Origin of the sequence: Streptomyces sp. LBL (assembly GCF_029893585.1) — a bacterium.
Taxonomy (GTDB): domain Bacteria; phylum Actinomycetota; class Actinomycetes; order Streptomycetales; family Streptomycetaceae; genus Streptomyces.
This window is the reverse complement of sequence record NZ_JARXYX010000002.1, coordinates 115344-171812: the sequence shown is the minus strand read 5'-3', so window position 1 is coordinate 171812 and position 56469 is coordinate 115344. Positions and strand designations below refer to the sequence as shown.

Genomic DNA, 56469 nt, shown 5'->3' with positions numbered 1-56469 from the left:
GATGTCGAACTGACCTATCGCAGCGGTCCGTTGGCCACGTTCCACGCGATGCGGGCCGCTCTGCCCCACCTCAGGGAGAGTCGTGGCTCCGTCGTCAACCTGGGTTCCTCGGCGGCGGTGCAGGGTGAGGCGACCTTCGCGGCGTACGCGATGGCCAAGGAGGCGATCCGCGGCCTGAGCCGGGTCGCCGCGCGGGAGTGGGGACCGTACGGGATCCGGGTGAACGTCGTCTGTCCGGCCGCGCTCAGCCCGGCCGCGGAGGACTATCTTGCCGCGCACCCGCAGAAGGCGGCGGAACTGGCCAGGGACATCCCGCTGGGCCGGCTCGGTGACCCGGAGGCCGACATCGGCCGGGCGGTGGCCGCCCTGGTCAGCGACGACATGGCCTATCTGACCGGTGCGACGCTGATGCTGGAGGGCGGCCGGACCCTGATCGGGTGATGCCCCTGCACCAGCCCCTACACCACCCCCCGGGCCCGCAGCCCCGCCAGCTGACCCTCCGTCACCCCCACGATGTCGGCGAGGACTTCGGCGGTGTGCTCACCCAGCGCGGGCGGCGGGGCGTACCCCTCGACGGGCGTCGCCGTGAAACGGATCGGGTTGGCGAGCATCGGCAGGTGTCCCGACACCGGGTCCTCGACCTCGACCAGCATCCCCCGGTGCCGTATCTGCGGGTCGGCGAAGACCTCGGGCATCTCGTTGAACGGGCCGGCGGGGACGTCGTGTTCGTCGAGTACGGCCAGCCACTCGTCCCGGGTCCGGGTGCGCAGGATCGCCTCCAGCACCGGCAGGATCTCCTCGCGGTGGGAGATCCGGGCGGACGTCGTGGCGAACCGGGGGTCCTGGAGGAGGTCGGCGCGGTCGGCCGCGACGCAGAACGCGGCGAACTGCTTGTCGTTGCCCGCGACCAGGAAGATCGGCTTGTCCTTGCACTCGAAGGCCTGCGACGGGATGCCGCCGTACCCGCCGTTGCCGCGCCGCTGCGGAACCTCGCCCGAGACCAGGTAGTTCATCGCGAAGTGCGACAGCGAGGCCAGTCCGCAGTCCAGCAGGGAGAGGTCGATGAACTGCCCCTCGCCGGTGGCGTCCCGGTGCCGCAGGGCGGCCAGCACCGCCGTGGAGGCGTACAGCCCCGTGAGGATGTCGACCATGCTGACGCCGACCTTCATCGGCTCCCCGGGGTGCCCTGAGACGCTCATCATCCCGGACATGGCCTGGAAGATGCCGTCGTAGCCGGGGCGCTCGGCGTACGGGCCCGTCTGGCCGAAACCGGTCACCGAGAGGTACACGAGGCGGGGGTTGATCGCGCGCAGGCTCTCGTGGTCGAGGCCGTACTTCGCCAATGTCCCCGCGCGGAAGTTCTCGACCAGCACGTCCGACCGGGAGGCGAGGGCGCGGATCAGCTCCTGCCCCTCGGCGGTGGCGTGGTTGACGGTGACCGACCGCTTGTTGCGGTTGCAGGCGAGATAGAAGGCGGCGGTGTCGGTCCGGTCGCCCTCGGGCCCGGACGCGAAGGGCGGGCCGTACGTCCGCGAGTCGTCCCCCGATCCGGGCCGCTCCACCTTGATCACCTCGGCGCCCAGGTCGGCCAGCATCTGGGTGGCCAGCGGCGCGGCGAGGATGCGGGACAGATCGAGCACACGGATCCCGGCCAGTGCGGTCGACGGCATCGAGGTCTCCCTCTGTTCACAGACAGCGAATCAGTTATATAAATAATACATCTAGACCGCTGGTTGTGTTCCGTGTGATTGCTTCAACTATCCAATTCATGTAACTATATGGACCGGCCGACCGGCCGAGACCGGAGGGCGTGCTGATGACCGTCGCGGCGAGGACCCTCACCGACCAGGAACAGCGCGAACGCCGGACCTGGTTCCGGGCCCGCTGGGAGCGCGGGGTCGCCTTCAACCGCCGCTGCGGTATCCGGGTGACGCGCTGGGACCCCGACGGAGTCGAACTCGTGCTGCCCTACGCCGACTGGCTCTCCGCCCACGAAGACGTCTTCCACGGCGGGGTGATCTCGTCGCTCATCGACACCGCCGGCTCCGGCGCCGTGATCGCCGGGCACGACTTCACCAAGGGAAGCCGGCTCAGCACCGTGTCGATGTCGGTCCAGTACCTCGCGCCCGCCCGCGGCCGCGAGGCCGTCGCGTACGCGCGTTGTGTGCGACGCGGCGGCCGGGTGCACTTCGCCGACGTGGACGTGATGACCGACGGACGCATCTGCGCCCGAGGGCAGGTGGTGGTGACCATCTCCGGGGAGCGGGCCGGTGTCGGCGACCCGATCGAACCGCTGGACGAGGAGTGACGTGATGCCCGAGGAACCTGTGGTGTCTCCCGAGGACCTGGATCCGGACCTGGACCTGGTGCTGTACGAGGTCGACGAGGACGGCGTCGCCACCGTCACCCTCAACCGGCCCGAGCGCAGGAACGCCTGGAGCCTCCCCATGGAGCGCCGCTTCTTCGCCCTCCTCGACGAGGCCGCCCACGATCCGGCCGTCCGTGTCGTGATCGTCACGGGCGCGGGCAAGGCCTTCTGCCCGGGGATGGACGTCCAGCGCCTTGAGCAGAACGCCCAGCCGGGCCAGTCCCTCGACCTCCAGGCCCGCGTCCCCATGTACAGCAGACGCGACCTGCCCAAGCCGATGATCGCCGCCGTCAACGGAGCCTGCGCGGGTATCGGCCTGATCCAGGCCCTCATCTGCGACATCCGCTTCGCCGCCCGCGGAGCCCGCTTCACCACCGCCTTCACCCGGCGTGGCCTGGCCGGCGAGTACAACCTGCCCTACGTGCTGCCGCGCGTCATCGGCCTGGAGAACGCACTCGACCTGCTGCTGTCCGGCCGGGTCTTCGACGCCGACGAGGCGAAGGACCTCGGCCTGGTCAGCCGGGTCGTCGAGCCGGAGGACCTGCTCGACGCCGCCCGCGCGTACGCCCGTGACATCGCCCGCAACTGCTCCCCGCGCGCCATGGCCGTCGTACGCCACCAGGTGTACGGGGACCTCGACCGCACCTTCACCGACGCCCTCGCCCGCTCCTACTCCGCCATGGAGTTCTTCGCGGGCTCACCGGACTTCCGCGAGGGCGTGGCGAGCTTCGTGGAGAAGCGGGAGCCGAAGTTCGAGGGCCTGCCGCCGGACTTCGACCCGGACGAGGCCACCCGGGACGCGTTCCTGCCGTACTGACCCGCCGCAGCGACCGCAGCGACCGCAGCGACCGCAGCGACCGCATCGACCGTATCGACCGTATCGATCGAGGAGCACGACGATGACAGGGCAGCCGTTCCCCGTCGAGGCCGGGCACATCATGATGTTCGCCCGTGCCATCGGCGACGAGAACCCGGCGTACGCGGGCGAGTCCGCGCTCGCGCCGCCCACCTTCACGATGGCGAGCGCCCACTACGACCCCGGCTACCACCTGCGTCCCACGCCGGACGAGGAGTGGTTCGGGTCGGGACGTGATGCCGGTGTCATGGCCGAGGGCGGCGGCGGGCTTCACGCCGAGCAGCACTTCGAGTACCACCGCCCGGTGCGCGCGGGCGAGACCCTCTACGCGCACCCCGCCACCGGACGCAGCTGGGAGAAGCAGGGGCGCACCGGACGGCTCCTCTTCAGCGAGCGCATCACCGAGTACCGGGACGCCGACGGCGAGCCGGTCGTCAGCGCCGTGACCGTGGCCGTCGTCCCTGAGGGCCCGGCAACCCCGAAGGACGCCCGATGAGCCTGAGCCCGGACGACATCAAGGCCGGCGAGACCCGCGAGAGCGTCCTCGTCGACGACCTCAAGCGCACCCGGATCGTGCAGTACGCCGGCGCCTCCGGTGACTTCAACCCGCTGCACACCGACGAGCGGTTCGCCGTCGAGGCCGCGGGATATCCCGGGGTCTTCGCCCACGGCATGCTGACGATGGGCATGACCGGCCGGGTCCTCACCGACTGGGTCGGCGTCGAGGCGCTGCTGCGCTACGGCGTGCGCTTCAAGGCGCAGGTCTGGCCCGGCGACACCCTGACGGCCACGGCCACCGTCGACTCGATCGAGGACACGCCGGCCGGCCCGGTCGCCCACTTCTCGCTGCGCACGGTCAATCAGGACGGCGTCGAGGTGGTCACCGGCACCGCGGCGGCCCGCTTGGACCCCTGAGCCGATGACCGCCGCGCAGGAAGGGCTGCAGGCGGCCACCTGGACCGCCCTGGTGAGCCGCGCCTACGACCATGCCCGTCCCGCCGTCCGCTTCGGCGACCTGACCTGGACCGGACGCGAACTCCTCGACCGGGCGGCCGGTGCGGCCGACTGGCTGGACACCCTCGGCCTCGATCCCGGTACGCCGGTGCCCGCGCTGGTCGCCACCTCCGCCGACGCCCTGGCCCTGGTGATCGGCGGCGCCGGGTCCCGTCATCCACTCGCACCGCTCGGCGTCCGCATGACCGCGCACGAGATCGCCGCCGTGGTCGACGAGACCCGAGCCCAAGTCCTCCTGGCCCAGCCCGAGTTCGCCGCCCTCGGCAGGCAGGTCGCCGAACTGTCCGGCCGGCAGATCGCCATCGTGCCCGAACTGTGCTCCAGTACAAGGCAGTTGACCGCAGAGCCCGACGAACTCGCTGCCGTCCTGCACACCTCCGGCACCACGGGCCTGCCCAAACCCGTCCTCATGACCCAGCGGCGTCTGGCCGCCCGTGCCCGCGTGAACGGACAGCTGTGCGGGCTCGACCCCGACAGCTTCTACGGCGGCAGCGCACCCTTCCACCACATCGCGGGCCTCGGTAACATCGCCGTCGCGCTCGCCGCCGGTGCGCTGATCACCGGGCTGCCCCGCTTCACCGTCGAGGGCTGGACCCTGCTGCGGGACCTCGGCACCACGCACACCAGCATGGTCCCGGCGATGCTGGAGACCCTGCTCGCGGCCGGACAGGCCCGCCACGAGACGCTGCGGACCCTCCAGTACGGCGGCGCGCCCGTCCGGCCCGGCACTCTGCGCCGGACGTACGAGGCGATGCCCGGCGTCCGCATGCTCAACATGTTCGGCCAGACCGAGGGCTCACCGATCAGCGTGCTCACCCCCGAGGACCACCGGGAAGCGGTGGCCGGACGCACCGAACTGCTGCGATCGGTGGGGCGACCCGCCCCCGGGGTCGAGGTCAGGGTCCACGCCCCCGGGCCGGACGGTATCGGCGAGATCCACGCCCGCGCCGACCATCTCTTCCGGATCGACGCCGAAGGCTGGTTGCACAGCGGCGACCTGGGGCGCGTGGCGCAGGACGGCTATCTCTACCTCCTCGGCCGGCGCACCGACATGATCATCCGTGGGGGCGAGAACGTCCACCCGCTGGAGGTGGAGACGGTCCTGTCCGCTCATCCCGGTGTGGCGGACGTGGCGGTCACCGGCGTCCCCGACGAGCGGCTCGGCCAGACCGTCGTCGCCTTCGTCGTCCCGGCCGATCCCGACGCCCCGCCGGAGCCGGCCGCGCTCAGGAGCCACACCCGCGCCCGGCTGTCCGGGTTCAAGGTCCCCGTTCGCTGGTGGTTCGTGGACGGCCTGCCGCGCAACGCGAACGGCAAGGTCGTACGACGACGTCTTCGGGAACCCACCGCGCTCGAAGGAGAGACACGTGACGCTTGACCACTCGGTCGTCGCCCCGGAAGCAGCCGGCGTCGACCCGCACCGTCTGGAGGTGCTCCTGCGCCGGATCCGCCTGGAGGTCGAGCACGGACCGCTGCCGTCCGCGCAGGTCGCCGTGGCGCGGGGCGGGCGGCTGGTCGCCTTCGAGACCTGGGGTGACGCCCGATCGGACACGCGATACGTCCTGCAGTCCGTCGGGCGCTCGATCGTCGCGGGCGCGGTGTGGAAGCTGATCGGCGACGGGCTGCTGGACGTGGGCGAGCACGTCGCCGCGATCATCCCGGAGTTCGCGCCGAACGGGAAGGAGGCGGTGACGGTCGAGCAGGTGCTCACGCACACCGCCGGCTTCCCCTTCGCACCGCTGGGCCACCCGAAGATGCTCGACCGCGAGCAGCGGCTCGCCGCCTTCGGACGCTGGCGGCTCGACCACCCGCCGGGCAGCCGCCTCCAGTTCCACCTCACCTCGGCCGCCTGGCTGATCGCCGAGATCGTCGAACGGCGTACGGGTCTGGCCTTCGCCGAGTACCTGCGCGACCGGATCGCCGGGCCGCTCGGCCTGGCCTCGATCGAGCTCGGCGTCCCGGTGGACCGGCAGCCCGGCACGGTCGCCCCGATGACCGCCACCGACCGCACGAGCGACGGACAGGAGCCCGACCCCTGGGGCCCCTGGTACCTGTCCGACCCGCGGGTGCTCGCGGCCGGGGAGCCCAGCCACGCGCTGGTCGCCACGGCCGCCGACGTCGCCCTGTACTTCCAGGCCCTGGAGCACTCGGGCCTGTGGAAGCCGGAGGCGGTGGCGGAGGGGACCCGGATCCGGCTGACGGAACACCCGTACGGGGAACAGATCTACGGGGGCGGCTCCCACCGCCGTACCAGCATGGGCCTGTTCGTCACCGTGGCCGGACCGGACGCGGGAAGCAACCTGCCGTCCACCGGCTCACCGGCCCTCTTCGGCAGCGCCGGAGCCGCCTACCAACTCGGCTTCATGGACCCGGAGACCGGCCTGTCCTTCGCCTGCCTGAGCAACGGCTATCCTCTCGCGGGCTACGACCACTCCCGGCGTGGCACGGCGCTGCTGACGAACATCGCGAACCTCGCCGCGGACCTCACGGATCAGTGACGCGGCATGGGACAGCCTTCGAGCCCGGTACCGGACGGAACGCGGTACCGGGCTCGAAGGCTGTCCCATGCGACGTTCAGCGGCTGATCAGCTGCTGGGCGTTGTTGAACATGATGTCGTCCTGGGCGGACTCGTCGAGTTCCGCGATGAGCTTGCGGAAGTCGGCCGGGTTGGCCAGGCCCTCCGCGTGCGGGAAGTCGGAGCCCATGACGATGGACTCGTGGTAGCCGAGGCGCCTGACGACGTTCACGATGTCGTCCTCGGGATAGGGCACCACGCGGACGTGCTTGCGGAAGACCTGGCTGGGACGCTCGTCCAGCTGACCGCCGAGCCAGGGGCCGTTGCGGCCCATGCCACGGCTCTTGTCCATGTGGCGCACGAAGTGCGGCACCCACTCGGAGCCGAACTCGGACACCAGGATGTTGATGTCGGGGAAACGGCCGAAGAGGTTGTCGAAGATCAGCGCGGACAGTGTCTCCTCGACGGGGCGCTGCCCGTAGGTGTTCTGCCACTGCCAGGCCGACATCCGGAAGTGGATGGGGTGGGGGTCGTAGCCCCAGGAAGGCGCCACCTGCGAGTTGTAGTAGAACTCGCTGATGTGGTAGCAGACGCTCGCCTTGGCCTCGTTCACCAGCTTCCAGAACGGGTCGAAGTACGGGTCGCCCGGCGAGCGGCCGTAGACCGGACCGGTGGGCAGCAGGATGAAGCGGGCGCCCTGTTCCAGGACGTACTCCAACTCCTTGACCGCGCTGGGCAGATCGCGCAGCGAGAGCAGCGCCGGGGCGTAGATGCGGCCCTGGTGATCGAAGCCCCACACCTCGTTCATGTACCGGTTGAAGGAGTGGTAGTTGGCGTAGAGCGGCTCGACGCCCTTGACGTACTCCTCGGCGACCAGCGCCCAGCCGCCCGGGTAGATGATCGTCTGGTCGAGTCCCTGCTCGTCCATGACCCGCAGCCGGGCCTCGCGGTTCTGGTACGACTCGTGCATCGGCTCGAACTGGTACGTCTCCTCAGGATTGCCCGAGGCCATCGCCTTGAGCATCTCCTTCAGCGAACCGGGACGGTAGACCTGCCCGAACTCCGGTTCCAGGCATACGACGATCCGGTCCCCGGCGAGGATCACCTCCCTCCCGTCCGGAAGGGTCACCGGTGCGACTGCCGCGCCGAGGAACTCCTTCGGGAGGTAGCGGGTGAAGGAGTCCCGCTCCTCGTACATGTGCTGGTCGCAGTCGAAGATGCGCTTGCGCTGTTCGGCCATGGCCGTCGCCTCCGGGCCCCAGGAACTATTCAGTACGCCTTCTATAATTATCTAACTGTTTATCGAGCGCAAGGGGGCGGTAAGGATCGGCTCACAAGGGGGCAGTGCGGGTCGGCTCGCCGAGGGGGGTGCCGGTCAGTCGAGGAGTTCGAGCACCGTCTTGGGTCCGGCCGCGTTCACGACGTCGTCGGCGCTGGAGATGTGCCGCTGCCACAGCTTCTCGGCCTCGTCCGCCTTGCCGGACTCGATCAGGCCGACCATCCGCACATGGGCCCGGTGCCCCTTGAGGGCCTGCGTCTTCTGGGCCTCGGCGCCGGCGGCGCCCGCCGTGTACGAGGCGTTGGCCCGGTCGATGATGTTGCGCAGCATGCCGCACAGCAGGATCAGGGTCTGGTTGCCGGTGAGCTCGATCAGGAGGGCGTGGAAGGCGTCCTGCGCGTCGACCAGGGAGAGCGGGTCGTCCAGGACGGCCTTCTCGGCCGCCACCGCGTCGCGCAGCCGCTTGATGTCGTCCGCCGTGTGCTTGGTGGCGAGCTGGCGGGCGCAGGGCGGCTCGATGAGGGCCGCCGCGCGGTAGATGTCGCCCAGGGTGGCGCCGCGGTACTCGAGGATCAGTCCGGCGAAGCGGGCGGCGACATCGGAGTCGGGCGCGCTCACCCGGGCGCCGCCGTGGGCGCCGCGGCGCACCGTGATCAGCGACTCCGACTCCAGTACCCGGAAGGCCTCCCGCAGGGTCGGCCGCGAGATGCCGAACTGCTCCATCAGGCCCGACTCCGGCGGCAGGGCGTCGTCCGGCTTCAGTTCGCCCCGTACGATCTGGCGGCGCAGGTGGGCGGCGACCAGCTCGGCGGTCTTCGGTACCCGTACCTGGCGTCCGACGCGACCGCGGAGGGGGGCGGGCACGATCGCCGTTTCTGCTGCGCGGGCTGCCTCGGCCACGGGGCTCTCCTCATATAGCAAAATGAATCGTCTTAGTGCATCGAGGGTACCAGGTCAAGGGATGGGTGACCTTCCCTTGACGGCGCCTGATCTGGTGTCCGGGCCGTCATTGATATATAGATGATTCATCTATCTATAAAGGGAAGTCATGAAGATGGTTGCCAAGCCGACGGGCCCGTGGGAGTGACCTCGATGACCGAGAATCCGACCCCGGTGATCCTCACCGAACTCACCGACGACGGGGTCATGCTCCTCACCCTCAACCGGCCCGAGCGGCACAACGCCTGGACGCTGGAGACGGAGCTGCTCTACAACGAGCTGTTCGACCGCGCGGAGACGGATCCACGGGTCCGAGCGGTGGTGCTCACCGGTGCCGGACGCAGCTTCTGTCCGGGGATGGACATGAGCGTGCTGGACGCGGCGTCGTCCGGCGCCCGGCCATGGCCGACCGACCAGCTGCCTCCGCGCACCCGCCCCATGTCCTTCCCGAAGCCTGTCGTGGCCGCCGTCAACGGCGCCTGCGCGGGCATCGGGTTCAACCAGGCGCTGATGTGCGACGTCCGGTTCGCGGTGCCGCACGCCAAGTTCGCCGCCGCCTTCAGCGCCCGTGGGCTGGTCGCCGAGGACGGCGTGTCCTGGCTCCTGCCCCGCCTGGTCGGTTACGGCAACGCCGCCGATCTGCTGCTGTCCTCGCGCCGGATCACCGGGACGGAGGCCCTGGCGATGGGGCTGGTCAACCGCCTGGTCGAGCCGGCCGAGTTGCTCCCGGTGGCGCTCGCGTACGCGACCGAGCTGGCCCGTTCGGCCAGCCCGTACGCGATGTCCCTCATCAAGCGGCAGCTCGCCGACGACCAGGCGAGGACCTTCACCGACGCCCGCGACCACGCGGCCGCCCTCCTGGCCACGGCGAAGCGCGCCCCCGACTACCGCGAGGGCGTGCTCAGCTTCATCGAGCGCCGGCAGCCGGAGTTCGACGGACTGGGGCAGTCCCCGGCCCCGGCGCTCCCGCAGGAGGCCTCGTCATGACGCGCTCCGAACTCCCGCTGCACCGCCGTACGATCACCGTCACCGCGTACGCGGAGGACGGCGACGAGATCTGGGTCGAGGCGGAACTGAGCGACGTACGTCCCTGGGCCGAGCCGTCGGCCGGCGTCATCCACCGGATGGCGCTCGCCGTCCGCGTACGTCTCGCCGACATGGTCGTCGTGCACGCCGACGCGGACATGCGGACCTTCCCGCACGCCGAGTGCCCGCTGATCACCCCGGTGTTCGACGGCCTCGTCGGGCTCAGTGTCGCCGCCGGGTACAACCGGGCGATCCAGGAGCGGTTCCGCGGGGTGTCCGGCTGCTCGCACCTGCACGAGCTGGCCCGCGCCCTGGGCCCCGCCGTCGTACAGGCGGCCATCTCGGCGAACGTGGGCCTCCGTTACGCCGGCGAGCGGCCCCACGACCCGCGCTCCACGGCGGGCGTGCTGAACAGCTGCCACATCTGGGCACCGAACGGCGTGGGCCTGCGCAAGCTCGACGCGGGCTGGGTCCCGGGGACCGGCCCACGCCCCGTCCCACCGCTCGAGACCTTCGAGCAACCGGGTCCGACCCGGTCCTGAGTGCCACGCAGGACCCGCGGTTGGCTACGCCTCCTGCGTCGTGTTCGTCCCGGGGGCGGCTTCCGGAGCCCGTCGGCCCCTGCGCGCCTCACACTTCGACCACCTCCACCTCCACCTCCACCCCGCCTCACACCTCGACCACCTCCACCCCCGCCTCACGCAGACGACTGCCGGTCTTCTCGTCCACCGGGGCGTTGGTCACCACGACATCGATTTCCTCCGGACCGCACACCCGGGCCATTCCGGTGCCGGGGAACTTGCCCGCGTCCGCCAGCAGGACCACCTGGGCGCTGGCGGCGATCATCGCCCGTTTGACGGGCACCTCGACGGCGGTGGTGTCCAGTACCTGACCGTCGGGGCGGACTCCGCTGGTGCCCAGGAACAACCGGTCGGCGTGGACCTGCCGCAGGTTGTCCTCGGTGAGGAAGCCCACCAGTGAGCGGTAGTCACGGCGGACCACGCCACCCAGCAGGATCAGCTGGACGCCCTTGTCGTCCTGGAGCTCCTCGTAGACGGCGAGGTTGCTGGTGATCACGGTCAGCGACCGGCCGTGCAGGTGGCGGGCCACCCGGTGGGCGGTGGTGCCGATGTCGAGCAGAACCGTCTCGCCGTCCTTGACGAGGTGTGCGCACCAGGCGGCCAGGACGTCCTTGGCCTCGACCCGGACCGCGGCCACGTCGGCGAACGGATCGTCCTCACCGACGAGGGGGGCTGCACCACCGTAGACGCGTTTGAGCAGTCCCTCCTCCTCCAGTTGCACGAGGTCGCGTCGGATCGTCGCCTGGCTCGCCCCGACCTTCTCGGCCAGGCAGGTCACGCTGGTGGGACCGTCGGCGCGCAGGGCCCGCAGGATCAGCTCATGTCTTCGGTCAGGGAGCATGGCGCCGACCATACTCGCGAACTCGCCAAACTCAAGCAAAGTTGTGCACGAATGTCTCGATTTATGCTTGACCCTTGTCAAAGTCGCGCACCGGGTGCAATCTCTTGCGTAATTCCAGCCAGGTCCGGACCCCACTCCGGTCGGCCGAAGCGGACGAACGGCACATTCCGCCGTCACGGACGCGTCGGCACCGTCTGAGAGGACCAGGTCACGCGCCCCGGGTGGCTGAAGAGTCCCACCCACGCCGATGCTCTTCAGCCACCCGGCTTCCTACCGCGCCCCTCCGCGGTTCACGACTCACAGGTCCTGTCAGGCATGCCGGGACACACCCGGACGGGCCACGCCGGGACACACCCGGACGTGCCGATCCCGCCGATCCCGCCGATTCCGGCCGACCTCGCCGATCCCGCCGAACAACCAGGAGAAGATCGTGGACCTTTCCCGCAGACGATTCCTTCAGGCCGCCGTACTGACGGCCGCCGCGGCCGGCGCCACCGCAGCGTGCGGCGGTGGCTCCGGGTCGAGCGGCAGCAAGGACAGCAAGAACCTGACCCTCTGGTACTGGGCCGGAGGTCTGAGCGACAAGGTCGTCGCGGACGCCAAGAAGCACTTCTCCGACATCACCCTCAAGACCTCCATGGTCGGCGGTGACTTCAAGACCAAGCTGCTCACCGGTCTGAGAGCCGCCCAGTCCGCCCCGGACATCACCGGAATCAAGGGCGAGGACATCGCTTCCTTCCTGCCCAACGCCAATCGCTTCGTCGACCTGAAGTCCGTCGGCGCGGACAAGCTGCTGCCGCAGTACCTGTCGTGGAAGCTGAAGCAGGCCACCACCCAGGACGGCAAGCTCATCGGCTTCCCGATCGACATCGGCCCGTGCGCCACGTTCTACCGCGAGGACCTCTTCGCGAAGGCGGGACTGCCCACCGACCCGGCCAAGGTCTCCGCCGAACTGTCCACCTGGGACGACTACTTCAAGGCCGGCGTCGAGCTGCACAAGGCGGTCCCCAAGACCTACCTGATCAACAACATCGGCTCGGTCTTCTCCATGATGATCGGCCAGGGCACCCAGCGGTTCATCGACGAGAACAACACGTTCATCGGCGACCAGGACCACATCCGCACCGCCTGGACCACTGCCGTCAAGCCCTACACCCTGGGCATCGACGCCAAGATCAACGACAACACGTGGAACGCCGCGATCAGCAACGGCGCCCTGGGCACCGAGATCGGCGCCGCCTGGCACGCCCTGGACATCAGCAACGCCGGCCCCGGCACCAAGGGCAAGTGGCGGGTGGCGAGCCTGCCGGGTGGGCCGTCCAACCTCGGCGGGTCCTTCCTGAGCATCCCCGCGACCAGCGGCAACCCCGAAGAGGCCTTCAAGGTCATCAGCTGGATCCTCGACCCGGAGAACCAGGCCCGCGGCTTCACCGACGCGGCCCTGTTCCCGACCGCCCCGGCCGCGTACAAGCTGCCCGCGCTGACCGGCGGCGACGCCTTCTTCGGCGGCCAGAAGACCATCGAGATCTTCGGTCCGGCGGCCGAGAAGATCCCCGCCGCCTACGAGGCCCCGGCCGACGCGGCGGTCGCCGCGCCCTTCTACAGCGAGCTGACCAGTATCGAGGCCAAGGGTAAGGACCCCGAGCAGGCATGGAAGGACGCGGTCAGCCAGGCCAAGCAGATCGCCAAGCGTCAGGGAGTGAAGTGACATGTCGTCAAGCCCGGTAGCCGGCCCGGCCCCCACCGGACCGTCCTCCGGATCCGGTGCCGCGCCCGTCGGCCGGCAGGCTGCGGACCGCCCGCGTGGCGGCCCGGGCCGGCACGGCCGCCGGGTCCGCCCGGTGTCGGCCGGGCCCCGGCCCGGGCCACGGCGGCGGGTCGCCCGGCACTGGCCGCAGTACCTGGCCATCTCGCCGTACTACCTGATCTTCTCGGTCTTCATGCTCTTCCCGGTGATCTACACCGTGTATCTGGCGTTCCAGAAGTGGGACGGCATCGGGGACATGCACTTCGTCGGGTTCCAGCAGTTCCGCTTCCTGTGGGACGACCCGGTGTTCTGGCTGTCCGTCCGCAACACCCTCGTCATCTGGGTGCTGTCCACCGTGCCGATGCTCTTCCTGGCCCTGGTGCTCGCGGTGCTGGTGAACTCGACCAAGCGGCTCACGGCCTTCTACCGGGTCGCCTTGTTCATCCCCAGCATCACCTCGCTGGTGGCCATCGCGATCTTCTTCGGGGCGATCTTCAGCAACAACTTCGGCCTGATCAACGCCATTCTCCGGTCGATGCACCTGGCCGCCGTGCCCTGGATGAGCAACGAGTGGACGATCAAGTTGGTGATCGCGGCGCTGATGACCTGGCAGTGGACCGGCTACAACGCGATCATCTACCTGGCCGGTCTCCAGGCCATCCCCTCGGAACTCTATGAGGCCGCCAAGATGGACGGGGCCGGCCCGGTGCGGATCTTCTTCTCCCTCACGATCCCGCTGCTGCGGCCCATCATCCTGTTCACCGTGGTGGTCTCCACCGTCACCGGCCTGCAGAGCTTCACCGAACCACAGGTGCTCTTCGGCAGCGACGCGTCCACCAACCCCAACTCCGGCGGACCGGGCCAGGCGGGCCTGACCACCTTGCTGTACTTCTACCACCAGGCCTTCGACAACAACGACTTCGGCTACGGGGCTGCCATCGTCTGGGCCTTCTTCCTGGTGATCCTGCTCATTGTCCTCATCAACTGGCGCTTGGTGCAGCGTAAGGAGCGACGGCCATGAACGGCATGAACGGCTTGAACCGCAAACGTGTCCGGGGACTGAGCGTCCACGCGGTCCTGATGCTCGGCGTGGTCATCTCGGTGTTCCCGTTCTACTGGATCGTCGTCATGGCGACGAACACGTCGCAGGCCATCTACAGCTACCCGCCGAAGCTGTGGTTCGGCGGCAACCTGGTGACCAACATCCAGCACCTGTTCGACCGGATGGATTTCTTCGGGTCGCTGTTCAACACGGTGATCGTGGCGGTCTGTACCACCCTGCTGGTGCTGTTCTTCGACTCCCTGGCGGCCTTCGCCTTCGCCAAGTACGACTTCCCGGCCAAGAAGTTCCTGTTCGGCGTGCTGCTGTCGATGTACATCCTGCCGACCCAGCTGGCGATCATCCCGCAGTACGAGATCATGGTGCAGCTGGGCTGGCTGGGCACGCTCAAGGCGCTCATCGTGCCCGCCGCCGCCAACGCCTTCGGCATCTTCTGGATGCGGCAGTACACCACCACGAGTGTCCCCGACGAACTGCTGGACGCCGCCCGCATCGAGGGCGCCGGGTTCTTCCGCCTGTACTGGCACGTGGTGCTGCCCTGCGTCCGGCCGGCCCTGGCGTTCCTCGGCATCTACACCTTCATCGCCGCCTGGAACGACTACATCCTCCCCTTGGTGATGCTGGTCAACCCGGACCGCCTCACCCTCCAGGTGGCGCTGGCCCAGCTGTACGCCGGCCACTCCACCGACTACAGCATGGTGATGTCGGGGGTGCTCCTGTCGGTCATCCCGCTGGTGCTGGTGTTCACGTTCTTCGCCCGTGGATTCATCGCCGACGCCACCAAGGGCGCGCTGCGCTGACGGGGCCGACCTGTCACAACGAGACACAGCTGCCTGTGCCACCGGCGTGGAGGTCAGTCGAGGTCCACCGAGCCGTTGTTGGTCTTGTTCTCCTTGCTCGCCTTGTTGTCCTTGTTCGCGTGCAACTGGAGGAGGCCGGTGCTCTCCTCGGGGCGGCGGGCGGCGGGGTCCTGGCCGTTCAGGTTCTGCCGGACCGAGTCGAGGATCGTCAGGCCCTGGGACACCAGGCCGGCGGCGATCTCACCAAGACCGTCCGCGCCGTTTAGGACATTGACGTTGGCGCCGGCGAGGCCGCCGGCGGCCTCCTTCACGATCTGCGGGAGCTGGTCGATCAGCAGCCGGTCGAGCGCCACCCGGTCGTACGAGGCCGCAGCCTCGGCCTGGATCTTCATGCGCTGCGCCTCGGCGGCGGCGAGCACCCTGATCCGCTCGGCCTCGGCCTCGGCGGGCTTCACTATCTCCGCCACCAGCTGCTGCTGGCGCAGTTTCGCCTGGCGCAGGGCCAGGTCCGTCTGGGCGTCGAGGACCTCCTGCTGGGCGTGGGCCTGCGCCAGCGGCCCGGCCTGCGCGGCCCTCGCCTCGGCGCGGTCCACCTCGGCCGAGTACTCCGCCCTGACCACGGCGGTCTGCCGGGCGTACTCGGCCTGGTTGCGGGCCGCCACCTGCTCCGCCTCGACCGAGGCCTGGGTGGCCTGGGCCTGGGCGATCTGGGCCTGCCGCCGGATGGCCGCCTTGTGCGGCGCGGACATGGCCTCGATGTAGCCGACGTCGCCGTCGTCGATCGACTGGATCTGCAGCGAGTCCACGATCAGACCGATCTTCGCCATCTCGATCTTCGAGGTGTCCAGGACCTCCGCGGCGAGCTTCTGCCGCTCGGTGACGATCTCCTCGACCGTCATCGAGCCGATGATGGCCCGCAGGTGACCGGCGAAGATCCGGCCGGTCAGCACCGACATCTGGTCCTGGTCGGAGAGGAACCGCTGGCCCGCGTTGATGATGCTCTCGTGGTCGTTGCCGACCTTGAAGGCGATGACCGCGCGGACGTGCAGCGCGATGCCCTGCCTGGTCACGCAGGTCTCGGTGACCTCGGACTCGCACATCGACAGGGTGAGGAACCGGGTCTTGCGGAAGATCGGGAGCACGAACTTGCCGTGCCCCGTCACCACCCGGAACGGCGCGCCCCCCAGTCCCCGTCGGCCTCCCGAGATCAGCATCGCCTCGTCGGGAGCGGGAACGCGGTATCCGAACATGCTTCACTCCTCAGTCGGCGCCGGCGGGATCGCCGCCAGCGCGTCCAATGGATCCGCCCACGCGATGACGCCGACCTCGCGGCATCCACGCGACTCGATCACGAGCACCGTCGCCCCGGTGGGCAGGGGATCCTCGGACCAGGCGAGGAAGGTCTCGGAGCCGCCTCTGACCCGCACCAGGATCTCACCGGGGCCCGCGGATCCGCGGGTTCCGATGAGTACCTTCCCCGTACAGCCGATCACGGCCTCGTCCTGCGGCATCACGGCCGCCTTCCGTCGTCATGGCCCCAGGATTCCGACGATAGTCCCACCGGGGCCGGGGGCCCAACGAGTATGGCGATCCGGCCCACCGCGCTTCGCCTGCCCCAGCCTCCGACGCGTTCCGCCGTCGCATGCGGCACCGCGCCCCCGGCCGGCGCCCAGGGCCCTAACCCGCCGCGGCCCTCGGCTCACGCGGCAGCCCCAGGACCTTCTCCGCGAGGATGTTCCGCTGCACCTGCGAGGTCCCCGCGTAGATCGTGCCGGAGCGGGCGATCAGGTAGGTCGTGGACCAGGACGCCGAGGAGTTCGCGGCACCGGGGTCGTCGGTGCGGTAGGTGCGCAGGGGCGGGCGGCCGACCGGTACCTGGGCGTGCAGGCCCATGATGTCCATCGCCAGGTCGGTGACCTTGGTGTGGTACTCGCTCCAGTACAGCTTGGCGATCGACGACTCGGGGCCCGGATCGGCGCCCTTGAGCCAGCCGGTGAGGATCCGGTAGCCGAGATAGCGCATGATCTCGACCTTGGACCAGCACCAGGCGATCCGCTGCCGGATGACCGGGTCCTGGTCCTTGCCGTACAGGCGCGCCAGCTCGACGAGACGTTCGACCTCCGCCTTGAACAGGATCGGGTTGGTCGCCGCCTCCTCCCCGCGCTCCACACCGAGCAGGCTCTGGGCGACCGTCCATCCGTTGTCGACGCCCCCTACGACCAGGTCGGCCCGGGTGCGGGCGCTGCTGAAGAAGACCTCGTTGAAGTGCAGTTGCCCGCTCATCATGCGGAACGGACGCACCTCGACGCCGGGCTGGTCGAGCGGGACGAGGAGAAAGGAGATGCCGCGGTGCGGGGAGGCGTCCCGGTTCGTGCGGGCCAGGACGAAGATCCAGTCGCTGTGGTGGGCGCCGGAGGTCCACACCTTCTGGCCGTCGATCACCCACGTGTCGCCCTCCGGCACCGCTCGGGTTTTCAACGACGCCAGGTCCGAACCCGCGTCCGGCTCCGAGTACCCCTGACACCAGGTGTCCTCGCCGCTGAGGATGCGGGGGAGGAAACGGCGCTTCTGTTCCTCCGTGCCCCAGCGCAGCAGCGTGTTCGCCAGCATCTTCACGCCGAAGGTGTCCTGCGGCAGCCCGAACGGCACTCCGGCCAGGGCGAGCTCCTCCATCAGGACGACCTGGTGGAGCTTCGTGAGGCCCCGGCCGCCGTACCGCTCGGGCCAGGTGAGGGAGAGGTACCGTCGCTCGGCGAGGAGTCCGCGCCAGTCCCGGGCGAAGGCCCAGGCCGCCTCCTCGTCGAGCGCGCCGATGCCCTTCCAGTCGGGCGGCAGGGTCCCGGCGAGGAACGCCCGGACCTCGGTGCGGAACGTCTCGGTCTCCGGGGGATAGCTGATGTCCACCTGGCTTCTCTCCTCGTCCGGCCCGCCGGCGCAGTCCATCGCCGTATTGATTGTTTCAGCATAATAGGTTATCTATTTGAGAGGAATAGCGTCGAGCCAGGGCGGGCTGACATGGGACTGCTGGACGGCCGGAACGCGGTGATCACCGGCGGTGCACAGGGCATCGGCTTCGAGATCGCCGGTGTCCTCGGCGGCGCGGGCGCATCGGTCGTCCTCGGCGACATCAACGAGCAGGCCGCGGCCGAGGCCGCGGACCAGCTGGCCAAGAACGGCGTGGCCGCCACCTCGCTCCGCTGTGACGTCACCGACGAGGACGAGGTCGCCGCCCTCGTCGCCCACTGCACCGACACCTTCGGACCGGTCGGCGTCATGGTCAACAACGCCGGGATCACCCGGGACGCGACTCTGCGCAAGATGGCCCTCGCCGACTTCCGCGCCGTCGTCGACGTCCATCTGACCGGCGCCTGGAACGGCACCCGGTACGCCGCCGAGGCGATGCGCGCGCACGGTCAGGGCGGCAGCATCGTCAACATCTCCTCCATCGCCGGCAAGGTCGGCAACTTCGGCCAGACGAACTACAGCGCCGCCAAGGCGGGACTCGTAGGCCTCACCAAGGCCTCCGCCAAGGAACTCGCGAAGGCGAGCGTGCGCGTCAACGCCGTGCAGCCCGGTCTGATCCGCACCGCCATGACCGAGGCGATGCCCAAGGCCGCCTGGGACGCGAAGCTCGCGGAGATCCCTCTGGGGCGGGCCGGCGAGCCCGCCGAGGTCGCCCAGGTCGTCCTGTTCCTCGCCTCCGACCTGGCGAGCTACGTCACCGGAGCCGTGGTCGAGGTGACCGGCGGCCGGTACATGTGAGCGCCCCTGACCGACCGCAGCCCCGCCCGCCCCTGACCGACCGCAGCCTGACCGACCGCAGCCTGACCGACCGCAGCCCCGCCCGCCCCTGACCGACCGCAGTCCCGCTCCTTCTCAGCCCTGCCCCTTCTGGCCCCGCACCCACGTCCGTCCCCCTCACGAAAGGCCCACCCGATGCCCGCCCTCCTGCGTGACGCGGTGATCTGCGAGCCCCTGCGTACCCCCGTCGGCGGCTACGGCGGCGTCTTCCGCGACGTGACGGCGGCCGAACTCGCCGCCACGGTCGTACGTGCCGTGCTGGAACGCACCGGCATACCACCCGCCGCCGTCGACGACCTCCTGCTGGGCCAGTGCTACCCCAACGGCGAGGCCCCGGCCATCGGCCGTGTGGCCGCCCTGGACGCCGGTCTGCCCGTGGAGGTCCCGGGACTGCAGATCGACCGCCGCTGCGGCTCCGGCCTGCAGGCGATCATCACGGCGGCGATGCAGGTGCAGACCGGCGCGAGCGACCTCGTCCTCGCGGGCGGTGTCGAGTCCATGAGCCAGGCCGAGTTCTACACCACCGACGTCCGCTGGGGCGTACGCGGTGCGGGCACCACCTTGCACGACCGGCTGGCGCGCGGGCGCGTCACCTCCGGAGGCGTCAACCACCCCGTCCCCGGGGGCATGTTGGAGACCGCCGAGAACCTGCGCCGCGAGTACGCCATCCCCCGCGAGGAACAGGACCGACTCGCCCTGCGCTCCCACGAGAAGGCCGTCGCCGCTCAACGGGAGGGCCGGTTCGCCGACGAGATCGTGCCCGTCACCGTACGCGCCAGGAAGGGCGATACGGTCGTCGACACCGACGAACACCCGCGCCCCGACTCCTCGTTGGAGAAGCTCGCGACGCTGCGTCCGGTGCTCGGCCGCCAGGACCCGGAGGCGACCGTCACCGCGGGCAACGCCAGCGGGCAGAACGACGGCGCCGCACTCTGCGTCGTGACCCACCCCGAGCGCGCCGCCGAGCTGGGGCTCAGGCCCCTCGGCCGCCTGGTCTCCTGGGCCGTCGTGGGCGTACCGCCGCAGACGATGGGCATCGGCCCGGTGCCCGCCACGGCCCGGGCCCTGGAACGGGCCGACCTGAAGCTCGCCGACATCGACCTGATCGAACTCAACGAGGCGTTCGCCGCCCAGGTGCTCGCCTGCACCCGCGCCTGGGACCTGACCGAGACCGACTTCGAACGGTTCAACGTCAACGGCTCCGGCATCTCGCTGGGCCACCCCGTCGGAGCCACCGGCGGCCGCATCCTCGCCACCCTGCTGCGTGAACTCGACCGCCGCCAGGCCCGCTACGGCCTGGAGACCATGTGCCTCGGGGGCGGCCAGGGCCTGGCCGCGGTCTTCGAACGGCCCACCGACGCCATCAACGCCAATGGAGGACGCTGATATGGCCGGACTCATCGCCTACGGCGCCTACGTGCCGTACCACCGCCTCGCCCGGGCCGACGTCGCCGCCGTACTGGGCACGCGGGGAGGCAAGGGAACCCGCGCGGTCGCGGGCTACGACGAGGACACCACGTCCATGGCCGTCGAGGCGGCCCGCGGTGCCCTGGAGCGCGACTGCCTGCGCCCGCGCATCGGCCAGCTCTTCCTGGCCACCGCCGCCCCGGCGTACCTCGACAAGACGAACGCGACCGCCGTGCACGCCGCGCTCGGCCTGGACGAGCACGTGCTCGCCGCCGACATGGCCGGCTCGGTCCGCTCCGGCCTCGGCGCGCTGCTGACCGCCGCCCGCTCGCCGATCCCGACCCTGACGGTCCTGTCCGACCTGCGCACCGGCCTGCCCGGCGGCAGCGACGAGGTCGCGGGCGGCGACGGCGCGGCGGCCTTCGTCTTCGGCGGCCACCGCGACGGGGCACCCGTCATCGCGGAACTGCTCGCCCACGACACGGTCAGCGACGAGATCCTCGAACGCTGGCGCCTGCCCGGTGCCGCCTCCTCCCGGGTCTGGGAGGAGCGCTTCGCGGAGGAGATCTACGTGTCCCTCGCGGACAAGGCGCTCACCGCGGCCCTCGACCACGCGGCCCTCGACGTCGCAGCGATCGACCACTTCGTCGTTTCGGGGCTGCACGCGCGCGCGTGCGCGGCGGTACGGCGTGCCGCGGGCGTACGGCCCGAGGCGGTGACCTTGGACCTCGCCGGGGCGATCGGCAACGCCGGTACCGCCCAGCCCGGCCTCCTCCTCGCCGACGTGCTCGACCGGGCCGGGCCCGGCGAGCTCATCGCGCTCCTCGTGCTCGGCGATGGCGCCGGAGTCCTCCTGCTGCGCACCACCGACGCGCTCCCCGCCCACCGCGCGGCCCGCCCGGTCGCCGCCCAGATCGCCGCGGGCAGCGCCCCGATGCCGTACGCCACCTACCTCTCCTGGCGCGGCCTCCTGGACCGCGAACCGCCCCGCCGGCCGGACCCCGAGCCGCCGTACGCCCCGCCCGCACACCGCCGCACCGGCTGGAAGTACGGGTTCGTGGCCTCCCGCTGCGAGAAGTGCGGCACCCGTCATCTGCCGCCGGACCGGGTGTGCACCTCCTGCCGGAGCGTCGACGCCATGACCGACGAGCCGATGCAGCAGGTACGCGGCACGGTCGCGACATTCACCGTCGACCGGCTGGCGCACACGCCGAGTCCGCCGATGCTCGTCGTGGTCGTCGACTACGACGGCGGCGGCCGGTTCCGCTGCCAGCTCACCGACGCCACCGAGGCCGACGCCGTCATCGGCGCCCGGGTGGAGATGACCTTCCGGCGCACGGTCACGGCGTCCGGCGTCCACAACTACTTCTGGAAGGCCCGGCCGGTGCGCACGGGCGAGACCGAGGGGACACGCTGATGGGCTCGCACGGAATACGGGACCGGGTCGCGATCGTCGGCATGGGCTGCACGCCCTTCGGCGAGCACTGGACCCGCTCGGCGGACGACCTGCTGATCGACGCCGTGGGCGAGGCGGTGACCTCGGCCGGCATCACCCTCGACGACATCGACGCGTACTGGTTCGGCACCCAGGCCTCCGGCGTGTCCGGCCTGACCCTGAGCCGGGCGCTCCATCTGCCGAACAAGCCGGTCACCCGTGTCGAGAACATGTGCGCGACCGGCTCCGAGGCCCTGCGCAACGCCTGCTACGCCGTCGCGTCCGGGGCGTACGACGTGGCGATGGCGGTCGGCGTGGAGAAGCTCAAGGACTCGGGCATGTCCGGGCTGTCGGGCACCGTCATCCCGGGCGCGGGCGACGACAGCCGGGGGGAGATCACCGCCCCGGCCAACTTCTCCCTCCTCGCCCCCGCCTACGCCGCCAAGTACGGCCTGGGGGACGAGGAGATGAAGGACGTCATCACCCGTATCGCCTGGAAGAACCACGCCAACGGCGCCCGAAACCCCCGCGCGCAGTTCCGCAAGGAGGTGTCCCCGGAGCGCATCCGGTCGGCCCCCATCGTCGCGGGCATGCTCGGCGTGTTCGACTGTTCGGGCGTCTCCGACGGCTCGGCGGCGGCGATCGTCGTACGCGCCGAGGACGCCTACCGGTACACCGACAAACCGATCTTCGTGAAGGCGCTGTCCTTCGTCGCCGGCCCGGCGGACGGGCTCCTCGACCCGGAGTACGACTTCACCACCTTCCCCGAGGTCGTCGCCTCCGCCCAGGAGGCCTACCGGCAGGCGGGCATCACCGACCCGCGCACCGAACTCGCGCTGGCGGAGGTCCACGACTGCTTCACGCCCACCGAACTGGTGCTGATGGAGGACCTGGGGTTCTCCGAGCGCGGTCAGGGATGGAAGGACGTGACCAGTGGGGCGTTCGACCTGGACGGTTCGCTGCCCGTCAACCCGGACGGCGGCCTGAAGGCCTTCGGCCACCCCATCGGCGCCTCCGGCCTGCGCATGATGTTCGAGGCGTGGCTGCAACTGCGGGGCGAGGCACCGGCCGAGCGGACCGTGCAGTCCGTGGCCGAAGGACGCTCGCTCGCCCTGACGCACAACCTCGGCGGCGGACCCGGCGAGTGCGTCTCGTTCGTGTCGGTCGTCGGCAGTCAACTCACCGAGTAGAAAGGGCGGTTCGGTCATGGGACGACTCGAAGACAAGATCGCCGTCGTCACCGGGGCCGCGTCCGGCATCGGCGCGGCCACCGCCCGTCGCCTGGCGGCCGAGGGCGCGCACACGGTGGTCGCCGACATCGACCTCGACGGCGCCGAGGCGGTGACGGAGGAGATCCGCGCCGCCGGGGGCTCCGCGACGGCGGTGGTCGTCGACCTCGGGGACGTGGAGAGCGTACGGGCCATGGTGGCCGCGGCGGTCGAGACGTACGGCGGGCTCGACGTCCTGCACAACAACGCGGCCGCCACCCACCTGGCCGCCCGCCAGGACCTCGCCGTCCTGGAGGCCGATCCGGCCGTGTGGGACGACACGATGCGGATCAACCTCCGCGGGACCATGGTCGCCGTCCAGGCCGCCGTCCCGCACATGGTCGCGCGCGGCGGCGGCTCGGTCATCAACACCTCGTCCGGCGCCGGTCTCGCCGGCGACCTGCGCAATCCCGCGTACGGCGCATCCAAGGCCGCCCTCATCAACCTCACGCAGTACGTCGCCACCCAGTACGGCAAGCAGGGTGTGCGCTGCAACGCCATCGCGCCCGGATTCATCGTCACGCCCGCCAGTTCCGGTTCGGCGCACGGGGCGATCCGGGAGGCGATGTTGCGGCATCACCTCACCCCGCGGCTGGGGCGCCCGGAGGACGTCGCCTCGGCGGTCGTCTTCCTCGCCTCCGACGAGTCGGCCTTCATCACCGGGCACACCCTGCGCGTGGACGGCGGGCTGCTGTCCCACCAGCCGTACGTCGCGGACCTGCGGGACGCATGACACGACTCCCGCCGTAGCCGTAGCCGTAGCCGTAGCCGTAGCCGTAGTCACCGCAGTCACCGCAGTCACCGCAGTCACCGGAGGCGCTTGAGGACAGCGCCTCCGGCTTTCCGCCGTCCCGGTGTGCGGCGGCCGGTCAGGCCAGCGCCTCCGGCTCCAGGTCGCCCAGGTAGGCCGCCCGGACCGCCGGGTCGCTCCGCACCTCTTCCGGTGTACCGGCGCAGATCCGCCGCCCGAAGTCCAGGACGACCACCTGGTCGCAGACGCTCATGACCATGTCGACGTCATGCTCGACGAGCAGCACCCCCATGCCCCAGTCCTCGGCGAGCCGCCGTACCAGATGGGCCAGTTCCCGCGTCTCCTCGTCCGACAGCCCCGCCGCCGGTTCGTCGAGGAGCAGCACGGACGGCGAGGCCGCCACCGCACGGGCGATGGCCAGCAGCCGCCGCTCGCCGTACGACAGGTCGCCCACCGCCCGGTACAGACTGTCCTGGAGACCGAACTCCCGTACCGCGACGAGTGCATGGGCGGGGAGCGGGCGGCTGCCGGGACGGACCAGGTCGGTGAGGCGGGCCCACCGGCCGGGCCGGTCGCAGGCCGCGTACAGGTTGTCCAGGACGGTCATGTCCTCGAACAGCTCCAGCGACTGGAAGGACCGGCTGAGACCGGCCGCCGCCCGTCGGTGCACCGGCATCCGGGTCGCGTCCCGGTCACCGAGGCGCACGCTGCCGGACGCGGCCCGGGTGAAGCCGGTGACCGCGTCGATGGCGGAGGTCTTGCCGGCGCCGTTGGGTCCGATCAGCCCCACGACCCGGCCCGGCTCCACGTCCAGCGAGAGTCCCTCGACGGCGACGACACCGCCGTAGCGGACGGCGAGGTCCCGCACGTGGAGGGAGAGGGGCGCGGCGCGGGTCACTTCCGGGACGGCTGCGGGCACGTCCTCGCCCTCGTCGGTGCGGACGGTCGGCGCCCGCTTCGGGGACAGCCTGCGCCGGACGCCCGCCGCCTGTCTGCCGAGTTCCTCGGCGATACCGTCCTGGTTGCCCACCAGCGTCAGCACCAGGATGATCCCGCCGATCAGCGGCATCCACTCGCTCAGCCCGGGCAGCACCAGGTCCCCGAAGCGGGCACCCACAGTGCCCGCGGCGAAGGTCGCGCCGAACAGCGGGCCGACGAGGAAGCCGACGCCGCCGATGACGGCGAGTCCGAGCGCGGTGATGGAGTCGAAGCTGGCGAAGTCGGAGAAGACCACCGAGGTCGAGCGGAAGCCGGTGAGCACGCCGGCGAGCGCGGCGATGGCCGCGGACAGGCCGAAGGCGTAGAGCTTGGCCGCGCGGACGTCGATACCGAGCGCGGCGGCGGCCCGCTCGTTCGCCCGGACGGCGATGAGGCGGCGGCCGGTTCGGCTGCGCCGGACGTTGGCGACCACGAGCGCGGCGGCGACGAACAGCACGAGCACGACGGAGGCGTACCGCTGCGGATGGTCGACTCCGGAGATGCCGATCCCGAAGAGGGTCTGCTTGCCCACGGCGATGCCGTCGCTGCCGGCGGTGGTGGACAGATCGGTGTTCTGGAAGACCATGGCCTCCAGCGTGGTGCCGAGGCCGAGCGTGATGATCGCGAGGTTGACGCCGCGGGTGCGGACTGCCGGCAGCGCGAACAGCAGGCCGATCGGTACCGTGCCCAGCACGCCTGCCACCAGGGCGAGTTCGAACGGCCAGCCCCAGTCGGCCGCCGCGTGCCCGGCGATGAAGGCGCCGGTCCCGGCGAGGGCGTAGGCCGCGAGGGAGACCTGCCCCGCATAGCCGGTGACCACGGTGATCGACAGGATGATCAGCGAGAGGACCAGGGTGGTGGTGATCGCGTCGGCCCACAGCGGGGTGGAGACGCTGACCAGTACCAGCCCGACCACGACCGCGACGGCCAGCGGTACGGGGCGCACCCGTCCGGTGCCCAGGGCGGGCAGCCGGTCCAGGAACGTGCCGCGCAGCGGGAGCGCCCGGCCGCGTGCGACCAGCACCAGGGCGATGAAGAGGAACGGGACCGACGAGGCGAGCCCGGTGACGCCGGTGCCGAAGCGGGTCAGCTCCGACTGCACGACCCCGATGACCAGGCCGCCCGCCAGGGTGATCGGGAACGACGAGAAGCTGCCGACCAGGGCGGCGGCCAGCGCGCTCAGCAGGAGGGTGGTCAGCCCGGTCACCGACAGACCGATGACCGGCACGATCAGGATGGCCGTCAGCCCCGCGAGTGCCGAACCCAGTGCCCAGTTGCCGGTGGCGATGAGGTCCGGGGACCAGCCGAGGGAGGCGGCGACGCCCTCGTTCTCGGCGACCGCGGTGGTGCCCAGGCCGAACAGGGTGCGCCGGTAGAGGAGATGGAGGACCGCGGTCACCCCGAGCGCGATGCCGAGCAGCCACACGCGGTCCTCGGAGACCGTCGCCCCGGCGATCGTCAGCAGCTTGGTGGGCAGCTTGCCCGGCACCAGCTGCAGGCTGTCGCCGTACCGTTTGACGGCGATCGCGGTGAGCACGATGAACACCGCCAGGGTGCCCACCAGACGGGCCAGCGAGGACGCCCGGCGCAGCGGACGGAGCACCAGCAGGTGGGTGAGGACGCCCAGCGCCGCCGAGGTGAGTACACCGCAGGCGGTGGCGGGCCAGTACGGCACGCCGTGCTGGACGGAGAGCTCCCACTGGACGTAGGCGCCGGCCATGCCGACCGCGCCGTGCGCGAAGTTCAGGACGCCGGAGCCCCGGTAGACCAGCACGATGCCGTGCGCGGTGAGCGCGTAGAGCGCTCCCAGCCCCAGGCCGAGCAGCGCGAACCGCAGGATGTCGTCCATCGGGGAACCTCCCAGAGCGAGGCGAGACAGCACATTCATTTAAATAATTGTGCCGAGAGTACTTCACTAACTCGAAAACGCACCCCATGCTGTTCGCCATCTCGATGACGAGCTCAGCGGAGGAACCATGAACGACTCACGACGGCGCAGAACCACCGCTGCGAGCTGTCTCGCGGTGACCGGAGTCCTGCTCGCGGCAGGGTGCGGGGGAGAGGCGTCCGGCAGTTCGGCCGAGACCTCCTCGCTGAAGGGCGCACCGGTCAAGGTGATGGTCTGGACGCCGGAGGACACCCAGGGCAGCGCCCAGCCCGGGGTCCGGCTCACCGCCCAGGCGTACGAGAAGTGGATCAACGCCAACGGCGGCATCAAGGGCGGCCCGCTGAAGGTCCTCACCTGCAACGAGAAGAACAACCCCGACGAGGCCGAGAAGTGCGCCCAGCAGGCGGTCGCCGAGAAGGTGGTCGCGGTGGTGGGTTCGTACAGCCTCGCAGGTGACCGCTACATGCCGATCCTGCAGAAGGCCGGCATCCCGTACCTCGGCGGCACCGGCGTCTCGGCGGCGGAGTTCTCCAACCCGCTGTCGTTCCCGGTCAACGGCGGTACCCCGGTGGTGTTCGCGGCCCATGGCCGGCAGCTGGTGCAGAGCGGCTGCAAGAAGATCTCCGGCGTGCGCTACGACGTGGCCGCCGCCGCCGTCGTCTCGCAGTTCCTCACCCTCGGCGCGGTCTCGGCCGGAGGAGCGGCGCCCAAGGACATCAAGGTGCCGCTCACCGCCACCGACCTCGCTCCGCAGGTCGCCGCCGCGACCAAGGGCAGCGACTGCGTGAGCGTCATCATGGGCACCGCCTCGGGCCTGTTCGTGAAGTCGTACGTGCAGTCCGGCGCCAAGACGAAGCTCGGCAGCGTCGTCGGGAACCTCACCCCGCAACTCGCCGAGAGCACCGGCGGCAGCGGCAGCCCCCTGGAGGGCGCCGCGATCACCGGCTACTACCCGCCGACGACGGACGCCGCCTGGAAGGACTTCCTCGCGGCAACCAAGGGCGACAAGGACATCGACCCCACCAACGGAGCCAACGCCACGACCTGGGTGGCCTTCAAGGTCTTCACCGAGGCCGCCAAGAAGCTCCCGACGATCACGGCGAAGGCGCTGGTGCAGGAGCTCGACACCACTGCGGGCATCGACACCGGCGGCCTGACCCCGCCGCTGAACTGGAAGGCGTCCACAGCCCTGCCGATCAAGGGCCTCGACCGTATCCACAACACCACCGCCACCGAGCTGACCATCCGCGACGGGAAGATCGACTGGCTGAAGCCCGGATCGACCTTCGTCGACGTCCGCAAGGTCCTGACGGCCACGTCGTCCGGCTGAGGAGCGGCCCCGTGCCCGACACCGACGCACCCCTGATCGAAGCACGCTCCCTGTCCGCCGGATACGGCAGCCAACCCGTCGTACGCGACCTCGACCTGGAGGTCCGTCCCGGCGAGGTCGTCGCCCTGCTCGGCCCCAACGGCGCGGGCAAGACCACCACCCTCCGGGCGCTCTCCGGCGGCCTGGCCCCGATGCGCGGCGAGGTCCGCTGGCTGGGCGAGCCCGGCCGCGCACCGCTGCACCGCCGTGCCCGCCAGGGCCTGGCGTACGTCGGTGAGCGGGCGGTCTTCACCCGGCTCGACACCGCCGACAACCTACGGGTGGGCCGGGTGACGACGAAGCAGGCCCTGGGACTCTTCCCCGAACTCGAAAAACGCCTGAGGACCGGCGCGGGCATGCTCTCCGGCGGCGAGCAGCAGATGCTGTCGCTGGCCCGCGCGCTGTGCCGCGCCCCCAGGCTGCTCCTGGCGGACGAACTGTCCCTCGGTCTCGCCCCGCTCGTGGTCGACCGCCTCCTGCGTGCCGTGCGGGACGCGGCGGACGCGGGCCTGGGCGCACTGCTGGTCGAACAGCATGTGCGCAAGGTGCTGGACATCGCGGACCGCGTGTACGTCCTGCACCGCGGCCGCGTCACCATGACCGGCACCCCGAAGGAACTGCGCGCGAATCTGGACGCGATCGAGTCGTCGTACCTCGCGGCGGACCCCACGCACGCGGCGGAGAAGACAACGTATGTAACCGACTGACGTATGCAACCGACTGACGTATGCAACCGACTGACGTATGCAACCGACTGCCGTGCGCAACCGACTGCCGTGCGCAACCGACTGCCGTGCGCAACCGACTGAGTATGCAACCCACTGACGTATGCAACCCACTGAGGTGAATGCCGTGGCAAGCGCACGCGAGCAGATCCGATCCCTGGTCCGGTCCGGTGACACCTTCGACCAACCCGCCGACGCTCTACGGGAGCTGCAGCTGGAGGCCGCGCGGGAGGCGTTCGCCGCCCATCGCGAGCGCATCCCGCTGTTGCGCACCCGGGCGGAGGACACCGGCGTCGACGAGGTCACCGGCCTCGACGACCTCGTGCCGCTGCTCTTCTCGCACACGAGCTACAAGTCGTACCCCGTCTCCCTCATCACCGCCGGCCGATGGGACCGGCTCCTGCGCTGGTACACGACCGTGTCGGCGGTCGAACCGGACGACGTCGACATGGACGGCGTCGCCGACATCGACGAGTGGACCGACCGCATCGCCGCCGCCGGTCACCGCCCCTACATCACCAGCGGCACCTCGGGGAAGGTCTCCTTCCTCAACTGCGATGCCGGCGACCTGAGTTTCCTGCACGACATCCTGGAACACCTCACGTGCTGGCCCGACCCCCTGCCGCCGAAACCCACCCGCCACGGTTATCTGCTCGCACCCGCGAGCGGACCGATGCGCTCCATCGACGGCTTCCGATGGCACGCCGAGGTCTTCGCACGACCCGGCGGGACCCGGCTGCTCACCGAGGACCCGATGCGGGTGTCCGAGCTGATGAGCAGCGCGCTGCTGCGCCGCCGGGCGGCGGAGGGCACCGCGACCCCGCAGGAGATCAGCTCCTTCGAGACCGCCTCCGAGGCCCGCGAGCAGGAACTGGGCGCGGCCGTGGCCCGGATCGTCGACGACATCGCCGCGCACCGCGACGAGCCGCTGCTGATCGCCGGGATGAACAACCAGCAGTTCACGCTGATCCAGGGCCTGCGCGCCCGCGGTGTACCCGACGGGAGCCTGCACCCGGACACGCTGGTGCTCAGCGGCGGCGGAAACAAGGGCCGTGTCCTGCCCGACGACTACCAGCAGCAGTTCGCCGCCTTCTACGACGGGGTACGCCGCGTACGCAGCTACGGCATGACCGAGCTCCAGGGCTCCTGCCTCGCCTGCGAGAAGGGCAACTACCACGTGCCGCCCTGGGTGGTCCCGCTGGTGCTCGACGAACTCGGCGAGACGCTCCTGAACCCCGAACACGGGGTCGTGGAGGGCCGGTTCGCCTTCCTCGACGTCTCTCTGGAGGGCCGCTGGGGCGGGCTGATCAGCGGCGACCGGGTCTTCGTGGACTTCTCGACGTGCGACTGCGGCCGCACCGGACCGACGGTCCTGCCGGACATCCAGCGCTACGGCGACCTCGGCGGCGACGACAAGATCACCTGCGCCGCGACACTCGACTCCTATGTGCGGGGGATGATCCACTGATGAGCGGCACGGCACTCGACGGCACCGCGGCAGGCTCCGTGTCCGTCGTCCATGTGGTCCGCGGCGAGGTCGACCACGGCTCGCCCACCTCCCACGGCCGGCCGGGCGCGGTGTTCACCGCTCCGGCCCTCGACCTGGACCGTCTGGTGTGGCCCCGCGCCGAACCAGGCCCCGCCTTCCAGGTGCCCGTCGCGGAGATCGTCGACCTGCTGGTGGAGACCGGCGAGGCGCTCAGGGCGGACCGCGACGGCCTGCTCGCCGAAGCCCTGGAACGAATGGCCCGGGTCAGCCCGCTGCCGGTTGAGGTGCTGGAGCGTGCCTACGCCGTGCTGTGGCGCAGCTTCCAACGGCCCGGCCTGTACGCCCAGATCGACCACGAACTCGGCGGGGCGGACGTACTCGACGGCTGGCGCGAGGTGCGGCTGCCCGAGGACCGGATCGCGGCCACCCGCGCGTTCCCGCCGCGCCTGGTGCACATCATCGCCGGCAACGCACCCGGCGTCGCGGCGATGTCCGTCGTGCGCGGCGCCCTCACCAAGGGCGTCAACCTGCTGAAGCTGCCCTCGAACGACCTGTTCACCGCGACCGCGATCCTGCGCACGATGGCCGCGGTCGCCCCGGGCCATCCCGTGGTGCGCTCGTTCTCCGCGGTGTACTGGCGCGGCGGCGACGAGACGGTGGAAAGCGTCCTGTTCCGGCCGCAGTTCTTCGACAAACTGGTCGCCTGGGGCGGCGAGAGCACGATCCGTGGCGCGCTGAGGTACGTCGGCCCGGGGTTCGAGCTCGTCTCCTTCGACCCCAAGACGTCCATCTCGCTGATCGGCCGCGAGGCCTTCGAGTCCCCGCAGACCCTCGCCCGGGCCGCCGACGCGGGCGCCGCCGACGCCACGTTCTTCAACCAGCAGGCGTGCGTGGCCAGCCGCTTCCAGTTCGTCGAGGGTTCCTGGGAGGACGCCGACCGCTATGCCGCCCTGCTGTGCGAACGGCTGGGAGTGGCCAGGGAGTTCAGCTCGGCCGGCGGCCCGCGGGTCGCCGCGGAACTCCGCGAGGAGATCGACGTTCTGCGTTCCCTGGCGCCGGAGTACCGGGTGTGGGGCGGCTACGACGGCCGGGGCCTGGTCATCCGCTCGCCGGAACCGGTGGACTTCCACCCGGACGGAAAGATCGTCGACGTCGTCCCGGTCACCACCCTGTCCGAAGCCGTCAGCCACGCCGGGGTCGCCACCCAGACGGTCGGCGTGTATCCCGACGCCCGCAAGGCGGAACTGCGGGACGCCCTCGCCTGCGCAGGGGTGCAGCGTGTGGTGTCCCTCGGCAGAGCAGGCGGCATGCCGCCGGGCCTCTCCCACGACGGCTTCTACCCGCTGCAACGGCTCATGCGCTGGGTGAACGACGAGTGACACCGCGGGCGGACCTGTCCCTGCGCTACGGGGCCACGGGACGGCCCGAGCGCCGCTACCGGTTCCTCGGGAGGCCGGGAGAACTGCGGCGCGGCGACGAAGCCCGCGCGTGAGGCAGGTCACTCGGCGCTCCTGAGACAGGTCACTCGGTGCTGCGGAGCGCGGTCCAGGTGTCGTGGCCCACGATGCCGTCGGCTTCTAGTCCCCTGGCGCTCTGGAAACTCCGCACCGCGGACGCCGTTCCGGGACCGAACTCACCGTCCGGCCCCGTGCTCCCCACGCTGTAACCGCGCCGGGTGAGCATGCACTGCACCTGCAGCACGCGTTTGCCGCTGTCCCCCTGGCGGGTGCGTCCGTTGCCGGAGTAGTGCGTGCAGTCGGAGATCCAGGGCGGGGTCCCCGGCTCGGGGGGAGAGCCGCTCGTGGCGGTGCCCGGGCCGGCGGAGGCGCTGTGCTCCACGGAGGGGGCGGAGGGGGCGGCGGGAGAGCCGCGGCGGCCCGTTCCGGCGGAGCCGGAGGATTCGGGGGACTCGGCGCCGCCGCCGGTGTTCGCGGCGCCCTCGGCACTCTCGGCGGCCCCGACGGTCCGTTCCGGGGCGCCGGAGGTGGTGGGCGGGGAGGCGGTACCGCCGGGCACACCGCCGGCGGTCGACGCACCGGCCTCGGGGGAGCCGGCGGTCGCGGGGGCGTCCTGGGGAACGAGCACGAAGATCCCCGCGGCCACCGCGAAGAGGACGACCCCCGCGGCGACCGCCAGCAGCGGCTTCTTCCGTGACCGGGCGCGGGTTCCTGCTTCCGTCTCCGTGCGTAATGGCTCCGGCGAGGTGCCGACGGACGGGTCCGGCGCAGGGCGGCTCGGATCCGTTCGCTCGGCCGGGGCCGACGGCACCGCTTCGGCAGGACCGGCCAGGTGCGCTGGAACCGCCTTCGCAGGACCGGCCAGGTGCGGTGGCACCGTCGTCGCCGGGTCGGCCGGGGTTCGTAAGCGAGCCTTCCGCTCGACGGGGAGGTGGCGGAGCACCTCGAACGCCCGTTGCCTGGCCAGCGTTCTGCCGGCCAGCGGCTCGGGCCAGCCGGCGGTCCCGGTGTCCGTCCCGGCCGCGTCGATCAGTTCCTGCGGAGCGGGCCGCCGCTCGGGCTCCTTGGCCAGGCAGGCGGACAGCAGAGAACCGAGCGTCGGGTCCGCCGCCGAGATCTCACCGATGAGCTCCGGATTCGGTTCCTCGAACGCCACGCGGTGCATGACGTCCACTCCCGACCCGTCGCCGAACGGGGCACGCCCGGTCGCCGCGTAGACGAGGGTCCCGGCCAGGGAGAACACATCGGACCGCGTGTCCGACGTGCCCGTCCTCAGGTGCTCCGGCGACATGTACGCCGGCGTTCCCACGCGGTTGCCCGTGCCGGTGAGGGAGCTCGCGTCCACGGCCTTGGAGAGGCCGAAGTCGATCACGTACGCGCCGTGGACGCACAGCAGCACGTTGGACGGCTTGAGGTCCCGGTGCACGATGTCCGCTGCGGCCAGGTCGGCCAGCGCCCGCCCCAGCTCCGCCACCAGCCGCCACACCGCGGCCGTCTCCAGGGGCCCGTTCTCCCGTACGGCATCGGCCAGATCGTGCCCCGGCAGGTACTCGGTGGCCATCCACAGCAGTTCGTCCTGGAAGCCCGTGCCGCACAACCTCGGGGTGTGCGGTGTGCGGATCCGGGCGTGCACCGACGCCTCCCGTTCGAACCGGCGCCGAAATTGGGAGTCGTCCGCGTACTCCGGCCTGATGACCTTCACCGCGACCAGACCTGGACCGCCGTCCGCGGGACAGGCGAGGTAGACCCGTCCCATGCCGCCGCTGCCGAGCAGCGCCAGCGGCAGATAGGGTCCGATGCGGACCGGGTCGCCGCGGTGCAGGGGTGCGGCACCGGTCTGGCGCAGCGCGGCCGTCTCGCTTGTCGGGGACCCCGGTGGCACCGGCCGCTGCTCTGACACGCATCTCCCGAAGTGATGTTCGCCGTACGTTCGTTCGGCGCCAAGGGAAGAAGAGGCTAACCCAGCACCGGCGAACGTTCAGGGTTTCCGTCACTTCGGCCCGGACGGCGAAGATCCCGCCCTATGACGTCCGAGGGTCACAACCGCCCCGCTGTCCTCTCTCATGGAAGTCAAGCCGACGGGGGAGTCGGAAGGCGGCTGGTCCGGGTCCGTACGACCGGACGAAGGCAGGGGGTGGCCACGGTGCGGGCTTCGAGGTTCGTTTCCACGGTGGCGTTGTCGATGTGCGTGGCGGCGATGGCGGGCGGCTGCGCCGACGGCACGGACCGGAACAACGCGGGGGAGCCGCGACCCGTACCGCGGTCCGCCCGAGTCCAGGGCGATCTGCTGAAGAACGCCGAATCCGCGCTCGTACAGCGGTGTTTGACGGTGCGTCAGGTAGCGCTGCCCGCAGTGCCGAGCGGATCGGGGACCGGGAGCGAGACCGGTTCCGGGACCGGATCCGAAACCCGTTCCGAAACCGGGTCCGGAACCGAAACCGCTGACGGTGCCGTGCAGCCCCAGCAAGCCACAGGTCGGCGCCAGTTCCCGTACGGGATCGACGACCCCGCCTGGGCCGCCCGGCACGGCTTCGGCGGCGTGCCGGAAACCGGTGGCGGCGCCCGCGGTGACGGAGCCGACGCCCGGCGCACACAGCAGCAGCCCCGGACGGAGTCCGGCAGGCGGGCGGCAGAGCGGCAACAGAGGCTGACCGACGCGATGTTCGGCAGTGGACGCCGTGAACTGTCCACCCGGACGGCCACCGGACTCGTCGTCACAGCCAACAGTGACGGCTGCCTCGCCCAGGCGCAGCGCGTCCTCTACGGCGACCAGGCGCGCTGGTTCCGTACCGAGGTCGCGGTGAACAACCTTGAGGCCGCCGCGCGCCACCGGGTGACCCAGGATCCGGCCTACCGGGCGGTGCTCGCCCGCTGGGCGCGCTGCGTCGCCCCGGTGCACAAGGCCGAGGACCCGGCCGGACTGCGCAGCGTGTGGCAGCGCCGCGCCCGCGATCTCGACCGACGGCAGGCCTCGGATCTGCAGCAGCGGTACGCCGTGGCCGAGGCCCGCTGCGTACGGCGCACGGACCTCGCCGGCACCGGCACCCGCCTGGAGAAACGCCACGCGGCCGAACTGCGCGCCGAGTACACCGACCAGATCGCCGACCACCGGCGGATGCGCGAGCACGGTCTGCGCTACGCGGTCCAGCACGGCCTCTGAGCCGTCTCCCCGCAACCACACCGGACTCCCGGAGTCTGACCGGTCGATCACCCGGCAGGCCACCGGGCCGAGCGAGCGCGCCCGGCCGAGGGCCACTCGACTCACTCACCGAGATCACCGAGATCACCGAGATCACCGAGATCACCCGCGATGGCGGAGATCACGGAGATCACGGAGATCACAGGACCACACGAAAGGGATCGACATCATGCGCAAGACCTTCATCTCCGCGGCCGGCATCCTCCTCGCCGCCGGCGCCGCCCTGGCCGTCGCGCCCGGTACCGCACAGGCCGCCGCGCCCTGTGCCTCCGGGAGTTTCTGTGCCTACACCGACGCCAACTTCGGTGGCCTGTCCGTCGGTTGGACCGGCGACGACGGGTGGTGGGAGAGCAACATCGCGGACGAGGACAGCTCGTGGGCCAACCACGGCATCTCGGGCCCGGGCATCAAGGACCACGTCAAGGTCTACGCCAGCGCGTGGCAGGGCGGCGGTGTCACCATCTGCCTGGCCCCCGGTCAGGAGGTCGGCTACGACGCCGGCGCGAACGACCGGGGCGACTCCCACATCTGGACCACCGGCTGCTGAACGCCCGGACGAGGCCCGTCACCCCGGTGTCACACCGGGGTGACGGGCCTCGTCGGTCCGTCGGAACGCCCAGTCCGTCCGCGGTTCCACCACGAACCGGAAGACACGCCGTACGGGCGGGGTGCACAGCACGGTCACGACCGTGGCGGCCACGACGGTGACGGTGATCTCGCCGAGCGGCCGGTGGACCCAGGCAGGCCCGTACCAGCCCCAGAACTTGGCGCCCTGGGCCACAAATCCGTGCAGCAGATAGCCGTAGAGCGTGCCCGCGCCCAGCATGGTGAACCAGGTGCGCCGGCCGGGCACCCAGGAGAGGAAGCAGGCGACCAGGAGCAGGGCGACCGCGAAGAGCCCCAGCGTCATCACCGGCCCGTACCAGGCGGGTGCGCCCAGTTCCACGGCGCTGTCGTCGTGGAAGAACCAGGCGGCGGTCATCCGCGGCACCGCCCAGTACGCCACGCCGAGCGCGCCGGCGAACACCGGTACCGCCAGAAGACGTACCCGACGGCGGCGGACCAGCCGGAAGTGCTCCGGCTTCAGACACAGGCCCAGCACGAAGTACGGCAGGAACTGCAGGGTGCGCTGCAGGGCGAGATCGTCACCGATCGGCGCCAGGGTGGCCAGCGCGGCGATCGCGAGGGCGAGGGGGAGCGGCCACCGTACGGTCCGCCAGAGGGGGGTGGTCAGCCGCCAGATGAACAACGCCGCCAGGAACCAGGTCAGATACAGCGGGTCCAGCAGGCTGATCGGACGGTCGGGGGCGCTGTCGGTCCAGCGGGTGTAGAGGGTGTACGCCGTCTCGAAGACCACGTACGGCACGACCAGTTGCGTCACCAGCCGCCTGAGCCGCTCCGGGCGGGCGTCGAAACTCCGGGAGAAATAGCCGGAGACGATGATGAACGCCGGCATGTGGAAGGCGTAGACGAACATGTAGAGCGCGGCGGCCGCCCTGCTGCCGTCCCTCAACGGCTCCCACGCGTGTCCCGCCGCGACCAGCACGATGGTCAGGTACTTGGCGTTGTCGAAAAACGCGTCGCGCTGCTTCGCCGGCCCGGGTGCGGGCCGGGCCGAAGGCGTCGTACCGCGCTCCGACGGTGGTCCTACCGGAATGACAGTGCCGGAGTCGCCGGGAGCGACGGTTGTGGTGTCACGGAGAGACATCCCGAGCGCCTCACCGACTCGGAATGACGTAAACCTCTCCGGGGCAAGTCGTGGCACAGGTCACAGGAGGGCGACGTTCTCGCTCAGCGGTCCGACAGTTCAGCCCGGTCCGGGTCGGTCCGGGAATCCAGTCCGCTCTGGGTCGGTCCGGTAATTCAGTCTGGTATGGGTTGATTCGGGAATTCGGTCCGCTCTGGGTCGGTCCGGTCTTCAGCCCGGTCCCGGTCGGTCCGGGGAGGCGGTCCGGTCCGGGTCGGGTCGCGCCGAGGGACGCAGCGTGCCGACCGTCCTCAGCAGCCGGTCGGCCGGCTCGCGCAGGGTGGGATGGGCCAGGACCGTGTTCCGCAGCCCGCGCACCGGCCTGCGCCACAGCTTGTGCGCCGCCGCCACCGGGTGGGTCCGGCTCGCGAACCCCTCACCCACCCGCAGTTCCCGGGTCTTGAGCCAGTCCTTGTACTCCTTCTCGCCGCGCCCCATGTCCATGAGCCGCACCCCCTCCCGGGCGGCCGCCTCGGCGAGCCGCAGATGCATGATCAGGCCGGGCGAGTAGTAGCGGAACTCCGGGTCGTACGCGGTGAACCAGGCCGCGAACACCGTGCGTGACGTCGGGCCGAAGTGGGCGGACACCGGCCGGTCACCGGCGTACAGCACGGACAGCACGCCCATGAAGTGCTCCTCGCGGACGTGGAAGAGATGGTTCACCAGGTCGACGATCCAGGGCCGCGCGAACCGGTCCATCCGTCCGGTCCTGCGGTACTGGGCGGACTTCCACCGCATGAGGGTGCGCAGCGCCTCCGGGTCGCGCTCGTCGTAGACGAACCGCATCTCGCCCAGGTCGCGCCCGAGGCGGCGCTCCTTCTTCAGGGTCGTCTTCGCCAGCCCCGGATACGTGCCGCGCAGCCACTTCGCGTAGTCACCGCCGCCGGGCTCCAGGTCGATCACCGGGGAGGCGAAGGTCCCGGTGACATGTCTGCCGAACGGCTTCTGTTCCTCGACGAGGTGATCGAACTCGAAGATCGACAGCCCGCAGGCCCGCAGCAGTTCGTCGGAGTCCCAGGTGACCCCGGGTCTGTGCACCAGGGCCTGACAGTCGGAAAGGCCCAGACCGATGGCCCGGCCCACCCCCAGGGCGTTGCGTTCGAACGGGAGGAATCCCACCGGGTCTTCGCCCTCGCGCAGGACTGCCACCCGCGCCCCGCCGCGATGTCTGCCGACCCCGATCGCGAACTCCGGTGCGAGGAAGGGGTTGGCGTACTCGGGTGACTCGTCCATCGCCCGGTGCCAGGCCCCGCGCAGCGAGGCGTCCAGATCGCCGGTTCTGTGGACCGTGATGTCCAGTCTGCTCATGGTGCGCATGCGCGACCGCTCCCCCCGGAATGCCGAAATGTTCGGCGAGGATCAAACGTCGCGAAACAGCACGCACGCTGTCAAGGTGTCTGCCGCAACGGGTGATCCGCGTCTGCTGTGAGCCTCGCCGATCACGCCACGCGAGGACAAGACCGCGTCTAGACTCGCGCCCCATGTGCCACACACGCCCCGTCAGGCAGTGGGAAAAGCCGTCCCTCCCTCTCGCGCGCTCCGTCGCTCCTGGCGGGAGAAGAAACGTCCCGCTGTCCTACGGCTCCCGGGCCCTTCGCGGGGCATCTCCCGGGAAGGGGGACGATGTTCCGTGAGGGGCCGCCACAAACACTCCCGCGATCCGCGCGGCCACTGGCTGTTGCTGATCCTCGTCCTCCCCGCGATGTTCGCGGCCCTGCTCTTCGAGGGCTGGAGCAACCACGAGGTCGACGCCGCGAAGACCCGCTCCCCCTGCACCTCACCCGCCCCGGACGCGGTGGCCGCCGGAAACGGCCCGGTGATCGGCATCAACCGCGCCGGGATCCGGACCGCCTCCATGCCCGCCCGCACCGTCGCGCTCACCTTCGACGGCGGCCCCGACCCGGTGTGGACCCCGCGCCTGCTCGACCTGCTGCGCAGCCACCGCGCCCACGCCACCTTCTTCCTCTACGGCGCCCAGGCCGCCCGCCACCCGGACCTGGTCCGGCGGATCCGCGCCGAGGGCCACGAGATCGGCTCGAACACGTACACCGGAGCCGTCCTCGGTGAGGCCTCGCCCGCCCGCTTCGCCACCGAACTCAATCTGACCCAGGCCGCGTTGGCGGGCACCGTGAACCTGCACACCACGCTGTTGCGGATGCCGCGCACCACCTCGCCGGACACACTGTGCGGCCGGGAGTGGCAGGCGGCGCGACAAGCCACCGCCCGCGGCTATGTCCTGGTCACCGCCGACAAGACCGCCCGCACACCGGCCCAGGGACTGGTCCGGCAGTTCAGCCAGACCGAGACCGCCTACCAGAAGACACGCAAGCTCCTCGGCGACCGGAGCGTCGACCGCTTCACCACCGTGTCCGACGGAGCCGGCCTCACCCCGTACACCCCGGTGTCCGCCGTCGATCACTGGCAGGGCACCGCCCTGATCTGGGGCACGGCACTCGGCCGGGCCTTCTCGCAGGCCATGACGTGGGTCCTCGGGATCGCGGGCGCCCTCGGCGTACTGCGCCTGGCGCTGCTCGGCCTCTTCGCCCGCGCCCATGTCCGCCGACTGGAACGTTTCCGGCCCGGCGCGCCCTGGCTGCGGGAGGTGACGGAACCGGTGACGGTGCTCGTCCCGGCGTACAACGAGGAGGCCGGCATCGCGTCCACGGTGCACTCGCTTCTGGAGTCCACCCACCAGAACCTGCAGATCATCGTGATCGACGACGGCTCGACGGACCGTACGGCCGAGATCGCCGCCGAGATCGACGACTCGCGCGTGGAGGTGATCCGCCAGCCCAACGGGGGCAAGGCCGCCGCCCTCAACACCGGTCTGGCGCAGGCCCGGCACGCCATCGTCGTCATGGTCGACGCCGACACCGTCTTCGAACCGGACGCCATCCACCGGCTGGTGCAGCCACTGGCGCATCCGGCCGTCGGCGCGGTCAGCGGCAACACCAAGGTCGGCAACCGACGCGGTCTGCTCGCGAAGTGGCAGCACCTGGAGTACTGCATCGGCTTCAACCTCGACCGGCGGATGTTCGAGGTCCTGGAGTGCATGACGACCGTCCCCGGCGCCATCGGCGCCTTCCGCCGCGACGCCCTGCTCGGCGTCGGCGGGCTCAGCGACGACACCCTCGCTGAGGACACCGACCTCACGATGGCCCTGTGGCGGGCGGGCTGGCGGGTGCTCTACGAGGAGTCCGCCGTCGCCTGGACCGAAGTGCCCACCTCCCTCGGGCAGTTGTGGCGACAGCGCTACCGCTGGTGCTACGGCACCATCCAGGCCATGGGCAAACACCGCGGCGCCGTCCTGGGCGTGGGCACGGCCGGCCGCTTCGGCCGCCGCGGACTGACCTACCTCGCGCTCTTCCAGGTCCTCCTCCCGCTGCTGGCGCCGGTCATCGACGTCTACGCCCTGTACGGCGTGCTGTTCCTCGACCCGCTGCGGTCGGCCGGCGTGTGGTTCGCCTTTTTCGCCGTCCAAATGGTCAGCGCCGCCTACGCGTTGCGGTTGGACGGCGAGCGGAGACGGACCCTGTGGTCGATGCCGCTGCAGATCTTCGTCTACCGGCAGCTGATGTACCTCGTCGTCATCCAGTCCGTGGTCGCGCTGCTGCTCGGCAGCCGGCTGAAGTGGCAGCGCATGAAGCGCTCCGGCACCGCGGCTGAACAGATCGGTGACCCCGCCCCGTACAAGAGCGTGCCCACGAGATGATCCCGACGCTCCGAGGGGCTGGACAGGCCGATGGACGACTGGACCGACCACCCGGCGGGCACCGCCCCGCACGACCGTACGAACGGCCCCGTACACGTCAGTACAGGGCGGACGCTGCCGTACGCGCCCCCGCCCTCGACGCGTACGGCACCGCTGCCCGGCATGCTCTCTTCTGCCCCGCCGGGCCGCACCGGCCAGGAGAGCCGCACCGGCGAGGAGAGCAGCCCCGAACGCGGCAGCAGAGTTCGCCGTCCGCGCCGCTCCGGGCGGCGCCGGGCGGCGCGGGCGGCGCTGCTCCTGCTGAGCGCGCTGCTCGCCACCGGCGTCGGCACGTACGTGTGGGCCGACAACCGGCTCGCCCAGGAGGTGGATCTCGGCGCGCTCACCGACCGCGCCGCCCCGGGCAAGGGGACCAACTACCTCGTCGTGGGCTCCGACAGCCGCGAGGGACTGTCCCCGCAGGACAGGAAAAACCTGAACACCGGATCGGCCGAGGGCCGCCGCACGGACTCCATGATCCTGCTGCACACCGGTGCCGGCGGCACCACGATGATGAGCCTCCCGCGCGACTCGTGGGTGACCCTGCCGCCGTACGTCGATCCTGGCACCGGCAGGACCTACCGGGCCGCGCCGAACAAGCTGAACGCCGCCTTCTCCCTGGGCGGCCCCGGGCTGCTCGTCCGCACCGTCGAGCGCAACACCGGACTGCACATCGACCACTACGCCGAGATCGGCTTCGCCGGGTTCGTCGGGGTGGTGGACGCGGTCGGCGGCGTGGACCTGTGCCTCGACCGTCCCGTCAAGGACAAGTCCTCGGGGGCGAACCTGCCCCGGGGCTGCCAGACCCTCGACGGCGCCGAGGCCCTCGCGTTCGTCCGGCAGCGCAAGCAGGAGGCCCAGGGCGACCTGGGCCGCACCCGCAACCAGCAGAAGTTCCTGACCGGCCTCGCCGCCAAGGCGACCACCCCGGGCACGCTCCTCGACCCGGCCAAGTCCGTCCCGGCGGTCTCCGCCGGCCTCGACACGCTCGTCGTGGACAAGGACACCGAACTGCCCCAGCTCATGTCGCTGTTCCAGGCGATGCGCAACGTGACCGACGGGGGCAGACAGCTCAACGTGCCTGTCTCCAACCCGAACCTCACCACTCCCCAGGGCAGCGCCGTGCAGTGGGACGCGGCCCGCGCCGGGAAACTCTTCGACGACCTCAAGGAGGACCGCCCGGTGACCGGACCGCCTCGGAACGGATGACGCGCTCGGCCAACTCGGCTTCGGAACAGGGTCGTGGTGCTTCGGAAGGTGGTGCTCCAGTGGGTGCTTCGGTGGTGCTTCGGAACGGGTGCCTCGGAACGGGTGCCTCGGAACGGGGTGCCTCGGAACATGGTGCTGAGGACGGAGCCATGGCGTGCTCCGGGGTCGACGGGGGATCCGCACCGTGATGTCGATCGCCCGACGTGTCAACGCCCTTCGAATCGCCAGGAGTTGTCAGGCCAGCAGCCGCTTCTCCTTGGCGACGGCCACCGCTCCGGCCCGGGTCTCCACGCCCAGCTTGCCGTAGATCCGGCCGAGATGGGTCTTGACCGTCGCCTCGCTGATGAACAGGGCACGGGCGATCTCCCGGTTGCCCAGGCCCCGGGCCAGCTGCTCGAGGATCTGCTGCTCGCGCGGGGACAGGGTGGGGTGGGGGCTGCGCAGACGGGTCAGGAGCCGGTCCGCGACGGGTGCGGACAGCGCGGTGCGGCCGGCGGCCGCGTTGTGGATCGCCGTGAACAGTTCTTCCGGCTGTTCGGCCTTGAGCAGATAGCCGATGGCGCCGGCCTCGATGGCACGGGTGACGTCGGCGTCGGTGTCGAACATGGTGAGCACCAGGACCCGCGGGCCCGCCGCGCCGTCCGCGGTCAGGTGTCGGGTGGCGGTCACGCCGTCCATGCCGCCGTCGAGCTGAAGGTCCATCAGGACGACGTCGGGGCGCAGCCGGGCGGCCGCAGCGAGCGCCTCCTCGCCGGTGGCGGCCTCACCGACCACGTCGATGCCCTCGGCACTGGACAGCAGGGCGCGCAGTCCGGCGCGTACCACGGCGTGGTCGTCGCACAGCAACAGCCGGACGGGCGGTGCGGGCGGTGCGGGCACCGGCGTACTCACGAAACGGGCTCCTTGGCGGTTGTGGAGGGACGCGCGCAGGCCAAGGGCGTCAGGGGGACGGCGACCGAGACGACCGTGCCCTCGCCGGGGGCGGACTCCACGGTGAGTGTGCCGCCCGTCTGACGGGCCCGGATACGCATGGCCGGCAGCCCGTGTCCCCGCTCCGGGGTGGCCGTACCACTCGGGGTGGCCGTACCGCTCGGGGTGGCCGTACCGCCCGGGGAGGTTGCGTGGAAACCGCGTCCGTTGTCGGCGACGTCCACCGAGACCTGGTCGTCCAGGCAGGTCAGGGTCACCGCGGCCCGGGTCGCCGCCGCGTGTTCGCGGACGTTGGCCAGCGCCCCCTGGGCGATGCGCAGGAGGGCCGCCTCGACCCGTTCCGGCAGTCTGCCCGGGTCGCCGTCACGCCGGAACTCCACGGTCAGACCGGGACCGCTTTCCCGCTCGGCGAGCGCGGCGAGCGCCCCCGGGAGCGTGTGCTCGGCGAGATCGGCCGGTGCCAGGTCGTGCACGAACCGGCGAGCCTCCGCGAGACTGCGGGAGGTGATCTCGGCCGCGTCCCGCAGGTGGGCGCGGGCCGTGTCCGGGTCCGTCCGCCAGACCCGCTCGGCGGCCTGGAGCAGCATCCCCTGGCTGGACAGACCCTGGGCGACGGTGTCATGGATCTCGGTGGCCAGCCGCTGGCGTTCCGCCAGGACACCGGCCCGCCGTTCGGTGGCCGCGAGGTCGTGGCGGGTGCGCACCAGATCGTCGATCAGGCCGCGCTGCCGGGCCCCTTGGCGCTGCAGATGGACGAGTACGGCGGTGGCGACCGCGGCGACGGCCGGCGGGGCCACGACCATGTTCGGGTTGAGCGCCCCGCCCGCCACCCGCACCTCGGAGACGACGACCAGCGCGGTGAGCAGCGCCGCGAGCGGCACCGCCAGCCGGGTCGGCAGCGCGTGCAGCCCGGCGAACAGCAACGGCATCGCACACCAGGTGGCGCTCGGCGCGAGGACCAGGAGAACGACCCAGACGCCGGACACCGAGCCCAGCCAGACCAGATGGCGGGTGGTCGGAGGCGAGCCGGGGCGGGGCGCCGGAGCCAGGAAGCGCCCGAGGACATGGAGCAGACAGAAGACCGCGAACAGCGCCACCACCCACCCGATGCGGGCCCCGCCCTGGTCACGGGTCAGAAAGCGGGCGAACGAGGAGCCGAGCAGCAGGAAGAACGCGACATCCACGGTCGTGGCCAGCCAGCGCTCGTCCGGATCGGTGTGGTTCATGCTTCGTGTCTAGCGCGGCGGACGCCGGATCGCATCAACCGATCGGCTGACCTGGGGGACCTCCGAACCGCTCGCGGACCGAAGCCTGTTGGCCGAGCCGGACACCCTGTTTCCGCACCGAGGCTGGTGGAACGGCTCAGACCGCCGCAGAAACTCAGAACTCAGGGGACCACCACATGCCCGGCAAGAACCTCACCGTCAACCGCGCCTCCGTCGGCCACCGCATCGGCTACGCCCTGCGCCACCCCGACCGGGTGCCCCGCCACCTGGCCCGCGCCACCCGGGACCTGTGGCTGCGCCGCCGTCACACCGACCACGTCTCCTACTACCGGGCCGTGATGCGCTCCGACACCCGCACCGACCCGGACGCCGCCGTCGGCAGCCGCAACCGGGAGCGGTGGCTCGCGCTCGGGGCGATGCAGTTCGACTACCTGGTCGGCCACGGTCTGCGGCCCGAGCACCGCATGCTGGAGATCGGATGCGGCAACCTGCGGGGCGGCTGGCGGTTCATCCGGCATCTGGAGCCCGGGTACTACCACGGCATCGACATCTCGCCCGACATCCTCGTCGCCGCCCAGGACACCATCGTGGACATGGGCCTCCAGCAGCGGCTGCCCACACTGACCCCGGTCCGCGACCTGACTCTGCGGTTCCTGCCCGAGGCCCACTTCGACGTGATCCACGCACACAGCGTCTTCTCCCACTCGCCGCTCCCGGTCATCGACGAGTGCCTGGCCCATGTAGGCCGGGTGCTCGCCCCGGGTGGCTGGTTCGACTTCACCTTCGACCGCACGGAGGGCGAGGAACACCATGTTCTGCGCGAGGACTTCTACTACCGCACGGCGACCCTCGTCGCCCTGGCCGAGCGCCACGGCCTCCAGGCCCGCTTCATGGACGACTGGGAGGAACTGCCCCACGGCCAGTCCAAGATCCGCGTCACCCACGGAGACGCGACCTGACCCGGATGAGCGCGTGGGCCACCTTCCTGGCACGCGGTGGTCCGCCTTCCCGTCACGAGGTGGGCCACCTCCCGGGTCACGAGGTGGGCCACCCTCCCGTCACGAGGTGATCCACCGCCACCGGAGTGCTCCCCTGGGAGCGCCCCACTCCAACATCACACCAGGGGGGTTGTCCGGACATTCCTCGGCCCCTAGGCTCGCTCGGAGCAAGCGCTTTCTGCGTCTGCCCGCAAGTCGTCCGAGGAGTACCGCATGCCCCCGCTCCCAGCCCGTCGCCGCGTAGCCGTGGTCGGCACCGGTGCCATCGTCAGCGGCAGCCACCTGCCCGCGCTCAGAGCCCACTCGGACCGGACGGAACTGGTCGCAGCGGTCGACGTGGACCAGGACCGCCTCGACCGGTTCCGGGAACTCGCGGGCGGCGAGGTCGCCGGATACCGGGCGATGGACGCGATGCTGGACGCCGTGCGCCCCGACCTGGTCCTCATCGGCACCCCGCCCTCGCTGCACCGTGAGCAGACGGTGGCGGCACTGGAGGCGGGCGCCTGGGTGCTGTGCGAGAAGCCGCTGAGCCTGTCGCTCGCCGAGTACGACGAGATCGCGGCGGCCGAGGAAGCGTCGGGCGCGTACGCGTCCGTGGTCTTCCAGCACCGTTACGGCTCCGGCGCCGTCCACGCCCGTGAGCTGATCGCGAGCGGCGAGCTGGGCGCCCCCCGGGTCGCGCACTGCCAGACCACCTGGCACCGCGACGCCGCCTACTACGCAGTACCGTGGCGCGGCAAGTGGGCCACCGAGGGCGGCGGCCCGACGATGGGCCACGGCATCCACCAGTTCGACCTGCTGCTGCACCTGCTCGGCCCCTGGGTGGAGATCCGGGCGATGGCCGCGCGCCTGGTCCACGACACGGAGAGCGAGGACGTCTCCACGGCCCTGGTCCGCTTCGAGAACGGCGCCCTGGCCACCGTCGTCAACAGCGTGCTCTCCCCGGACGAGGTCAGCCGCATCCGCATCGACTGCGCGGACGCGACCGTCGAGCTCACCCACCTCTACGGGCACCGCAATGAGGACTGGGTCTACACCCCGGCCCGGCACGTCGCCGCCGAGCGCGCCAAGGCTTGGCGCACCCCCGCCGCGGACGTGCCCAGCTCCCACACGGCCCAGCTCGGCGCGCTCCTCGACGCGTACGACAACGGTGTCAGGCCGCCGACCAGCGGACCCGAGGCCCGGGCCACCCTCGAGTTCGCCGCCGCCCTCTACAAGGCGGCGTTCACCGGCAGCCCGGTGCACGCGGGCGAGGTCGGGCCCGGCGACCCCTTCTACCCGGCCATGCACGGAGACCACCCCCACTGGGCCCCCAAGGAGCGCGCATGAGTATCCGCGTCAGCCACGTCCACGGCGAGCACATCGCGGTCGAGGCCGCGGACGGCACCGAGATCCTCCGCTACGTCTACCGCCCCGATCCCCACGCCTTCGAGTCCCGCAAGCCCTACGCCCACCCGGTGCGTACCCTCGCCGGACACACGGTCACCGGCTACCGCCCCAACGACCACCGCTGGCACAAGGGCCTGCAGATGACCGCGAGTCATCTGTCCGGCCAGAACTTCTGGGGCGGCAACTGCTACGTCCACGGGCAGGGCTACCTTCCCCTGCCCGAGCGGATCGGCTCGATGCGGCACGACGGCTTCCCCGCGTTCACAGTCGCAGACGACCGGCTCGCCTTCACCGAGGAGCTGACCTGGGTGGAGAACGGCGGCGCCGAGTGGGCGCGCGAGGAGCGCGGCCTGGCGGTCCACTCGGTCGACGAGGAGGCCGGCGCCTGGGCGCTGGACTGGTCGATCCGGCTCACCAACCTCCGGGACGAGCCGCTCTCCTTCGGCTCCCCGACCACCGCCGGCCGCGAGATGGCCGGCTACACCGGGCTGCAGTGGCGCGGCCCACGCGACTTCACCGGGGCCACGGTCCTCGCCCCGGGAACCGACGCGGACAGCGACCCGGGCGCGTTGATGGGCTCCCAAAGTCCCTGGCTCGCCGTCACCACCGAGCACGACGAGGTGGACGGACACTCCACCCTGGTCTTCGCCCACGCCCCCGAGAACCTCGACGAGAAGTCCGCCGTCCACGAGTCGCACTGGTTCGTGCGCTCCGAGCCGTTCCCGACGGTCTCGTTCTCCTGGGCGTTCTTCGAGGAGTTCGAGCTGCCTCCCGGCGAGTCCTTCGCCTACCGCTACCGGGTCGTCGTCGCGGACGGCGCCTGGGACAGCGACCGCGTCGGCACCCACCTGCAGGGGCTGCCATGGTGAACGAACCCGCCAACGAACCCGCCAACGAACCCGCCAACGAACCCGCATCGGTGAAGCCGGCGCTTCCGCACCCGCTGCCCGGCGCCGTCGGCCTGTCCCACCTGAGCGCCTACGACTGGGAGGCGGCCGACGGTGTGTGCGGCGGCAGCCCGCATCTGCACCTGGTGTGCACCGAGGCGTACGTCGTCACCGGCGGCCGGGGCGCGGTGCAGACACTCAGCCCCGACGGCTATCGGGACATCCCCCTGGAGGCGGGCTCGGTCGCCTGGTTCACGCCGGGCACCGTGCACCGCATGGTGCAGGGCGGCGATCTGCGGATCACCGTGCTGATGCAGAACAGCGGACTGCCGGAGGCCGGGGACGCCGTCTTCACCTTCCCGCCCGAGGTGCTCGCCGACCCCGGGGCGTACGCGGCGGCGGCCACCCTCCCGGCCGGCACGGGAGAGGAGACGGCGGCGGCGGCCAGGCGCCGCCGGGACCTCGCCGTAGAGGGCTACCTCGTCCTGCGGGAGGCCCTCGTCGCCGGCGACACCGGTCCGTACGCCGCGTTCCAGCGCGCCGCCGCCCGGCTGGTCCGCGCCAAGGCGCCGACCTGGCGCGCGCTGTGGCGGGCCGGCGCGCTGGCCACCGCCGAACGCACGGGCGCCCAGCTCGACGCGCTGGCGGCGGGCGAGCCGGCGTATCTCGACGAGGCCACCGCCCACGAGACCGCGCCCACCCGGCTCGGCGGCTTCGGGATGTGCGGCCGGCGGGACGAGTACAACCTGCCGGGGACGACGCTGCCGTATCAGGGCGGCCGGCAGGGGCAGCAACGGTAACGGTCCCAGGGGCAGTTACCGGCCCCAGGGGGTAGTAACACAGTCCGCAGGAGGCAGTAACAGGGCCCAGGAGGCCGCCCAAGGAACGTCCGAGGAAGGAATGAGGTGACCTCGGCATGCCCGGACACAGGACAAAGGGGTTCTGCACTTCGGCCGCCGCACTCGCGCTCTGTGCGGTGCTGGCCGGTTGCGGGGGATCCGGGGAGCCGGTCGGCGGTGGCAAGGCCGTGCTGCGCTACACGTGGTGGGGAAACCCCGACCGCGCGGCGCGCACCGAACAGGCCGTCGCCCTGTTCGAGAAGCGCCATCCGAACGTGCAGGTGCAGACGTCGTTCTCGGGTTACGACGCCTACAAACAGAAGCTCGCCGTGCAGGCCACGGGCGGCGACGCCCCCGATGTGATGCAGCTCGACTACCGCCAGATCGACCAGTACGCCTCCGGCGGCGTCCTGCTCGACCTGGCGAAGCAGAAGTCCGTACTGCGCACCTCCGACATCGACGCGGGCCTGCTCGCCGCGGGGCGGGTGGCCGGCGGGCAGTACGCGATCCCGCAGGCCCGCGGCACCGAGACCGTCGTCTACGACGTCAAGACCTGGAAGGCGTCGGGCGTCCCGCTCCCGCGGCAGGGCTGGACGTGGAGCGACTGGGCCGCCGCCGTGCGCGAGTTGGCGAAGAAGACCGGCCGGCCCGGGGCCACCGACCCGGGCCAGAGCGAGGACGCCTTCGAGGTCTGGCTGCGCGGCCGGGGCAAGGCCCTCTACACCAAGGACGGCGGTCTCGGCTTCACCGCCGACGACCTGACCCAGTGGTGGACCTTCGCCGACAAGCTCCGCCGCGAGGGCGCGGTCTCCGCGGCCGAGCAGACCACCCAGATGGACGGTTCCGTCGAGAACACCCCGTTCGGACGAGGCCACGCGACCGCGGACACCAACTGGGACGCCCCGTCCAGCGGCTACCTCGCCCTCGTCCCGACCGGCATCGCCCTCGCGCCCATGCCGTCCGGCGAGGACGGCACACCCGGCCAGTACTTCAAGCCGGCGATGTTCCTCGGTGTCTCGGCCAACACCGGCCATCCCAAGGAGTCGGCCCAGCTCGTCGACTTCCTCCTCAACGACCAGGACGCGGCGAAGATCCTCGGCGTCACCCGCGGCATCCCCGTCAACGAGACCATCCGCGAGCGGACCGTGCCCCAGCTCAAGGACTTCGACAAGACCGTCGCCGCCTTCCAGTCGTCCCTGGAAGGCACCCTGAAGGATCCGCCCCAGGCCCCGCCCTCCGGCGACAACGCCCTGCAGACCACCTTCCAGCGCGACTACGACCAGGTGTCGTACGAGCGCATGTCGCCCCGCGAGGCGGCCGAGAACTACGTCACCGAGGCGAAGGCGGAGCTGAGGTCATGACCACCACCGACATCCCCGCGCCCACCGCACGCCCGAAACGGAACGCCACCGCCCCGAAGCGCCGCCCCAAGCGCGAACGCGAGGGCGCCGCCTGGGTGTTCCTGTCCCCGTGGGTCCTCGGCGCGAGCGTCCTCACGCTGCTGCCGATGGCCGTGTCGCTGTATCTGTCCTTCACCGACTACAACCTCTTCGACCCGCCCCGCTGGGTCGGCCTGCGCAACTACACGCAGATGTTCACCGAGGACCCGCGCTACTGGCGATCGGTCGTGACGACCCTCACGTACGTCGTCATCGCCGTGCCCCTCCAACTCGCCCTCGCCCTCGTCGTAGCCCTCGCCCTGAAGTCCATGAAGCGCGGCAAGGCCTTCTACCGGTCCGCGTTCTACGCCCCCTCGCTGCTCGGCGCCTCGATGTCGATCGCCCTCGTCTGGCGGGCGGTCTTCAACGACGGTGGCACGGTGGACAACCTCCTCGGCAACGGCGGCTGGGTCAACAAGCCCGGCTGGGCCCTGCTGGCCGTGGCGCTGCTGACGGTGTGGCAGTTCGGCGCGCCGATGGTCATCTTCCTCGCGGGCCTCCAGCAGATACCCGCCGAGCTCTACGAGGCGGCGGCCGTCGACGGGGCCGGAAAACGGCGGCAGTTCGTGTCCGTCACCGTGCCGATGCTGTCCCCGGTGCTCTTCTTCAACCTGGTGCTGCAGACCATCCAGGCCTTCCAGGTGTTCACGCCCGCCTTCGCGGTCAGCGGCGGCAAGGGCGGCCCCGCGGACTCGACCCTCGTCTACACCATGTACCTCTACGACCGCGGCTTCGTCGCCTCCCACATGGGCTACGCCTCCGCCATGGCCTGGGTGCTGCTGCTCGTCATCGGCGTCGTCACGGCGGTCCTGTTCCGCACCTCGCGCTCCTGGGTCTTCTACGCGTCCGAGGGGGACCGATGACCGTCGTCTCAACCACCGCTTCCCGCAAGCCCGTTCGCTGGGGCCGGATCGCGCTCCACCTCGGCTGCCTGGCCGCGCTCCTGGTGATGCTGTATCCGCTCGCCTGGCTGCTCGCCACCTCGCTCAAGCCCGCCGACGAGGTCATCGCCAGCCTCGACCTGCTGCCCAGCCACCTGGAGTGGTCGAACTACAGGACCGCCATGGACGGCGTGAACGACGTGTCCGTCTGGCGGCTGCTGTCCAACTCGCTGCTGATCGCGGGCGGCGCGGTCCTCGGCAACGTGATCAGCTGCTCGCTCGCCGCCTACGCTTTCGCGCGCCTCAGGTTCCGCTTCCGCGGCCCGCTGTTCGCCTTCATGATCGCGACGATCATGCTGCCGCACCACGCGGTGCTGATCCCGCAGTACATCATCTTCAACCAGCTCGGCCTGGTGAACACCTACTGGCCGCTGATCCTGCCGAAGTTCCTCGCCACGGAGGCCTTCTTCGTCTTCCTCATCGTGCAGTTCATGCGCGGTCTGCCGCGCGAGCTGGAGGAGGCGGCCCGTATCGACGGCTGCGGTCCCTTTCGGAGCTTCTTTCAGGTGATCCTGCCGCTCACCCGGCCCGCCCTCATCACCACGGCGATCTTCACCTTCATCTGGACCTGGAACGACTTCTTCACCCAGCTCATCTACCTCTTCGACCCGGACAAGTTCACGCTCACGCTCGCCCTGAGGTCGTTCGTGGACGCCTCCAGCCAGTCGTCGTTCGGCCCGATGTTCGCGATGTCGGTGATCGCGCTGCTGCCGATCGTGCTGTTCTTCCTCGCCTTCCAGCGGTTCCTGGTGGAGGGCATGGCCAGTTCCGGAGTCAAGGGGTGAGTGAGAGTGAGTGAGGGTGAGTGAGATGCGGTCACATGAGCCGGGCGAGGTCTTCGGGCCCCGGATGACCCTGTTCGCCGACGTGCTGAGCGTCGGTCTCGCCACGGCGGTGGCCTGTCTGCCCCTGGTGACCGTCCCGGCCGCGCTGTCCAGCGCGTGCGCCGTACTGCGGGGCGCGGGGGAGGGGCGACCCGCCACCGCCGGGCGGTATCTCGCGGTCCTACGGCGACGGCTGCGACTCGGTGACCTGGCCGCCGGGCTGGTCGCCCTGACGGGGGCCCTGCTGTTCGTCGCGGACCTGGCGCTGGCCGGGGTGGGGCTGCCGGGGGCGCCGCTGTTCGCCCTGGTGGCCGCCGCGATCGGCGCGGGCGCACTGGTGGTGGGCCTGCGGGCCTGCGCCCGCCCCGAGTCGCTCACCGACTGGCCGGCCGCCGTGCGCGAGGCCGCCCGGGACGCCGTACGGGACCTGGGCGGTTCCGGTCTGGTGCTGCTCGCGGTGGCGACGGCCGCGCTGTGCGCGTGGATGCTGGTACCGCTCGCGTTCCTGGCGCCGGGGCCGCTGGCGATGGCGCTGGCCGCGGTCGACGTAAGGAGATCCTGACGTCACGTCAGTTCACCTTGCCTCCCGCCCGGTTCATGCACCCACGTGTCCTCGGCGGCCGGTCAGCCAAGGGCGCGGTCCAGGTTGAAGGCGGCGCTGATCAGGGCGAGATGCGTGAACGCCTGCGGGAAGTTGCCCTGTTGCTCGCCGGTGTGGCTGATCTCCTCGGCGTACAGGCCCAGATGGTTGGCGTAGGTGAGCATCTTCTCGAAGGCCAGCCGCGCCTCGTCGATCCGCCCGGCATGGACCATGGCCTCGACGTACCAGAACGAGCAGATGGAGAACGTGCCCTCGTCGCCGCGCAGTCCGTCGGGGCTCTCCAGCGGGTCGTAGCGGTAGACCAGTGAGTCCGACACCAGGTCCTGGGTGAGGGCGTCCAGGGTGGACAGCCACTTCGGGTCGGTGGGCGCGATGAACTTCGTCAGCGGCATCATCAGTACCGCCGCGTCGAGCACGTCGCCGTCCTCGTGCTGCACGAACGCCTGGCGCGTCCGGGACCAGCCCTTGCTGTGGATGCGCCGGTAGATCGTGTCCCGGCACGCCTGCCAGCGGGCCAGATCGGCGGGCAGGCCGCGCCGGTTGGCCATGCGGATCCCGCGTTCGATCGCCACCCAGCACATCAACCGCGAGTACAGGAAGTTCTTGCGGCCGCCGCGGGTCTCCCAGATACCCTCGTCGGGCTGGTCCCAGTTCTCGCACACCCAGTCCACCAGCGCGGACACGTCGTCCCACTGGTCGCTGGAGATCGGCTTGGCCCATTTGTCGTAGAGGTAGATCGAGTCGATCAGCGCGCCGTAGATGTCGAGCTGGAGCTGCTGGGCGGCACCGTTGCCGATCCGGACCGGCGCGGAGGACCGGTGCCCCTCCAGATGGTCGAGTTCACGCTCCGTCAGATCGGTGCGGCCGTCGATGCCGTACATGATCTGCAGCGGGCCCGAGGGCTTGCCGTCGCCCGGACTGATGTGCCGGGTCACGAAGTTCATGAACGCCTCGGCCTCGCCGGTGAAGCCCAGCCGCAGCAGCGCGTACACACAGAACGCGGCGTCCCGCACCCACACGTACCGGTAGTCCCAGTTGCGCTCACCACCGAGCTGCTCGGGCAGGCTTGTCGTCGGCGCCGCCACGATCGCGCCGGTCGGCGCGTAGGTCAGCAGCTTCAGCGTGAGGGCCGAGCGGTGCACCATCTCCCGCCAGCGGCCACGGTACTTGGACGCGGACAGCCACTTCCGCCAGTACGCCACCGTGGTGGTGAACTGCTCCTCGGCCTCCGTGCGCGCGCACCGGCGGGGGACCACCTCGCTGCCCAGCTGGTCCAGCGCGAACACCGCCGACTCGCCCTCGGCGAGTTTGAACTCGGCGCGTGCGTCCGGGCCGTCGGCCTCCAGCGGCACCGTCGCGGTCAGGCCCAGCGACAGCTTGGCGGACTCGAACACCGCGACGTCCCCGGCCACGTGCACGGTGTGCGGCTCCGCGCCGTAGTCGAAGCGCGGCGCCACCCGCGTACGGAACGGGATGGAACCGCGCACGCACAGCACCCGCCGGATCAGCCGGTGGCGGTCGGTCTCCACCGCGTCGCCGTCGACCGGCATGAAGTCCTGCACCTCGCCGACCCCGTCCTCGGTGTAGAAGCGGGTGATCAACACGTTGGTGTCGGGGAAGTAGAACTGCTTGGTGGTGGCCGCGACGGTCGCCGCCAGCTCGAAGCAGCCGCCCTTGTCCGCGTCCAGAATGGCCGCGAAGACGCTCGGGGCGTCGAAGGAGGGGCAGCAGTACCAGTCGATCGTGCCGTCGGTGCCCACCAGAGCCACACTGCGCAGGTCACCGATCAGACCGTGCTCGGCGATCGGCAGATACCGCCCGTCCCCGGATCCCTGCCGTGCGGTCGGTCGTCCGTCCATCGCAGCCTCTCTGCCCGGCACGCCCCTCGGCCTCAGCCTCAGCTTAGGCGGGGAAGGACAGTGCGGAGCGGTAACGCAGCCAGCGCCGCGACAGGTAATGTTCCCCGTCGCGACGCCTGGCACGCTCCCGCACTGCCTCAAGGGCGTGGGAGGTGCCCCACTCGCTGCTCCTCTCGGGCAAACAGTGCCTGTCGCGGCACTGGTGCCGGTCGCGGCACTAAACCGCGATCACCCGCAGTCCCGCCTCCTCGAACCGGCGCACGGTCTCCGCGTCGGCCCCCGTGTCCGTGACCAGGGTGTCCACGGCCTCGGCCGCGCAGATCCGGGCGAAGGCCCGTCGGCCCAGTTTGCTGGAGTCGGTGGCGACGATCACCCGCTCGGCGCGCTCGCACAGCAGCCGGTTGATCGCCGCCTCCGCCTCGTCGTGGGCGGCGGCCCCGTGGAACACGTCGAAGCCGACGACACCGAGCACCGCCACATCGACCGTGATCTGGCCGAGTACCCCGTCCGCGAGCGGCCCGACCAGCTCGTACGACTGAGGACGGGCGACCCCGCCGGTCACCACGATCTTGAACTGGGGGCGCACGGCCAGCTCGTTCGCGATGTTCAGCGCGTTCGTGACGATCGTCAGACCGGGCGAACCGGTCGCCAGGTCGCTGCGCACGGCCAGTGCCCGGGCCACCTCGGTGGTGGTCGTCCCGCCGGTCAGACCCACCGCCTCACCCGGCACCAGCAGCTCCGCGACCGCCTTCGCGATCCGCTGCTTCTCGGAGGCGTGGCGGGCGGTCTTGTAGCGCAGCGGCAGTTCGTACGACACTCCGTGCACGACCGCACCGCCCCGCGTGCGTACGAGCATCTGCTGTTCGGCGAGCTGGTCGAAGTCCCGGCGGATCGTCGCCGACGAGACCGCCAGTGCGACGGCCGCCTCCTCGACGTCCAGCCGTCCGCGCTCCACGAGCAGGTCCAGCAGCGCATTCCAGCGGGCGTCGCGCGACATCCGCATCCTCCGTTCCTCGACCGCTCCTCGATCTCCGGCGACCCTAGCGCACGCTGTTTTTCTTCCAATGCTTGATTATGCTCGAAACCTCGCTATATCTTGCAAGAAAAATCATTACCATGACCACGGAGGGAACGGCATGACCCATGTCGAGGACGAGCTGACCAGCCAGCCCGAATGCTGGACGCGGGCCGCGGTGGAGGTCACGGAGCACCGCGGGGCGCTGCCGGCGCCGGGCGAGCGGGTCGCGATCGTGGGATGCGGCACCTCGTACTTCATGGCGCAGGCCGCCGCCGCACTGCGCGAGGGAGCCGGCCAGGGCGAGACGGACGCCTTCGCCGCGTCCGAGTTCCCGTACGGCCGCTCGTACGACCGTGTCGTAGCGCTCACCCGCTCCGGTACGACCACCGAAGTCCTCGACCTGCTCAGGCGGTCGAAGGGACATACACGCACGACCGCGATCACCGCGGATCCGCACACGCCCGTCATGGAGGCCGCGGAGGAGGTCGTTGTCCTCGACTTCGCGGACGAACGCTCTGTCGTCCAGACCCGGTTCGCCACCACCGCCCTGACCCTGCTCCGCGCCCATCTCGGCCTGCACACCGACGCCGTCGTGGCCGACGCCCGCACCGCACTCCGCACGGAACTGCCTGAGGGGATCGTCGACTGCACGCAGTTCACCTTCCTGGGCCGCGGCTGGACCGTGGGGCTGGCGAACGAGGCCGGGCTGAAGATGCGCGAGGCCTCCCTCGCCTGGACCGAGGCCTACCCGGCGATGGAGTACCGGCACGGCCCCATCAGCATCACCACCCGCGGCACCGCCACCTGGATGCTCGGTGAAGCACCGGACGGACTGGCCGAACAGGTGCGTACGACGGGCGCGTTGTGGGTGCCCGGCGGTCTGGACCCGCTCGCCGAACTGGTCCGGGTCCAGCGGCTCGCCGTCGCGGTCGCCGCGGCCCGCGGCCTCGACCCCGACGAGCCCCGCCACCTCGCCCGCTCGGTGATCCTCGCCCCCTGACACTCACGGAAGGACCAGCCGTGCCCCTTCTGACCACCGGCGAACTCGTCAGCCGCGCCGCCGCGGCACACTCCGCCGTCGCCGCCTTCAACGTCATCACCCTCGAACACATCGAGGCCGTCATCGCAGGTGCGGAGTCGGTGAGTTCACCCGTCATCCTCCAGGTCAGCGAGAACGCCGTCACGTTCCGCTACGGACGCCTGCTCCCGCTCGCCCGCGCGGCCGTCGCGGCGGCGGAACACGCCGACGTGCCCGTCGCCCTGCACCTCGACCATGTGCAGAGCGACGACCTGCTGCGCCAGGCGGCCGCCGCCGGATTCAGCTCCGTCATGTACGACGGGTCCCGGCTGCCGTACGCCGAGAACCTCGCCGCGACCCGGGCCGCCGCCGACTGGGCGCACGATCAAGGGCTGTGGGTCGAGGCCGAGCTGGGGCGGGTCGGCGGGAAGAACGGTGAGGCGGCGCTGAACGCCCACGCACCCGGAGCCCGTACCGACCCGGCCGAGGCCCGTGCCTTCGTCGCGGACTCCGGGGTGGACGCCCTGGCCGTCGCCATCGGCAGCTCGCACGCCATGACCGCCCGCACCGCCACCCTCGACCACACCCTCGTCAAGCAGCTGGCCGACACCCTGGACGTGCCCCTGGTCCTGCACGGCTCCTCCGGAGTGCCGGACCACGAACTGGCCGCGGCCACCGCGGGCGGCATCGCCAAGGTGAACGTAGGCACCGCCCTCAACATCGCCATGACCGGCTCGATCCGGGAATTCCTGGCCGCCCACCCCGAGGCGGTCGACTCACGGACCTACCTGAGCGTGGGACGGGAGGCGATGGCCCGCACGGTCGCCCACGTCATCCAGGCACTCGACGGGCCTGCCACACCCGCCTGACCGGGCGCCGCTACTTCTTCACGGCCTTCAGCACCACGAACTTCGGGTCACTGGCGACCAGTTGGCTGTTGCCGAACAGGCGTCGCAGCTTCAGGTGGTACCCGAGGTGCCGGTTGCCGATGACCCACAG

51 protein-coding genes (2 of these 51 running past the window's edge) are annotated in these 56469 nt (G+C 70.8%); 35 read left to right on the top strand and 16 right to left on the bottom strand.

From position 1 onward, the window contains the following. Positions 1–441: the 3' portion of an SDR family oxidoreductase gene (locus M2271_RS03020; protein ID WP_280885488.1), read on the top strand. Its footprint begins 354 nt before the window's first position; the window shows 441 of its 795 coding nt (coding positions 355–795); the start codon falls outside the window, past its left edge; it ends in the stop codon at positions 439–441. Between the two features lie 17 nt (positions 442–458). Here the strand turns inward: M2271_RS03020 and M2271_RS03015 are convergent, their stop codons facing one another. Beyond that, positions 459–1670 (bottom strand): CoA transferase, encoded by a 1212-nt coding sequence (locus M2271_RS03015; protein ID WP_280885487.1) that lies wholly within the window; start codon positions 1668–1670, stop codon positions 459–461. 146 nt (positions 1671–1816) lie between these two features. Here M2271_RS03015 and M2271_RS03010 point away from each other — a divergent pair, with 146 nt between their 5' ends. The 6 genes from M2271_RS03010 (at position 1817) to M2271_RS02985 (ending at position 6736) form a co-directional block, all read left to right on the top strand. Next, complete coding sequence (locus M2271_RS03010) at positions 1817–2308, top strand: PaaI family thioesterase (RefSeq protein WP_280885486.1); 492 nt, start codon at positions 1817–1819, stop codon at positions 2306–2308. Between the two features lie 4 nt (positions 2309–2312). Beyond that, the gene (locus M2271_RS03005; protein ID WP_280885485.1) at positions 2313–3185 is read left to right on the top strand and encodes an enoyl-CoA hydratase-related protein; all 873 of its coding nucleotides are present in this window, start codon (positions 2313–2315) and stop codon (positions 3183–3185) included. 82 nt (positions 3186–3267) lie between these two features. Beyond that, the gene (locus tag M2271_RS03000) at positions 3268–3720 is read left to right on the top strand and encodes a MaoC family dehydratase N-terminal domain-containing protein (protein WP_280885484.1); all 453 of its coding nucleotides are present in this window, start codon (positions 3268–3270) and stop codon (positions 3718–3720) included. Beyond that, positions 3717–4139, top strand: a complete 423-nt coding sequence (locus tag M2271_RS02995; RefSeq protein ID WP_280885483.1) for a MaoC/PaaZ C-terminal domain-containing protein — start codon at positions 3717–3719, stop codon at positions 4137–4139. The genes M2271_RS03000 and M2271_RS02995 overlap by 4 nt, the downstream gene beginning before the upstream one ends. A gap of 4 nt (positions 4140–4143) precedes the next feature. Next, complete coding sequence (locus tag M2271_RS02990) at positions 4144–5616, top strand: class I adenylate-forming enzyme family protein (protein WP_280885482.1); 1473 nt, start codon at positions 4144–4146, stop codon at positions 5614–5616. Beyond that, complete coding sequence (locus M2271_RS02985) at positions 5606–6736, top strand: serine hydrolase domain-containing protein (protein ID WP_280885481.1); 1131 nt, start codon at positions 5606–5608, stop codon at positions 6734–6736. The genes M2271_RS02990 and M2271_RS02985 overlap by 11 nt, the downstream gene beginning before the upstream one ends. Positions 6737–6812: 76 nt before the next feature. Here the strand turns inward: M2271_RS02985 and M2271_RS02980 are convergent, their stop codons facing one another. Further along, a complete protein-coding gene (locus M2271_RS02980; RefSeq protein ID WP_280885480.1) occupies positions 6813–7994 on the bottom strand; it encodes an amidohydrolase family protein in 1182 nt (393 codons plus the stop codon). A 135-nt stretch (positions 7995–8129) separates the two neighbouring features. After that, on the bottom strand, positions 8130–8933 hold the full coding sequence (locus M2271_RS02975; protein WP_280885479.1) for an FCD domain-containing protein: 804 nt from the start codon (positions 8931–8933) through the stop codon (positions 8130–8132). Between the two features lie 192 nt (positions 8934–9125). Here M2271_RS02975 and M2271_RS02970 point away from each other — a divergent pair, with 192 nt between their 5' ends. Together M2271_RS02970 and M2271_RS02965 are read left to right on the top strand one after the other, a co-directional pair. Beyond that, positions 9126–9959 (top strand): enoyl-CoA hydratase-related protein, encoded by an 834-nt coding sequence (locus tag M2271_RS02970; RefSeq protein WP_280885478.1) that lies wholly within the window; start codon positions 9126–9128, stop codon positions 9957–9959. Continuing rightward, complete coding sequence (locus tag M2271_RS02965; RefSeq protein WP_280885477.1) at positions 9956–10540, top strand: DUF2889 domain-containing protein; 585 nt, start codon at positions 9956–9958, stop codon at positions 10538–10540. Before M2271_RS02970 ends, M2271_RS02965 begins: the two co-directional genes overlap by 4 nt. A gap of 127 nt (positions 10541–10667) precedes the next feature. Here M2271_RS02965 and M2271_RS02960 read toward each other — a convergent pair whose 3' ends face one another. Further along, a complete protein-coding gene (locus tag M2271_RS02960) occupies positions 10668–11420 on the bottom strand; it encodes a DeoR/GlpR family DNA-binding transcription regulator (RefSeq protein WP_280885476.1) in 753 nt (250 codons plus the stop codon). A 430-nt stretch (positions 11421–11850) separates the two neighbouring features. On the opposite strand from M2271_RS02960, the gene M2271_RS02955 reads away from it, so the two are divergent. From M2271_RS02955 to M2271_RS02945, 3 genes are read left to right on the top strand one after another with little or no spacing between them, the layout of a single operon-like run. Then, positions 11851–13128 (top strand): extracellular solute-binding protein, encoded by a 1278-nt coding sequence (locus M2271_RS02955; RefSeq protein WP_280885475.1) that lies wholly within the window; start codon positions 11851–11853, stop codon positions 13126–13128. 1 nt (position 13129) lies between these two features. Further along, on the top strand, positions 13130–14188 hold the full coding sequence (locus M2271_RS02950; protein WP_280885474.1) for a sugar ABC transporter permease: 1059 nt from the start codon (positions 13130–13132) through the stop codon (positions 14186–14188). Continuing rightward, positions 14185–15027 carry a carbohydrate ABC transporter permease gene (locus M2271_RS02945; protein WP_280885473.1) on the top strand — a complete coding sequence of 281 codons (843 nt, stop codon included), beginning with the start codon at positions 14185–14187 and terminating at the stop codon, positions 15025–15027. The genes M2271_RS02950 and M2271_RS02945 overlap by 4 nt, the downstream gene beginning before the upstream one ends. 53 nt (positions 15028–15080) lie before the next feature. On the opposite strand, the gene M2271_RS02940 is transcribed toward M2271_RS02945, so the two are convergent. From M2271_RS02940 to M2271_RS02930, 3 genes are all read right to left on the bottom strand, one after another. Further along, positions 15081–16277 (bottom strand): flotillin family protein, encoded by a 1197-nt coding sequence (locus M2271_RS02940; RefSeq protein ID WP_280885472.1) that lies wholly within the window; start codon positions 16275–16277, stop codon positions 15081–15083. A gap of 3 nt (positions 16278–16280) precedes the next feature. Continuing rightward, the gene (locus M2271_RS02935) at positions 16281–16538 is read right to left on the bottom strand and encodes a hypothetical protein (protein WP_280885471.1); all 258 of its coding nucleotides are present in this window, start codon (positions 16536–16538) and stop codon (positions 16281–16283) included. A 166-nt stretch (positions 16539–16704) separates the two neighbouring features. After that, positions 16705–17931 (bottom strand): acyl-CoA dehydrogenase family protein, encoded by a 1227-nt coding sequence (locus M2271_RS02930; RefSeq protein ID WP_280885470.1) that lies wholly within the window; start codon positions 17929–17931, stop codon positions 16705–16707. 111 nt (positions 17932–18042) lie between these two features. Between M2271_RS02930 and fabG the strand changes: the two genes are divergently transcribed. The 5 genes from fabG (at position 18043) to M2271_RS02905 (ending at position 23671) form a co-directional block, all read left to right on the top strand. Then, the gene (fabG, locus tag M2271_RS02925; RefSeq protein ID WP_280885469.1) at positions 18043–18789 is read left to right on the top strand and encodes a 3-oxoacyl-ACP reductase FabG; all 747 of its coding nucleotides are present in this window, start codon (positions 18043–18045) and stop codon (positions 18787–18789) included. 174 nt (positions 18790–18963) lie between these two features. After that, a complete protein-coding gene (locus M2271_RS02920) occupies positions 18964–20214 on the top strand; it encodes an acetyl-CoA C-acetyltransferase (RefSeq protein WP_280885468.1) in 1251 nt (416 codons plus the stop codon). Position 20215: 1 nt separating this feature from the next. Next, positions 20216–21652 (top strand): OB-fold domain-containing protein, encoded by a 1437-nt coding sequence (locus tag M2271_RS02915; RefSeq protein WP_280885467.1) that lies wholly within the window; start codon positions 20216–20218, stop codon positions 21650–21652. Next, on the top strand, positions 21652–22860 hold the full coding sequence (locus tag M2271_RS02910; protein ID WP_280885466.1) for an acetyl-CoA acetyltransferase: 1209 nt from the start codon (positions 21652–21654) through the stop codon (positions 22858–22860). Before M2271_RS02915 ends, M2271_RS02910 begins: the two co-directional genes overlap by 1 nt. A 16-nt stretch (positions 22861–22876) precedes the next feature. Next, on the top strand, positions 22877–23671 hold the full coding sequence (locus M2271_RS02905) for a glucose 1-dehydrogenase (RefSeq protein ID WP_280885465.1): 795 nt from the start codon (positions 22877–22879) through the stop codon (positions 23669–23671). A gap of 136 nt (positions 23672–23807) precedes the next feature. On the opposite strand, the gene M2271_RS02900 is transcribed toward M2271_RS02905, so the two are convergent. Beyond that, on the bottom strand, positions 23808–26555 hold the full coding sequence (locus M2271_RS02900; RefSeq protein ID WP_280885464.1) for a branched-chain amino acid ABC transporter permease/ATP-binding protein: 2748 nt from the start codon (positions 26553–26555) through the stop codon (positions 23808–23810). 88 nt (positions 26556–26643) lie between these two features. Between M2271_RS02900 and M2271_RS02895 the strand changes: the two genes are divergently transcribed. The 4 genes from M2271_RS02895 to M2271_RS02880 all read left to right on the top strand — a co-directional run bounded on the left by M2271_RS02895 (position 26644) and on the right by M2271_RS02880 (position 31517). Continuing rightward, positions 26644–27885, top strand: coding sequence for an ABC transporter substrate-binding protein (locus M2271_RS02895; RefSeq protein WP_280885463.1), 1242 nt, complete (start codon positions 26644–26646; stop codon positions 27883–27885). Between the two features lie 11 nt (positions 27886–27896). Continuing rightward, positions 27897–28631 (top strand): ABC transporter ATP-binding protein, encoded by a 735-nt coding sequence (locus tag M2271_RS02890; RefSeq protein WP_280885462.1) that lies wholly within the window; start codon positions 27897–27899, stop codon positions 28629–28631. 145 nt (positions 28632–28776) lie between these two features. After that, positions 28777–30117 carry a hypothetical protein gene (locus M2271_RS02885; protein ID WP_280885461.1) on the top strand — a complete coding sequence of 447 codons (1341 nt, stop codon included), beginning with the start codon at positions 28777–28779 and terminating at the stop codon, positions 30115–30117. Then, on the top strand, positions 30117–31517 hold the full coding sequence (locus tag M2271_RS02880) for an acyl-CoA reductase (RefSeq protein WP_280885460.1): 1401 nt from the start codon (positions 30117–30119) through the stop codon (positions 31515–31517). The genes M2271_RS02885 and M2271_RS02880 overlap by 1 nt, the downstream gene beginning before the upstream one ends. A 142-nt stretch (positions 31518–31659) precedes the next feature. Here M2271_RS02880 and M2271_RS02875 read toward each other — a convergent pair whose 3' ends face one another. Next, positions 31660–33495, bottom strand: a complete 1836-nt coding sequence (locus M2271_RS02875; RefSeq protein WP_280885459.1) for a protein kinase — start codon at positions 33493–33495, stop codon at positions 31660–31662. A 552-nt stretch (positions 33496–34047) separates the two neighbouring features. On the opposite strand from M2271_RS02875, the gene M2271_RS02870 reads away from it, so the two are divergent. Next, positions 34048–34755: a hypothetical protein gene (locus M2271_RS02870; RefSeq protein ID WP_280885458.1), complete on the top strand. Its 708-nt coding sequence runs from the start codon at positions 34048–34050 to the stop codon at positions 34753–34755. Positions 34756–34963: 208 nt separating this feature from the next. Continuing rightward, positions 34964–35341: a peptidase inhibitor family I36 protein gene (locus tag M2271_RS02865; RefSeq protein ID WP_280885457.1), complete on the top strand. Its 378-nt coding sequence runs from the start codon at positions 34964–34966 to the stop codon at positions 35339–35341. 18 nt (positions 35342–35359) lie between these two features. On the opposite strand, the gene M2271_RS02860 is transcribed toward M2271_RS02865, so the two are convergent. Next, complete coding sequence (locus tag M2271_RS02860; protein ID WP_280885456.1) at positions 35360–36502, bottom strand: acyltransferase family protein; 1143 nt, start codon at positions 36500–36502, stop codon at positions 35360–35362. A gap of 210 nt (positions 36503–36712) precedes the next feature. Beyond that, positions 36713–37858: a GNAT family N-acetyltransferase gene (locus M2271_RS02855; RefSeq protein WP_280885455.1), complete on the bottom strand. Its 1146-nt coding sequence runs from the start codon at positions 37856–37858 to the stop codon at positions 36713–36715. Positions 37859–38171: 313 nt separating this feature from the next. Here M2271_RS02855 and M2271_RS02850 point away from each other — a divergent pair, with 313 nt between their 5' ends. Next, entirely contained in the window at positions 38172–40253 is a 2082-nt protein-coding gene (locus M2271_RS02850) for a glycosyltransferase (RefSeq protein WP_280885454.1), read from the top strand. A 30-nt stretch (positions 40254–40283) separates the two neighbouring features. Further along, positions 40284–41501 (top strand): LCP family protein, encoded by a 1218-nt coding sequence (locus tag M2271_RS02845; RefSeq protein WP_280885453.1) that lies wholly within the window; start codon positions 40284–40286, stop codon positions 41499–41501. A gap of 234 nt (positions 41502–41735) precedes the next feature. Here the strand turns inward: M2271_RS02845 and M2271_RS02840 are convergent, their stop codons facing one another. Both M2271_RS02840 and M2271_RS02835 read right to left on the bottom strand, forming a co-directional pair. Beyond that, entirely contained in the window at positions 41736–42392 is a 657-nt protein-coding gene (locus M2271_RS02840) for a response regulator transcription factor (RefSeq protein ID WP_280885452.1), read from the bottom strand. Then, positions 42389–43657 (bottom strand): sensor histidine kinase, encoded by a 1269-nt coding sequence (locus tag M2271_RS02835; RefSeq protein WP_280885451.1) that lies wholly within the window; start codon positions 43655–43657, stop codon positions 42389–42391. Before M2271_RS02835 ends, M2271_RS02840 begins: the two co-directional genes overlap by 4 nt. A gap of 176 nt (positions 43658–43833) precedes the next feature. Here M2271_RS02835 and M2271_RS02830 point away from each other — a divergent pair, with 176 nt between their 5' ends. The 8 genes from M2271_RS02830 to M2271_RS02795 all read left to right on the top strand — a co-directional run bounded on the left by M2271_RS02830 (position 43834) and on the right by M2271_RS02795 (position 51536). Further along, the gene (locus M2271_RS02830; RefSeq protein ID WP_280885450.1) at positions 43834–44616 is read left to right on the top strand and encodes a class I SAM-dependent methyltransferase; all 783 of its coding nucleotides are present in this window, start codon (positions 43834–43836) and stop codon (positions 44614–44616) included. Between the two features lie 252 nt (positions 44617–44868). Further along, positions 44869–45984: a Gfo/Idh/MocA family oxidoreductase gene (locus M2271_RS02825; RefSeq protein WP_280885449.1), complete on the top strand. Its 1116-nt coding sequence runs from the start codon at positions 44869–44871 to the stop codon at positions 45982–45984. Further along, positions 45981–46913, top strand: coding sequence for a PmoA family protein (locus M2271_RS02820; protein WP_280885448.1), 933 nt, complete (start codon positions 45981–45983; stop codon positions 46911–46913). The genes M2271_RS02825 and M2271_RS02820 overlap by 4 nt, the downstream gene beginning before the upstream one ends. Further along, a complete protein-coding gene (locus M2271_RS02815) occupies positions 46907–47731 on the top strand; it encodes a cupin (protein WP_280885447.1) in 825 nt (274 codons plus the stop codon). Before M2271_RS02820 ends, M2271_RS02815 begins: the two co-directional genes overlap by 7 nt. A 116-nt stretch (positions 47732–47847) precedes the next feature. Then, positions 47848–49131 carry an ABC transporter substrate-binding protein gene (locus M2271_RS02810; RefSeq protein WP_280885446.1) on the top strand — a complete coding sequence of 428 codons (1284 nt, stop codon included), beginning with the start codon at positions 47848–47850 and terminating at the stop codon, positions 49129–49131. Continuing rightward, on the top strand, positions 49128–50072 hold the full coding sequence (locus M2271_RS02805; protein WP_280885445.1) for a sugar ABC transporter permease: 945 nt from the start codon (positions 49128–49130) through the stop codon (positions 50070–50072). Before M2271_RS02810 ends, M2271_RS02805 begins: the two co-directional genes overlap by 4 nt. Further along, a complete protein-coding gene (locus tag M2271_RS02800; RefSeq protein WP_280885444.1) occupies positions 50069–50935 on the top strand; it encodes a carbohydrate ABC transporter permease in 867 nt (288 codons plus the stop codon). Before M2271_RS02805 ends, M2271_RS02800 begins: the two co-directional genes overlap by 4 nt. 25 nt (positions 50936–50960) lie before the next feature. Beyond that, the gene (locus M2271_RS02795) at positions 50961–51536 is read left to right on the top strand and encodes a hypothetical protein (protein WP_280885443.1); all 576 of its coding nucleotides are present in this window, start codon (positions 50961–50963) and stop codon (positions 51534–51536) included. A gap of 62 nt (positions 51537–51598) precedes the next feature. Here M2271_RS02795 and M2271_RS02790 read toward each other — a convergent pair whose 3' ends face one another. Further along, entirely contained in the window at positions 51599–53434 is a 1836-nt protein-coding gene (locus M2271_RS02790) for a glycoside hydrolase family 15 protein (protein ID WP_280885442.1), read from the bottom strand. Between the two features lie 217 nt (positions 53435–53651). Further along, positions 53652–54431, bottom strand: a complete 780-nt coding sequence (locus tag M2271_RS02785; protein WP_280885441.1) for a DeoR/GlpR family DNA-binding transcription regulator — start codon at positions 54429–54431, stop codon at positions 53652–53654. Between the two features lie 139 nt (positions 54432–54570). Between M2271_RS02785 and M2271_RS02780 the strand changes: the two genes are divergently transcribed. After that, a complete protein-coding gene (locus M2271_RS02780; protein WP_280885440.1) occupies positions 54571–55452 on the top strand; it encodes an SIS domain-containing protein in 882 nt (293 codons plus the stop codon). Positions 55453–55472: 20 nt separating this feature from the next. Next, positions 55473–56339, top strand: a complete 867-nt coding sequence (locus tag M2271_RS02775; RefSeq protein ID WP_280885439.1) for a class II fructose-bisphosphate aldolase family protein — start codon at positions 55473–55475, stop codon at positions 56337–56339. Between the two features lie 10 nt (positions 56340–56349). On the opposite strand, the gene M2271_RS02770 is transcribed toward M2271_RS02775, so the two are convergent. Beyond that, on the bottom strand, positions 56350–56469 hold the 3' end of the coding sequence (locus M2271_RS02770) for a methyltransferase (protein WP_280885438.1). The gene runs 1014 nt beyond the window's last position; 120 of the gene's 1134 nt are visible here — the last part of the coding sequence; its start codon lies off the right edge, out of view — the gene reads right to left on this strand; it ends in the stop codon at positions 56350–56352.

What these genes read in the sequence shown, in the direction of transcription:
- M2271_RS03015 (WP_280885487.1), bottom strand. Translation starts at nt 1,670, where the DNA reads ATGCCGTCGACCGCACTGGCCGGGATCCGTGTGCTCGATCTGTCCCGC.
- M2271_RS03010 (WP_280885486.1), top strand. Translation starts at nt 1,817, where the DNA reads ATGACCGTCGCGGCGAGGACCCTCACCGACCAGGAACAGCGCGAACGC.
- M2271_RS03005 (WP_280885485.1), top strand. Translation starts at nt 2,313, where the DNA reads ATGCCCGAGGAACCTGTGGTGTCTCCCGAGGACCTGGATCCGGACCTG.
- M2271_RS03000 (WP_280885484.1), top strand. Translation starts at nt 3,268, where the DNA reads ATGACAGGGCAGCCGTTCCCCGTCGAGGCCGGGCACATCATGATGTTC.
- M2271_RS02995 (WP_280885483.1), top strand. Translation starts at nt 3,717, where the DNA reads ATGAGCCTGAGCCCGGACGACATCAAGGCCGGCGAGACCCGCGAGAGC.
- M2271_RS02990 (WP_280885482.1), top strand. Translation starts at nt 4,144, where the DNA reads ATGACCGCCGCGCAGGAAGGGCTGCAGGCGGCCACCTGGACCGCCCTG.
- M2271_RS02980 (WP_280885480.1), bottom strand. Translation starts at nt 7,994, where the DNA reads ATGGCCGAACAGCGCAAGCGCATCTTCGACTGCGACCAGCACATGTAC.
- M2271_RS02970 (WP_280885478.1), top strand. Translation starts at nt 9,126, where the DNA reads ATGACCGAGAATCCGACCCCGGTGATCCTCACCGAACTCACCGACGAC.
- M2271_RS02965 (WP_280885477.1), top strand. Translation starts at nt 9,956, where the DNA reads ATGACGCGCTCCGAACTCCCGCTGCACCGCCGTACGATCACCGTCACC.
- M2271_RS02960 (WP_280885476.1), bottom strand. Translation starts at nt 11,420, where the DNA reads ATGCTCCCTGACCGAAGACATGAGCTGATCCTGCGGGCCCTGCGCGCC.
- M2271_RS02950 (WP_280885474.1), top strand. Translation starts at nt 13,130, where the DNA reads ATGTCGTCAAGCCCGGTAGCCGGCCCGGCCCCCACCGGACCGTCCTCC.
- M2271_RS02945 (WP_280885473.1), top strand. Translation starts at nt 14,185, where the DNA reads ATGAACGGCATGAACGGCTTGAACCGCAAACGTGTCCGGGGACTGAGC.
- M2271_RS02940 (WP_280885472.1), bottom strand. Translation starts at nt 16,277, where the DNA reads ATGTTCGGATACCGCGTTCCCGCTCCCGACGAGGCGATGCTGATCTCG.
- M2271_RS02935 (WP_280885471.1), bottom strand. Translation starts at nt 16,538, where the DNA reads ATGCCGCAGGACGAGGCCGTGATCGGCTGTACGGGGAAGGTACTCATC.
- fabG (WP_280885469.1), top strand. Translation starts at nt 18,043, where the DNA reads ATGGGACTGCTGGACGGCCGGAACGCGGTGATCACCGGCGGTGCACAG.
- M2271_RS02920 (WP_280885468.1), top strand. Translation starts at nt 18,964, where the DNA reads ATGCCCGCCCTCCTGCGTGACGCGGTGATCTGCGAGCCCCTGCGTACC.
- M2271_RS02915 (WP_280885467.1), top strand. Translation starts at nt 20,216, where the DNA reads ATGGCCGGACTCATCGCCTACGGCGCCTACGTGCCGTACCACCGCCTC.
- M2271_RS02910 (WP_280885466.1), top strand. Translation starts at nt 21,652, where the DNA reads ATGGGCTCGCACGGAATACGGGACCGGGTCGCGATCGTCGGCATGGGC.
- M2271_RS02905 (WP_280885465.1), top strand. Translation starts at nt 22,877, where the DNA reads ATGGGACGACTCGAAGACAAGATCGCCGTCGTCACCGGGGCCGCGTCC.
- M2271_RS02900 (WP_280885464.1), bottom strand. Translation starts at nt 26,555, where the DNA reads ATGAATGTGCTGTCTCGCCTCGCTCTGGGAGGTTCCCCGATGGACGAC.
- M2271_RS02895 (WP_280885463.1), top strand. Translation starts at nt 26,644, where the DNA reads ATGAACGACTCACGACGGCGCAGAACCACCGCTGCGAGCTGTCTCGCG.
- M2271_RS02880 (WP_280885460.1), top strand. Translation starts at nt 30,117, where the DNA reads ATGAGCGGCACGGCACTCGACGGCACCGCGGCAGGCTCCGTGTCCGTC.
- M2271_RS02865 (WP_280885457.1), top strand. Translation starts at nt 34,964, where the DNA reads ATGCGCAAGACCTTCATCTCCGCGGCCGGCATCCTCCTCGCCGCCGGC.
- M2271_RS02860 (WP_280885456.1), bottom strand. Translation starts at nt 36,502, where the DNA reads ATGTCTCTCCGTGACACCACAACCGTCGCTCCCGGCGACTCCGGCACT.
- M2271_RS02855 (WP_280885455.1), bottom strand. Translation starts at nt 37,858, where the DNA reads ATGCGCACCATGAGCAGACTGGACATCACGGTCCACAGAACCGGCGAT.
- M2271_RS02845 (WP_280885453.1), top strand. Translation starts at nt 40,284, where the DNA reads ATGGACGACTGGACCGACCACCCGGCGGGCACCGCCCCGCACGACCGT.
- M2271_RS02835 (WP_280885451.1), bottom strand. Translation starts at nt 43,657, where the DNA reads ATGAACCACACCGATCCGGACGAGCGCTGGCTGGCCACGACCGTGGAT.
- M2271_RS02830 (WP_280885450.1), top strand. Translation starts at nt 43,834, where the DNA reads ATGCCCGGCAAGAACCTCACCGTCAACCGCGCCTCCGTCGGCCACCGC.
- M2271_RS02825 (WP_280885449.1), top strand. Translation starts at nt 44,869, where the DNA reads ATGCCCCCGCTCCCAGCCCGTCGCCGCGTAGCCGTGGTCGGCACCGGT.
- M2271_RS02820 (WP_280885448.1), top strand. Translation starts at nt 45,981, where the DNA reads ATGAGTATCCGCGTCAGCCACGTCCACGGCGAGCACATCGCGGTCGAG.
- M2271_RS02815 (WP_280885447.1), top strand. Translation starts at nt 46,907, where the DNA reads ATGGTGAACGAACCCGCCAACGAACCCGCCAACGAACCCGCCAACGAA.
- M2271_RS02810 (WP_280885446.1), top strand. Translation starts at nt 47,848, where the DNA reads ATGCCCGGACACAGGACAAAGGGGTTCTGCACTTCGGCCGCCGCACTC.
- M2271_RS02805 (WP_280885445.1), top strand. Translation starts at nt 49,128, where the DNA reads ATGACCACCACCGACATCCCCGCGCCCACCGCACGCCCGAAACGGAAC.
- M2271_RS02800 (WP_280885444.1), top strand. Translation starts at nt 50,069, where the DNA reads ATGACCGTCGTCTCAACCACCGCTTCCCGCAAGCCCGTTCGCTGGGGC.
- M2271_RS02795 (WP_280885443.1), top strand. Translation starts at nt 50,961, where the DNA reads ATGCGGTCACATGAGCCGGGCGAGGTCTTCGGGCCCCGGATGACCCTG.
- M2271_RS02790 (WP_280885442.1), bottom strand. Translation starts at nt 53,434, where the DNA reads ATGGACGGACGACCGACCGCACGGCAGGGATCCGGGGACGGGCGGTAT.
- M2271_RS02785 (WP_280885441.1), bottom strand. Translation starts at nt 54,431, where the DNA reads ATGTCGCGCGACGCCCGCTGGAATGCGCTGCTGGACCTGCTCGTGGAG.
- M2271_RS02780 (WP_280885440.1), top strand. Translation starts at nt 54,571, where the DNA reads ATGACCCATGTCGAGGACGAGCTGACCAGCCAGCCCGAATGCTGGACG.